Source organism: Streptomyces sp. NPDC029152, assembly GCF_055564355.1.
In genome coordinates this window covers 393413-448172 of the sequence record NZ_JBVHWR010000002.1, presented here as the reverse complement: position 1 = coordinate 448172, position 54760 = coordinate 393413, and the positions used below count along the sequence as shown (strand labels likewise).

The 54760-nt window shown below is 72.1% G+C and carries 57 protein-coding genes and 3 pseudogenes (1 of these 60 only partly in view); 28 read left to right on the top strand and 32 right to left on the bottom strand.

Annotated elements, in window-relative coordinates; all coding sequences use genetic code 11:
• Positions 1–339 carry the 3' portion of a M20/M25/M40 family metallo-hydrolase gene (locus ACZ4V6_RS05955; protein ID WP_467822855.1) on the top strand. 2868 nt of this gene lie to the left of the window's left edge, so 339 of the gene's 3207 nt are visible here — the last part of the coding sequence; the start codon falls outside the window, past its left edge; its stop codon occupies positions 337–339.
• A 227-nt stretch (positions 340–566) separates the two neighbouring features.
• On the opposite strand, the gene ACZ4V6_RS05950 is transcribed toward ACZ4V6_RS05955, so the two are convergent.
• From ACZ4V6_RS05950 to ACZ4V6_RS05940, 3 genes are all read right to left on the bottom strand, one after another.
• Positions 567–956 carry a VOC family protein gene (locus ACZ4V6_RS05950; protein WP_467822854.1) on the bottom strand — a complete coding sequence of 130 codons (390 nt, stop codon included), beginning with the start codon at positions 954–956 and terminating at the stop codon, positions 567–569.
• A 186-nt stretch (positions 957–1142) separates the two neighbouring features.
• Entirely contained in the window at positions 1143–2186 is a 1044-nt protein-coding gene (locus ACZ4V6_RS05945) for a bifunctional GNAT family N-acetyltransferase/NUDIX hydrolase (RefSeq protein WP_467822852.1), read from the bottom strand.
• Positions 2187–2834: 648 nt separating this feature from the next.
• Positions 2835–3719: a helix-turn-helix transcriptional regulator gene (locus ACZ4V6_RS05940; RefSeq protein ID WP_467822850.1), complete on the bottom strand. Its 885-nt coding sequence runs from the start codon at positions 3717–3719 to the stop codon at positions 2835–2837.
• 225 nt (positions 3720–3944) lie between these two features.
• Here ACZ4V6_RS05940 and ACZ4V6_RS05935 point away from each other — a divergent pair, with 225 nt between their 5' ends.
• The 3 genes from ACZ4V6_RS05935 to ACZ4V6_RS05925 all read left to right on the top strand — a co-directional run bounded on the left by ACZ4V6_RS05935 (position 3945) and on the right by ACZ4V6_RS05925 (position 5624).
• Positions 3945–4265 carry a carboxymuconolactone decarboxylase family protein gene (locus ACZ4V6_RS05935; RefSeq protein WP_467822849.1) on the top strand — a complete coding sequence of 107 codons (321 nt, stop codon included), beginning with the start codon at positions 3945–3947 and terminating at the stop codon, positions 4263–4265.
• Between the two features lie 70 nt (positions 4266–4335).
• On the top strand, positions 4336–4770 hold the full coding sequence (locus tag ACZ4V6_RS05930) for a cupin domain-containing protein (protein ID WP_467822847.1): 435 nt from the start codon (positions 4336–4338) through the stop codon (positions 4768–4770).
• Positions 4767–5624 (top strand): aldo/keto reductase, encoded by an 858-nt coding sequence (locus ACZ4V6_RS05925; protein ID WP_467822844.1) that lies wholly within the window; start codon positions 4767–4769, stop codon positions 5622–5624. The genes ACZ4V6_RS05930 and ACZ4V6_RS05925 overlap by 4 nt, the downstream gene beginning before the upstream one ends.
• A 171-nt stretch (positions 5625–5795) precedes the next feature.
• On the opposite strand, the gene ACZ4V6_RS05920 is transcribed toward ACZ4V6_RS05925, so the two are convergent.
• Positions 5796–6311: an MFS transporter gene (locus ACZ4V6_RS05920; RefSeq protein WP_467822842.1), complete on the bottom strand. Its 516-nt coding sequence runs from the start codon at positions 6309–6311 to the stop codon at positions 5796–5798.
• Positions 6312–7294: 983 nt separating this feature from the next.
• On the opposite strand from ACZ4V6_RS05920, the gene ACZ4V6_RS05915 reads away from it, so the two are divergent.
• Entirely contained in the window at positions 7295–7801 is a 507-nt protein-coding gene (locus ACZ4V6_RS05915; RefSeq protein ID WP_467822839.1) for a hypothetical protein, read from the top strand.
• Positions 7802–8177: 376 nt separating this feature from the next.
• On the opposite strand, the gene ACZ4V6_RS05910 is transcribed toward ACZ4V6_RS05915, so the two are convergent.
• Together ACZ4V6_RS05910 and ACZ4V6_RS05905 are read right to left on the bottom strand one after the other, a co-directional pair.
• On the bottom strand, positions 8178–8549 hold the full coding sequence (locus ACZ4V6_RS05910) for a hypothetical protein (protein WP_467822837.1): 372 nt from the start codon (positions 8547–8549) through the stop codon (positions 8178–8180).
• A 251-nt stretch (positions 8550–8800) separates the two neighbouring features.
• Complete coding sequence (locus ACZ4V6_RS05905) at positions 8801–9409, bottom strand: TetR/AcrR family transcriptional regulator (RefSeq protein ID WP_467822834.1); 609 nt, start codon at positions 9407–9409, stop codon at positions 8801–8803.
• A 144-nt stretch (positions 9410–9553) separates the two neighbouring features.
• On the opposite strand from ACZ4V6_RS05905, the gene ACZ4V6_RS05900 reads away from it, so the two are divergent.
• A complete protein-coding gene (locus ACZ4V6_RS05900) occupies positions 9554–10357 on the top strand; it encodes an alpha/beta fold hydrolase (RefSeq protein ID WP_467822831.1) in 804 nt (267 codons plus the stop codon).
• A gap of 265 nt (positions 10358–10622) precedes the next feature.
• Positions 10623–11426, top strand: a complete 804-nt coding sequence (locus tag ACZ4V6_RS05895; protein WP_467822829.1) for an SDR family NAD(P)-dependent oxidoreductase — start codon at positions 10623–10625, stop codon at positions 11424–11426.
• Between the two features lie 21 nt (positions 11427–11447).
• Here the strand turns inward: ACZ4V6_RS05895 and ACZ4V6_RS05890 are convergent, their stop codons facing one another.
• From ACZ4V6_RS05890 to ACZ4V6_RS05880, 3 genes are all read right to left on the bottom strand, one after another.
• Complete coding sequence (locus tag ACZ4V6_RS05890) at positions 11448–11735, bottom strand: transposase (RefSeq protein ID WP_467822826.1); 288 nt, start codon at positions 11733–11735, stop codon at positions 11448–11450.
• Positions 11732–11872 carry a helix-turn-helix domain-containing protein gene (locus tag ACZ4V6_RS05885; RefSeq protein ID WP_467822823.1) on the bottom strand — a complete coding sequence of 47 codons (141 nt, stop codon included), beginning with the start codon at positions 11870–11872 and terminating at the stop codon, positions 11732–11734. Before ACZ4V6_RS05885 ends, ACZ4V6_RS05890 begins: the two co-directional genes overlap by 4 nt.
• A gap of 131 nt (positions 11873–12003) precedes the next feature.
• The gene (locus ACZ4V6_RS05880; RefSeq protein ID WP_467822820.1) at positions 12004–12393 is read right to left on the bottom strand and encodes a hypothetical protein; all 390 of its coding nucleotides are present in this window, start codon (positions 12391–12393) and stop codon (positions 12004–12006) included.
• Between the two features lie 149 nt (positions 12394–12542).
• Here ACZ4V6_RS05880 and ACZ4V6_RS05875 point away from each other — a divergent pair, with 149 nt between their 5' ends.
• On the top strand, positions 12543–12923 hold the full coding sequence (locus tag ACZ4V6_RS05875) for a hypothetical protein (RefSeq protein ID WP_467822817.1): 381 nt from the start codon (positions 12543–12545) through the stop codon (positions 12921–12923).
• Between the two features lie 34 nt (positions 12924–12957).
• Here ACZ4V6_RS05875 and ACZ4V6_RS05870 read toward each other — a convergent pair whose 3' ends face one another.
• The 6 genes and pseudogenes from ACZ4V6_RS05870 to ACZ4V6_RS05845 form a co-directional block, all read right to left on the bottom strand.
• Positions 12958–13506, bottom strand: a complete 549-nt coding sequence (locus ACZ4V6_RS05870; protein WP_467822815.1) for an SDR family NAD(P)-dependent oxidoreductase — start codon at positions 13504–13506, stop codon at positions 12958–12960.
• 123 nt (positions 13507–13629) lie between these two features.
• A pseudogene (locus ACZ4V6_RS05865) lies at positions 13630–13845 on the bottom strand (DUF4235 domain-containing protein); the annotation flags it as partial.
• 60 nt (positions 13846–13905) lie between these two features.
• Positions 13906–14337 (bottom strand): DUF3618 domain-containing protein, encoded by a 432-nt coding sequence (locus ACZ4V6_RS05860; RefSeq protein WP_467822813.1) that lies wholly within the window; start codon positions 14335–14337, stop codon positions 13906–13908.
• Positions 14334–14771 carry a phage holin family protein gene (locus ACZ4V6_RS05855; RefSeq protein ID WP_467823148.1) on the bottom strand — a complete coding sequence of 146 codons (438 nt, stop codon included), beginning with the start codon at positions 14769–14771 and terminating at the stop codon, positions 14334–14336. Before ACZ4V6_RS05855 ends, ACZ4V6_RS05860 begins: the two co-directional genes overlap by 4 nt.
• A gap of 85 nt (positions 14772–14856) precedes the next feature.
• On the bottom strand, positions 14857–15411 hold the full coding sequence (locus ACZ4V6_RS05850; protein WP_467822810.1) for a phosphatase PAP2 family protein: 555 nt from the start codon (positions 15409–15411) through the stop codon (positions 14857–14859).
• 5 nt (positions 15412–15416) lie between these two features.
• The gene (locus ACZ4V6_RS05845; protein WP_467823145.1) at positions 15417–16472 is read right to left on the bottom strand and encodes a YihY/virulence factor BrkB family protein; all 1056 of its coding nucleotides are present in this window, start codon (positions 16470–16472) and stop codon (positions 15417–15419) included.
• Between the two features lie 560 nt (positions 16473–17032).
• Here ACZ4V6_RS05845 and ACZ4V6_RS05840 point away from each other — a divergent pair.
• Entirely contained in the window at positions 17033–17587 is a 555-nt protein-coding gene (locus tag ACZ4V6_RS05840) for a DUF308 domain-containing protein (RefSeq protein WP_467822809.1), read from the top strand.
• A gap of 520 nt (positions 17588–18107) precedes the next feature.
• Here ACZ4V6_RS05840 and ACZ4V6_RS05835 read toward each other — a convergent pair.
• Complete coding sequence (locus ACZ4V6_RS05835) at positions 18108–18563, bottom strand: nuclear transport factor 2 family protein (protein ID WP_467822807.1); 456 nt, start codon at positions 18561–18563, stop codon at positions 18108–18110.
• A gap of 260 nt (positions 18564–18823) precedes the next feature.
• A pseudogene (locus tag ACZ4V6_RS05830) lies at positions 18824–18958 on the bottom strand (IS630 family transposase); the annotation flags it as partial.
• 424 nt (positions 18959–19382) lie between these two features.
• Between ACZ4V6_RS05830 and ACZ4V6_RS05825 the strand changes: the two are divergent.
• From ACZ4V6_RS05825 to ACZ4V6_RS05815, 3 genes are all read left to right on the top strand, one after another.
• Positions 19383–20603 (top strand): MFS transporter, encoded by a 1221-nt coding sequence (locus ACZ4V6_RS05825; protein ID WP_467822806.1) that lies wholly within the window; start codon positions 19383–19385, stop codon positions 20601–20603.
• Positions 20604–21093: 490 nt separating this feature from the next.
• On the top strand, positions 21094–21543 hold the full coding sequence (locus ACZ4V6_RS05820) for a VOC family protein (protein WP_467822805.1): 450 nt from the start codon (positions 21094–21096) through the stop codon (positions 21541–21543).
• Between the two features lie 100 nt (positions 21544–21643).
• On the top strand, positions 21644–22882 hold the full coding sequence (locus ACZ4V6_RS05815; protein WP_467822803.1) for an ATP-grasp domain-containing protein: 1239 nt from the start codon (positions 21644–21646) through the stop codon (positions 22880–22882).
• Positions 22883–22907: 25 nt separating this feature from the next.
• Here the strand turns inward: ACZ4V6_RS05815 and ACZ4V6_RS05810 are convergent, their stop codons facing one another.
• The 9 genes from ACZ4V6_RS05810 to ACZ4V6_RS05770 all read right to left on the bottom strand — a co-directional run bounded on the left by ACZ4V6_RS05810 (position 22908) and on the right by ACZ4V6_RS05770 (position 33622).
• The gene (locus ACZ4V6_RS05810; RefSeq protein ID WP_467822802.1) at positions 22908–24179 is read right to left on the bottom strand and encodes an MFS transporter; all 1272 of its coding nucleotides are present in this window, start codon (positions 24177–24179) and stop codon (positions 22908–22910) included.
• 94 nt (positions 24180–24273) lie between these two features.
• Positions 24274–25527, bottom strand: a complete 1254-nt coding sequence (locus ACZ4V6_RS05805) for an ATP-grasp domain-containing protein (protein WP_467822801.1) — start codon at positions 25525–25527, stop codon at positions 24274–24276.
• Positions 25520–26782 (bottom strand): ATP-grasp domain-containing protein, encoded by a 1263-nt coding sequence (locus tag ACZ4V6_RS05800; protein ID WP_467822799.1) that lies wholly within the window; start codon positions 26780–26782, stop codon positions 25520–25522. The genes ACZ4V6_RS05805 and ACZ4V6_RS05800 overlap by 8 nt, the downstream gene beginning before the upstream one ends.
• On the bottom strand, positions 26779–28059 hold the full coding sequence (locus ACZ4V6_RS05795; RefSeq protein ID WP_467822797.1) for an aminotransferase family protein: 1281 nt from the start codon (positions 28057–28059) through the stop codon (positions 26779–26781). The genes ACZ4V6_RS05800 and ACZ4V6_RS05795 overlap by 4 nt, the downstream gene beginning before the upstream one ends.
• Positions 28053–29600: an amino acid adenylation domain-containing protein gene (locus ACZ4V6_RS05790; RefSeq protein WP_467822796.1), complete on the bottom strand. Its 1548-nt coding sequence runs from the start codon at positions 29598–29600 to the stop codon at positions 28053–28055. Before ACZ4V6_RS05790 ends, ACZ4V6_RS05795 begins: the two co-directional genes overlap by 7 nt.
• On the bottom strand, positions 29593–30774 hold the full coding sequence (locus ACZ4V6_RS05785; protein ID WP_467822795.1) for an acyl-CoA dehydrogenase family protein: 1182 nt from the start codon (positions 30772–30774) through the stop codon (positions 29593–29595). The genes ACZ4V6_RS05790 and ACZ4V6_RS05785 overlap by 8 nt, the downstream gene beginning before the upstream one ends.
• On the bottom strand, positions 30771–31037 hold the full coding sequence (locus tag ACZ4V6_RS05780; protein ID WP_467822794.1) for a phosphopantetheine-binding protein: 267 nt from the start codon (positions 31035–31037) through the stop codon (positions 30771–30773). Before ACZ4V6_RS05780 ends, ACZ4V6_RS05785 begins: the two co-directional genes overlap by 4 nt.
• 18 nt (positions 31038–31055) lie before the next feature.
• Positions 31056–32297, bottom strand: coding sequence for a pyridoxal phosphate-dependent aminotransferase (locus ACZ4V6_RS05775; protein WP_467823143.1), 1242 nt, complete (start codon positions 32295–32297; stop codon positions 31056–31058).
• Positions 32298–32305: 8 nt separating this feature from the next.
• Positions 32306–33622, bottom strand: coding sequence for a KamA family radical SAM protein (locus ACZ4V6_RS05770; protein WP_467822792.1), 1317 nt, complete (start codon positions 33620–33622; stop codon positions 32306–32308).
• A 337-nt stretch (positions 33623–33959) separates the two neighbouring features.
• Between ACZ4V6_RS05770 and ACZ4V6_RS05765 the strand changes: the two genes are divergently transcribed.
• Genes ACZ4V6_RS05765 through ACZ4V6_RS05715 form a run of 11 tightly spaced genes read left to right on the top strand, consistent with a single transcriptional unit; the run spans position 33960 to position 43437 of the window.
• Positions 33960–34679: a thioesterase domain-containing protein gene (locus ACZ4V6_RS05765; RefSeq protein WP_467822791.1), complete on the top strand. Its 720-nt coding sequence runs from the start codon at positions 33960–33962 to the stop codon at positions 34677–34679.
• Complete coding sequence (locus ACZ4V6_RS05760) at positions 34672–35922, top strand: glutamate-5-semialdehyde dehydrogenase (RefSeq protein WP_467822789.1); 1251 nt, start codon at positions 34672–34674, stop codon at positions 35920–35922. Before ACZ4V6_RS05765 ends, ACZ4V6_RS05760 begins: the two co-directional genes overlap by 8 nt.
• A gap of 34 nt (positions 35923–35956) precedes the next feature.
• A complete protein-coding gene (locus tag ACZ4V6_RS05755; RefSeq protein WP_467822788.1) occupies positions 35957–36238 on the top strand; it encodes an acyl carrier protein in 282 nt (93 codons plus the stop codon).
• Positions 36235–37560: a TrpB-like pyridoxal phosphate-dependent enzyme gene (locus tag ACZ4V6_RS05750; protein WP_467822787.1), complete on the top strand. Its 1326-nt coding sequence runs from the start codon at positions 36235–36237 to the stop codon at positions 37558–37560. Before ACZ4V6_RS05755 ends, ACZ4V6_RS05750 begins: the two co-directional genes overlap by 4 nt.
• Positions 37557–38408 carry a hypothetical protein gene (locus ACZ4V6_RS05745; protein ID WP_467822786.1) on the top strand — a complete coding sequence of 284 codons (852 nt, stop codon included), beginning with the start codon at positions 37557–37559 and terminating at the stop codon, positions 38406–38408. Before ACZ4V6_RS05750 ends, ACZ4V6_RS05745 begins: the two co-directional genes overlap by 4 nt.
• A 48-nt stretch (positions 38409–38456) precedes the next feature.
• Positions 38457–38717: an acyl carrier protein gene (locus ACZ4V6_RS05740; protein ID WP_467822784.1), complete on the top strand. Its 261-nt coding sequence runs from the start codon at positions 38457–38459 to the stop codon at positions 38715–38717.
• Positions 38714–39826: an acyl-CoA dehydrogenase family protein gene (locus ACZ4V6_RS05735; protein WP_467822783.1), complete on the top strand. Its 1113-nt coding sequence runs from the start codon at positions 38714–38716 to the stop codon at positions 39824–39826. The genes ACZ4V6_RS05740 and ACZ4V6_RS05735 overlap by 4 nt, the downstream gene beginning before the upstream one ends.
• On the top strand, positions 39823–40425 hold the full coding sequence (locus tag ACZ4V6_RS05730; RefSeq protein WP_467822782.1) for a 4'-phosphopantetheinyl transferase family protein: 603 nt from the start codon (positions 39823–39825) through the stop codon (positions 40423–40425). The genes ACZ4V6_RS05735 and ACZ4V6_RS05730 overlap by 4 nt, the downstream gene beginning before the upstream one ends.
• Complete coding sequence (locus tag ACZ4V6_RS05725; RefSeq protein ID WP_467822780.1) at positions 40422–41300, top strand: hypothetical protein; 879 nt, start codon at positions 40422–40424, stop codon at positions 41298–41300. The genes ACZ4V6_RS05730 and ACZ4V6_RS05725 overlap by 4 nt, the downstream gene beginning before the upstream one ends.
• The gene (locus ACZ4V6_RS05720) at positions 41287–41844 is read left to right on the top strand and encodes a flavin reductase family protein (RefSeq protein ID WP_467822778.1); all 558 of its coding nucleotides are present in this window, start codon (positions 41287–41289) and stop codon (positions 41842–41844) included. The genes ACZ4V6_RS05725 and ACZ4V6_RS05720 overlap by 14 nt, the downstream gene beginning before the upstream one ends.
• A gap of 12 nt (positions 41845–41856) precedes the next feature.
• Positions 41857–43437, top strand: a complete 1581-nt coding sequence (locus ACZ4V6_RS05715; RefSeq protein WP_467822777.1) for an AMP-binding protein — start codon at positions 41857–41859, stop codon at positions 43435–43437.
• Between the two features lie 46 nt (positions 43438–43483).
• Here the strand turns inward: ACZ4V6_RS05715 and ACZ4V6_RS05710 are convergent, their stop codons facing one another.
• Positions 43484–44362: a LysR family transcriptional regulator gene (locus ACZ4V6_RS05710; RefSeq protein ID WP_467822775.1), complete on the bottom strand. Its 879-nt coding sequence runs from the start codon at positions 44360–44362 to the stop codon at positions 43484–43486.
• A 1040-nt stretch (positions 44363–45402) separates the two neighbouring features.
• On the opposite strand from ACZ4V6_RS05710, the gene ACZ4V6_RS05705 reads away from it, so the two are divergent.
• Positions 45403–45948: an erythromycin esterase family protein gene (locus tag ACZ4V6_RS05705; RefSeq protein WP_467822773.1), complete on the top strand. Its 546-nt coding sequence runs from the start codon at positions 45403–45405 to the stop codon at positions 45946–45948.
• Here ACZ4V6_RS05705 and ACZ4V6_RS05700 read toward each other — a convergent pair.
• The 3 genes from ACZ4V6_RS05700 to ACZ4V6_RS05690 all read right to left on the bottom strand — a co-directional run bounded on the left by ACZ4V6_RS05700 (position 45885) and on the right by ACZ4V6_RS05690 (position 48486).
• A complete protein-coding gene (locus tag ACZ4V6_RS05700; protein ID WP_467822772.1) occupies positions 45885–46382 on the bottom strand; it encodes an LGFP repeat-containing protein in 498 nt (165 codons plus the stop codon). The two genes, ACZ4V6_RS05705 and ACZ4V6_RS05700, sit on opposite strands and share 64 nt — an antisense overlap.
• A 621-nt stretch (positions 46383–47003) precedes the next feature.
• Positions 47004–48050 carry an SPFH domain-containing protein gene (locus tag ACZ4V6_RS05695; protein ID WP_467822771.1) on the bottom strand — a complete coding sequence of 349 codons (1047 nt, stop codon included), beginning with the start codon at positions 48048–48050 and terminating at the stop codon, positions 47004–47006.
• 4 nt (positions 48051–48054) lie between these two features.
• Positions 48055–48486, bottom strand: a complete 432-nt coding sequence (locus tag ACZ4V6_RS05690; protein ID WP_467822770.1) for an NfeD family protein — start codon at positions 48484–48486, stop codon at positions 48055–48057.
• 168 nt (positions 48487–48654) lie between these two features.
• Between ACZ4V6_RS05690 and ACZ4V6_RS05685 the strand changes: the two are divergent.
• The 4 genes and pseudogenes from ACZ4V6_RS05685 to uppS all read left to right on the top strand — a co-directional run.
• Positions 48655–48961, top strand: a pseudogene (locus tag ACZ4V6_RS05685) (transposase); the annotation flags it as partial.
• Positions 48962–49689: 728 nt separating this feature from the next.
• Positions 49690–50298, top strand: a complete 609-nt coding sequence (locus ACZ4V6_RS05680) for an ATP-binding cassette domain-containing protein (RefSeq protein ID WP_467822769.1) — start codon at positions 49690–49692, stop codon at positions 50296–50298.
• The gene (locus ACZ4V6_RS05675) at positions 50295–51137 is read left to right on the top strand and encodes an ABC transporter permease (RefSeq protein ID WP_467822768.1); all 843 of its coding nucleotides are present in this window, start codon (positions 50295–50297) and stop codon (positions 51135–51137) included. The genes ACZ4V6_RS05680 and ACZ4V6_RS05675 overlap by 4 nt, the downstream gene beginning before the upstream one ends.
• Before the next feature lie 58 nt (positions 51138–51195).
• Positions 51196–53040 carry a polyprenyl diphosphate synthase gene (uppS, locus tag ACZ4V6_RS05670; protein WP_467822767.1) on the top strand — a complete coding sequence of 615 codons (1845 nt, stop codon included), beginning with the start codon at positions 51196–51198 and terminating at the stop codon, positions 53038–53040.
• A gap of 543 nt (positions 53041–53583) precedes the next feature.
• Here uppS and ACZ4V6_RS05665 read toward each other — a convergent pair.
• Together ACZ4V6_RS05665 and ACZ4V6_RS05660 are read right to left on the bottom strand one after the other, a co-directional pair.
• Positions 53584–53835 (bottom strand): hypothetical protein, encoded by a 252-nt coding sequence (locus ACZ4V6_RS05665; RefSeq protein ID WP_467822766.1) that lies wholly within the window; start codon positions 53833–53835, stop codon positions 53584–53586.
• A gap of 200 nt (positions 53836–54035) precedes the next feature.
• Positions 54036–54254, bottom strand: a complete 219-nt coding sequence (locus ACZ4V6_RS05660) for a DUF6417 family protein (RefSeq protein ID WP_467822764.1) — start codon at positions 54252–54254, stop codon at positions 54036–54038.
• Between the last annotated feature and the right edge of the window lie 506 nt (positions 54255–54760).

The window sequence follows — 54760 nt, the reverse complement described above, 5'->3', positions numbered from 1 at the left end:
TCCGCGTCGGGCGCGCCGGCCGGCGTGAGCGTGTCCTTCGCGCCGGCCTCGGTGACCTCGGGAGAGTCCTCGACGGCCACCGTCCAGGTCGCGTCCGGCACGGTCGCCGGTACGTACACCCTGACCATCACCGGTACGGGCTCGGTCACGCACACCACCACCTACACCCTCACCGTGCGCGACGACAGCGGTGGCGAGACCACCTGGCAGCTGGGCAGGACCTACGCGGCCGGTGACGTCGTGACCTACAACGGCGTCCGCTACCGGTGCCTCCAGGGCCACACCGCCTATCCGGGCTGGGAGCCGCCGAACGTCCCCGCCCTCTGGCAGACCGTCTGACCCGCCCGAACCGGGAGGCGGTGGGACGGGCGCCTCGTGCCCGCCCCACCGCCTCGCGCCGCGTCCCCGCATGCCCGGCGCACCGGCCACGGGACCGGGCCCGAGCCCTTTCGTCGCCGGCCCGCCGGGCATGCGGAGAACGGCCTCGCCCTCGAGCGCTCTCGACCGAGCAGGACGCCGGGAGGTGGCTGCCGCACGCTTGCCAGAACACCGGGGTCCGGGTGCGGTTACGAGGCCCAGCCGCCGTACGGCACGGTGATCAGTTCCATGGCGTGGCCCGCCGGATCCATGAAGTACACACCGCGACCACCGTCGTTGTGGTTGATCGCGCCGGGCTGCTTCCGGTGCGGGTCGGCGTAGTGCTCGATGCCGCGCCGGCCGATCTGTGCGTAGGCGGCGTCGAACTCCTCCTCGGAGACCAGGAAGGCGTAGTGCTGTGGGGTGATGCTGTCCGCGGGGACGGTGGCGAAGTCCAGTGTGACGCCGTTGCTCAGTTCGACCGCGATGAACGGTCCCCACTCACCGCTGATCTCGAGGCCCAGCAGGTTCGCGAAGAACTCCGCGGACTCCCGGTTGTCCCGGGCATGGACGATGGTGTGATTCAACTCGACAGACAAGGAATGCCTCCGAAGGCATCTCCCGGCACCTCCATGTCTCACCCGGCCGGTGACCGACACGCGATGCCACCGTGGATTCTAGCCCTGTCGTCCACGCGGCAGGAAAATTTCCTCGATGGCGTCCTGCGGCGCAGGCGGGGAGTCGCGCGGGGTGAAGCCCACGCGGTTCCTGCCGCCGGGCACCGCTCACGCGGTCTCCCAGTCCCAGGCGCCGAAGTACGCGGCCTCGCCGGTGCGACGGGCCTGTGCCACCGTACGCAGGAGCGCGAAGTCGCCGGGCGGCATCAGCTCCTCCCACTCGGCCAGGGACAGGACGCGGACCTCGTCGTGTTCCTGCGGGTCGAGGGTGATGTCCCGGATCTGCGCCGCGGTGAGGCAGCCGCCGTCGAAGACCAGTCCCATCGTGCTGTAGGGCCACTCGGCGCCGGGGAGCCCGTACACGGCGGCCAGGAGCCGGGGCGGCCCGGGCGGGGTGAGGCCGGTCTCCTCCCGGCACTCGCGCAGGGCCGTCTCCCAGGGCCGCTCACCTGCGTCCATCGTTCCGCCGACGAACTGCCAGGGGTGGGCGGGGGAATAGACGGAGCGCAACTGGAGCGGCCGGTCGTCCTCGTCGGTGAAGTAGAAGCAGGCGAAGCAGGTGGACTTCGGCACCGTCTCCGCGTACTGCTCGGGCGGCATCCAGGTGGTGCTGCCGCCCGCCGCGCTCGCCGCGGGGGGTCCTTCCAGGCGCGTCATCCGCATCAGGGCCGGACTGCCCGTGAAGCCCAGCTCGCGGTAGAGGGGGGCCGCCTCCACGCTGGTGTGCAGCTCGAACAGCGTGACGTCGTCCACGGCGGTCAAGTGGTCGAGCAGCGCGGAGACCACGGCCCGGGCGTAGCCGCGGCGACGGAAGCCGGGGTGCGTGGCGACCACCTGCACACGGGCGGCGAGGCCCCGCGGACAGGCCGGTGCCGGGAGGACGGGGTGGATCAGGCCGAGGGCGCAGGCCGCCATCGAGCCGTCCGGGGCGTCGATGACGAAGGCCCGGGCGTCGCCCGCCTCGGTCAGCCGCGGCGCCAGCTCTCGCGCGCACCGCCGGACCCACTCCTCGTCCAGGGGCCTGGACAGGACGTAGGCGGAGCGCATGCGGACGATGCCCTCGGCATCGGCGGACGTCGCCGCCCGGACCGGCGGCGGTCCGGCCGCATCCTGCGGTGCCGCGGTGACGGCGGGGGTGCTGTCGGTGCTCATGGCAGGACCTCCGGCCCCGCGCCGGCCTTGCGGCGCGGCACCGGAGAGACGTCCACCGGCTCGACGTGGCGCTCGGTGCCGCTCATGACTCGCCCTCGGAGCGCCGGATGAGCGGGGTCCTGCGCACGGCTTCGGGAGGAACCGTCACGGTCATGGGTCAACCGTAGGGGCGGCGGCGGGGGCGGACCGTGGAATTCGGCCCCCGTCATCCCGCGGGGTGACGCCGGTACGCGTGCCGCCGGCCTCCGTACCGATGCGGGGGCATCCCAAGGGGCCGCATCTGAGCAGGAGATGAGACCGGGACCCTGTTGCCACGGTGCTCCGATGCCGACGGTCAAGGAGTTCCAGGCGGCTTTCGACCGCGCGGATCCCGAGCGCGTCGCCCGCTTCGGCTGCGGGCACCGAGGTCGGGCACCTCGTTCCGTGGAGGCCGCGTGACTGCACCGGCGACGGCCGGTGGGAGGCGGCGGACGCTGAATCCGGCGGCCTTGAGGACATCGTCTCCGCCGTCCATGGCCGGTCCGGCCACTCGATACGACAAGACCGCCGCCATCCATCTGGCCGCCTCCACACCGCCGCCATCTTCATCTGGTCAATGAGATGACTCGAACGGAACGTCCTGGGCGAAACACGTTCGGCAAGGGCTGGTCAGGGGCGGGATGCCTCCTGGTGGGCTTCGTCCGAGCTGGTTGCGGCCCAAGAGGCGAGCAGGCGCAGCGCGTCGTGGTCGGGGGTGCCCGGTTCGGCGCTGTAGGCGGTCAGGGTGAGGCCGGGGTGGGCAGGCGGTTCCATGGCGTCGAAGTCGAGCCCGATCTCGCCGATGGCCGGGTGGCGGAATGCCTTGCGGCCGGTGCGGTGCAGGCGGACGTTGTGCTTGGCCCAGGCCGCACGGAACTCGTCGCTACGGGTGACGAGTTCGCCGATGAGGCCGGTGAGTTCGGTGTCGCCCGGGGCTCGGCCGGCTTCGGTGCGCAGCAGGGACACGGTGGTGTCGACCGAGACGTTCCAGTCGGGGAAGAAGCCGCGGCCGGTGGGGTCGAGGAACTGGAACCGGGCGATGTTGACCGGGCGGGCCGCGGCGGTGAACAGGGGTGCGTACAGGGCGCGACCGAGGTCGTTGACGGCGAGGATGTCGAGGCGGCCGTTGCGGATGAAGGCCGGTGAGCCGGTCATGGACTCCAAGACCCGCTTGAGGCTGGCGGGAACGGCGTCCTTGGCCCGGCGAGGGGTGCGGCGGGCCGGGCGCCGGCGCTGGGCGGCGGCCAGGTCGTGCAGGTGGGAGCGTTCGGCGTCATCGAGCTGGAGGGCGCGGCAGAGCGCGTCGAGGACTTCTTCGGAGGCGCCGGCGAGCTGACCGCGCTCCAGGCGGACGTAGTAGTCGATGCTGACACCGGCGAGCAGGGCGACTTCCTCGCGGCGCAGCCCGGGGACCCTGCGCTTGCCGTTCCCGAAGGCGGGCAGGCCGGCCTGCTCCGGGGTGATCTTGGCGCGGCGGGTGGCGAGGAACGCTCGGACCTCGCGGCTGGTGTCCATGTTGTCCAGGTTAGGAGGAGCGGGGCGCGACTGGGAGGTTCTGCCAGTACCTGGAACGGCAGAGCCTTCCGCACGCCCGTGAGCTGCGGTTTCCTCGATGTCGTCAGCAGATGCGGCCCCGGCCCGCACGTAGGGCACCCCCTTGCGGGATGTCCTCCGGCCTCGGGTGGCCGACAGCGGGCAATGCCGCACCCCCGTGTCCGCACCGTCACAAGGAGTCACATCATGGCAACGCAGTCCGCACCCCAGGAGCTGGCCGGCATCGCGCCGAAGCTGGTCGAGATCACCAACGACGTCCTGTTCCAGGACGTGTGGGAGCGCCCCGGGCTCTCCCCGCGGGACCGCAGCCTGGTCACGGTCAGTGTGCTGGCCGCCCTCCACCGCAGCGAGCAGCTGCCGTACCACCTGGGTGTGGCCCTGGACAACGGACTCACGGTCGAGGAGCTGTCCGAGGCGATCACGCACCTGGCGTTCTACGCCGGATGGCCCAACGCCATGACCGCGATCACCCTGCTGAAGGAGACCGCGGACGAGCGCTCCGCCTGATCCCCGGCGCGAGCCGCGAATCGGCCCCGCACGATCAGCAGGGCGTAGTGAACCAAGGAGGAGGAACAAGATGGCCGGCAACGGATTCGACCAGATCTTCCCGCTCGGCGAGAAGAACGACGCCTTCGCGCAGTACTTCACCGGCCAGAGCTACCTGGCTCCGCTCACCTCGGGCAGCGTTCCCGTCATGAACGTCTCCTTCGAGCCGAGCTGCCGCAACAACTGGCACATCCACCACGGCGCGAACGGCGGCGGCGACCAGATCCTGCTGTGCACGGCCGGCAGCGGCTGGTACCAGGCCGAGGGCGAGGACCCCATCAGCATGGAGCCGGGCACCGTGATCCGCGTCCCCGCAGGCACGAAGCACTGGCACGGCGCGAAGGCCGACGCGTGGTTCTCCCACCTCGCCTTCATCACCCCGGGCGAAGGGGTCAGCAACGAATGGCTCGAGCCCGTCACCGACGAGGTGTACGGCAAGCTGCCGAAGAACGGAGCGAACGCATGACCGTCCTGAAGGAGACCTACACGCTGTCGAACGGTGTCGAGATCCCCAAGCTGGGGCTCGGCACCTGGTTCATCGACGACGACAAGGCGGCCCACGCGGTCCGCGCGGCCGTACAGATCGGCTACCGGAACATCGACACCGCCCAGGCCTACGGCAACGAGCGCGGCGTCGGCGAGGGCGTGCGCACCTCCGGCGTGCCGCGCGAGGAGCTGTTCGTCTCCACCAAGCTCGCCGCGGAGATCAAGGACTACGACCAGGCGGTGGCCGCGGTCGACGGCTCTCTGGAGAAGCTGGGCCTGGACCACATCGACCTGATGCTGATCCACAGCCCGCAGCCGTGGAACGACTTCCGCGGCGGCGACTACGCCCAGGGCAACCGCGCCGCGTGGCGTGCCCTGGAGGAGGCCCACCGGGCCGGAAGGATCCGGTCGATCGGCGTCTCCAACTTCCAGCAGCACGACCTGGAGAACATCCTCCAGGACGCAACCGTCGTCCCGCACGTGAACCAGCTGCTCGTACACGCCGGGAACACCCCCGCCGAGCTGCTGGCCTACTGCGAGAGCCGGCAGATCCTCGTCGAGGCGTACTCACCGATCGCCCACGGCGCGATCCTGAAGAACGCCGAAGTCCGGGCCATGGCCGAGAAGTACGGCGTGTCCGTCCCCCAGCTCTGCATCCGCTACACCCTCCAGCTGGGCACGGTGTCGCTGCCCAAGACGGCAAACCCCGAGCACATGCGCTCCAACGCCCAGGTCGACTTCGAGATCTCGGACGCGGACGTGGACGCTCTGCGGGGCCTGCGCGATGTGGACTACGGCGACCACAGCGCCTTTCCGGTCTTCAGCGGCAAGTGACGCCAGAGGAGCGCCACCTCGCTCCGGCACGGTTCGGCCACGACGCACCGAGCCGGAGCGAGGTGCTGGTGTCGGTGGCGCCGAACCGGACGGTCAGCTGCTGCCAGGTTTTACCGGGGTGACGTCCCCGGGGAGGTGACCCCGGGACGCCACCCCTTCGTCATCGAACCCTCAGTTGCGGTGCATCGAGTGCAGGTCCACGGTGAGGAGCTGCAGGGCCGCCTCGTGAGGGGACTCCGGCTCCGCGTGGTAGATCTTCAGGATGTCGCCGTCCTGCAGATCGGCGGACTGGTACATCAACTCCAGTTCGCCGATGACCGGATGGCCGAACAGCTTCGTCCCCTCGATACAGCTCGCCGCCCTCTGCGAGGGCGGCCGGGATGACGGCGGCGGTGGACAGTCCCTGAAGCGCGCGGGCGATCGGCAGCGTCGCGGGGAACCAGCGAGTCCGCCCACGAGAGAGGAGACGGCCAGGACGACCATCCCGACGGTGAAGATGCGCCGCCGCACCACATAGTCACCCACCCTCCCGAAGACCAAGGTGCACCCGGCCGCGCACAGGGCGAACATCGTGCTGATCCACTGCAGGTTTCCGGTGGAGAACCCGAGGGCCCTACCGGCCTCGGGCAGCGCGACGTTCAGGACGGAGAAGTCGGCGGCCATCATGAACCGTGATGCCAGAAGCACCACCAAAGCAACGACCTGACACCCGGTCATCCGGGTCGGCGACGACTGCGCGACCGCAGCGGTCGTAGCGGTATTAGCGGTTGACATGTCCCCCAGCTTCCGGGGCCCGCCCTGGACCAGCCAGATCCCGCTCGACGGCACTCCCGCGGAGACCGTCACTGCCGGTGCCACCCTCACCGGGCCACGCGGCCGCCCCTGCGTCGCGTACTGCGCCCACCCTGTCTCCTACGGCCTGCATGACGGGCGGTCGCCCTCCTCCCAAGCTCCGGCCGGCGCCCTGCCGAGCTTCCGGCCGGCGCCCTGCCGAGCTTCCGGCCGGCACCCTGCCGAGCTCATCGGGGGGTCTCACCATGCGCGTTGCACAGCTTCGGTCAGGGGGGCGTCCGGAGCCGGCGGGAATACTCCGAGCCCCTTCTCGCGACTGTCGTGAGAGAGCCGAAACCGTCGGCCGGGCTTCAGTCGGCTGCCGCGCGCTTCTTCGGTAAGCGCATCACACACCGCGGTCGGGGCTCGATGACGGCCGTCTCGTCGAGGCCGTCTTGAACGACGCATCGAACAGCGAATGTTCGGACGGGGGCGCACAGGCACAGACGACTGCGGGCCTGCCAGTCGTTGCCGCGTTGATTCGTTCGCTCGCGTCTTTGCACCTTGCGCACGGCCCTTCGCGTGGTCCCCGTCCGGCTCGACGGCCACGGGTCACCACCGCGATCAATCGGTAGGTGCAGCGAGGACGCCACGACCAGGGGATTGAGACAGCCACATTCGCGCGCCATTCGCCAAATTTACGCCTATTGATGGCAATCTACTGGGTCGTGGAACGGCCGGCAGCAGATGACGGCGACAGCAGATCACGGAGGGCACTCACCATGGCGAAGCGAGGACGTACGTCCCGACGGCAACGCGCGGCGGGCGAGGCCGCCCGTCGGGCAGCAGCCTCTCGTCGCCTCTCCCAGGCTCCCCCGCGCCAGCGCGCGCAGGAGGGCTTGGCGACCGTTCTTCCCGCCCCGGCCCGGCAGGCCTGGCGCGAAGAGACCGACGCGGTCCAGGTGTCGGTGTGTGAAGCCGGATGCGAGGTCTGCGCCGAGGCCAGGGGCCGGTTCGAAACCCTTCGCGCCGAGTCGCTGGTGCAACGGCGCCGGTTCGACCAGCAGGCCCGGTACCCGTACGCCGCCGGCAAGCACACGCTTCACCGCACCGGCTGCCGCCGGGTTTCGGTGCGCGACGTGGAGAGCGGCAACAGCCCGTGGCTGCATGGCGCCCTGACCGAGTTCGCCCATACGGGCTCGACCAACTCGAGGTGGGCCACGCATATGCAGGTGATGGCTCCTCACGAAGTGGCGGCCTGGATCACCGAACGCATCGGTCCTCGCGGCGGCCTGCGCTACCGCCTGTGCCGTGTCTGCGCCCCTGAGCTGCCCGTGGCCTCCCCGGATGACGACCCCCGGCCCCTGCCCGCCCGGTCGCTCCCTGGAACTCCGGACCGATCCTGAGGAACGATCAACTCGGATCGGCGCTCGAGGTGCGGGAAAACCGCAGCGCGGCGGGGCTACACGCTGCAGCCGTGCCCGGGGTTCATAGCCACCACGCCACTGGCGTCGCCCGGCCGCGACGCTCCGGACGCTGACGGAGCAGCGTGAGACGACACCCAGCAGCGCCCGCCTGAGGCCAGAAGGGGTCTGCGTTCTCCGACAGGCGGAACGCCTCTGAGGCATCCACACGTTCTTGGTGCTACGGCGGATGGTGTGGCGACGCTCCCGCGTGGCGTTTCCGGGCTCCGGCGCCGGGACGTCCTCCCCGGCAGCGGAGCGGTCGGGCATGAGGTCGGCGACGGCTGCACGGATCGCACCGCGGCTGACGCCGTGGTGGTCACGGGTGAGGGCGGCGATCGAGCGGTTGCAGGTACGCGGTGCGGACGGCGACGCTCTCGTCGGCCGCCACGACGGGCCGGTGCCCGCCCTCACTGCCCTTGGCCTCGTCGGCGCGCAGTCCGTCGTAGGTCGGCTCGCGCCGGGGTCCGCCGGCGGAGGCCAGGGCCCGCCCCACGAATGTCACGGTGGAGAGCAGTTCGCCGGTGCGCGGGTGGCGGGCGGTGAGGTCCCTCGTGGAAGACGCGCCGCCGTGGGTGCCGGAGCGAGTCGCTCGCGATGGAGACGTCGAGGGCGTCGAGCGCGTGCCCGGCCCCGCGTACGAGGCGAACATCTCGGAGATGTGCGCGGTGTCGCCCGGCCGCGCGTACACGAGCGGTTCGCTGGACTTCGGGCGCCGGAGGAGGCGGAGACGGCTGGGGCCCTGCCGCCCTCCTCGAAGACGACCGGGTCCTCGATGCCGACCTCGCCCAGGACGAAGTGCTGTCGAGCGGTGGACCGCCGGTCGGTCGAGACCCGCTCGTGGACCAGGTTCGGGGCGGGAACCGTGCCACGGCACCCCTGCCTGCGGTCGGGTGTCGCACCTGGCAGATGCGCGTGGGCCGGCGAGGCCGGGGGCGGTGGTCAGCGATAGGCGGCGAGGAAGACGCGGGTGCCGGCGGCGGCGTAGCGGTCGAGGTCGGCCTCGGTGTGCTGGGCACTGCCGGTGAACATGGCCTTGTTCACCGGGATCCACAGCAGCAGGCCTGAGAAGTGGTTCGCGGCCAGGAGTGCGTCGTCGACGTGGAGGAGCCCTTGGTCGGCCAGGCGCTGGAAGGTCGCCGCCAGCGTGCTGAGCCCTCGCTGGAAGCCTCGCTCGTACCACTCGGTTCCCAGATCGGGGAAGACATCGGCGTTGGCGATGATCAGGCGCCGCAACTGGATCACCCGGGGGTCGGTGAGGGCGGTCAGGAACTGACGCGCGAGGCGGGTCAGGTTCTCTTCCAGGTTGGCGCCGTCGGTGGGGAGGTCGGCCAGCAGGTCGATCGTGGTGTCGAGCCGGTCGGTGGTGGCCAGGACGATGTCGGCGAAGAGCCTCTCCTTGTCGGAGAAGTGCTTGTAGACGGTCTGCTTGGACACCGCGGCCAGCTTCGCGATGTCGTCCATGCTCGTTCCCGCGTACCCCTTGTCCAGGAAAACGCTGGTCGCGGCCTTCAGGATCGCCTCGTGCTTGCGCGCTGAACGACTGTCCATCATCGGCTCCTTCTCCATGCCTCCGCCTCCTCATCACGAAGAGTACTGGACTGACCAGTACCCATCTGAGTACTGTACCGTCCAGTTCCGAAGAGCGCGGGGCTCCGGTTCCGCGCTCCCCGCAGACGGATGGAGTGGTTCCCCATGGACAAGGTGTTCTCTGCCGACGGCACGGCCATCGCCTACGAGCAGCAGGGCTCGGGCCCCGTGGTGGTGCTCGTCGGCGGCGCTTTCATGACGCGCGGCGATTCCGCCGCACTCGCCGGCCTGCTGGCCGAGCACTGCACCGTCATCACGTACGACCGCCGGGGCCGCGGCGACAGCGGGGACAGCCCGGAGTACGACGTACAGCGCGAGGTCGAGGACCTGGACGCCCTGATCGAGCGCGCGGGCGGCGAGGCGATGGTCTTCGGCATGTCCTCCGGTGCCGTACTGGCGCTGGAAGCCGTCGCCCGGGGCAGCGCCGTCTCCAGGCTGGCCATGTACGAGCCGCCCTTCGTCACCGACTCCAGCCGCCCGCCGCTGCCCGCCGACTACGTCGCCCACCTGACGGACCTCGTGAAGCAGGGGGCGTACGGCGACGCCGTGGCCTACTTCATGACCGCAGCCGTGGGCATGCCCGCCGAGGCCGTCGCCGGGATGCGCCAGGCCCCTTTCTGGGCGGGCATGGAAGCCACCGCCCGCACCCTGCCCTATGACGGCCAGGTCATGGGGGACACCATGTCCGGTCAGCCGTTGCCCACCGACCGCTGGCGGTCCGTGACCGTGCCCGTTCTCGTCGGCAGCGGGGACGCGGGCGCCCCGCACATGCTCACCGCCGCGCGGGAACTCGCCGCACTGGCCGACAACTTCACCCTGAACGTCTTCCCCGGCCAGGAGCACAACATCGCCCCCGAGCTCCTCTCCCCCGTCCTGACCGGCTTCTTCACCACCGGGGAACAGGCATGAACAGGGGCATCGCCGGTCCGGGCACGTCCCGGGACGGCTTCTCGCCTGGTCGACGGCCCCGCCGAGAACGAGCACCGGGAGACCTGAGCGGCTGAGCGGCAGTACCGCCTCGGGTCCTCGCCGTTCGTACGGCGTGGCCCGGCAGCCCGGGCGTGCGGATCAGACGCTGCTGTTCCCGGGTGGTCTCGTCCGTGCATGGGACTTTCGTCCGGGGTACCCGTTGTCGTTGCCGACCGCGACTGTCGGCGGGAAAGGCGGCACACCAGTGACCACACGACACGGCACGGCCCTGGTGACCGGGGCCTCCTCCGGCATCGGTGCGGCCTACGCCGGACGACTCGCCGCCCAAGGGTGGGACACCGTTCTCGTGGCCAGAAGGGCTCAGCGGCTCGACGACCTGGCGCGGCGCCTGCGTGAGGTGACCGGCACCGCGGTGGAGACTCTCGTCGCCGACCTGTCGGAGCCCGACGACCTGGCGCGGGTGGCACGGCGGGCGGCAGGTGACGACATCGGTTTCCTCGTCAACAACGCGGGGATCAACGGCTACGGGCCCTTCGCCGGACTCGAACCGGAGCTCATGACGAAGATCCTCGACATCAACGTCCTCGCCGTCACCGCACTTACGAGGGCCACGATCCCGGGCATGCTGGAACGAGGGCGCGGCACCCTGGTCAACGTGGCCTCCCAGCTGGCCTTCGCGGGCGCGCTGCCGCCGCATCCGCTGCCCGAACGCGCGGTGTACGGCGGCACCAAGGGTTACGTGGTCACCTTCACGCGCACGCTTGCCGCCGAGCTGGCCGGCAAGCCGCTGCGGATTCAGGTGCTGTGCCCCGGGCTGACCGCCACCGAGTTCCATCGGTCGCGTGGTCACGATCCCGTGCCGGGACGGGAGGAGTCCGTGCACGAGGACGGAGGCATGCCCGTCGATCAGGTCGTCGACTCGTCACTGGCCGCGTTGGATGCCGGCGAGGTGGTGTGTGTACCGGGGCTCGGGAACGCAGCTTTGATCGACGGTCTGGCAGAAGCCGAACTGGCCATCCGCAGGGCGGCGCGCCCGGGCGGACGCTGACCCGGGCACGCCGGCTGCCGTTCAGGGCGGTCTTCGAGAGGCTGTGAGCAGCGGTCGGAAGTGGTGCAAGGTGAAACTGCTTCCGCCGCCGTGCTTGTGATCGACATGGTGTTCGGGCCGGCAGATCAGCCGTGAGCGTTCGCCGTGCTCGCAGCGGGCCGGAGCGGCGACGGAGAAGCGGCGCTGGAAGCGTCCCCGGACCAGGATGGCGGGTATGCGTCCGCGCCGGGCCCAGGTCCGTGCGGTGGGCGGCGCCCTCGAGAAGCCGGCTTCGTCCTCGAAGCACAGCCAGGTGTCGCGTGCCGTCACGGACCTTCCGCCTGCGGCCAGGTCTCCTTCGCCCAGCCCGCCACGGCCTTCTCGTCACGCTCGATGGCTCGGCGGGCCGGGGCCCGGTGGCCGGAGCCGTGCCGGTGCGGCACCCGCGCGATCGCCGGCAGCGTCATGCTCCTGTGGAACCGGCGTCCGATCAGCGTCCTGGTCCGCGCCGGCGCCCACGTCTGGTCCGGCCGGCCGTGCGCGACCGGCTCCTTGGCGAACTCCTGCCCGGGGGTGCCTGCGGGGGGTGTGGGGGCGGTCAGGCGTCGGGGTCGACTTCGGGGTGCGTGAACCGCACGGGCTTGCCCAGCGACCGGGCGTAGGCGATTTCGGCTCGGGTGCTGTCTCCGATGTAGTCGCCGACCACGAGCACCTCGTCGGCGAGCCGGATCTTCGCCCGGTGCAGATCGTCGAGTCGAACCTTCAGCGCCTCGGCCTCGACGGGATCGGACCAGAATTCGTGCGGCGACTTCATGTCGCAACCCGGCTTGACGACAATCCTCCCGGCTTTGGTCTCCCGCAGATCGGCCTCGGTCATCTCGGTCATGAAACGGGTGGAGCCGCAGATCACGACGATACGCGGGAGGCTCAGCAGTTTCTTCGCGTCGGCGAGCTTCTCCTCGGGGGTGAGCGGTTGCGGGTATGACACTGGTTCCTCCAGGTGATGTCGTCCACGGGGTGGTGCTGGTCTCGGGCGTCCTGCGTGTGCTCGGTGCTCTGCTCGCTGTCGCGAGCGTACGGCGCAATCCTGAGACGGCCGGTCGCTGAGGCATGGCGGCCCCTGCCCGGCCGAGGCGAGTGGGCACACCGCGAGGACGGGAACTCCTCCATGCCTCGGCCGGGCCGTCGAAGGGGTCGTGGGTCGAGGCAGCGCTGCCCACCTTCCACCGCGTCGCCGGCGACGACCGGGTCGTCACCACCTCCCCCACCCTCGGCTGCGACGACGTCTCCGAGTTCGTCAACCGCTACGGCGGCCTGTACGTCATGCTCGGCGTCCAGGACGCCGAACTCGGCGCCGCGCACAACCCCGTCCCCGCCCCCGGCGGCCGCGGCCTGGTCCCCAACCACAGCCCCCGTTTCTACGCCGACGACCCCACCCTCGTCACCGGCGTCCGCCTCCACGCCCACGTCGCCCACGACCACCTCGCCGGAACCCTCCTCCCGGACCAGGACGGCTGACCGAAGCAGCAGACGACCGGCGCGAGGTGGTTCCTCAGGGCTTCTGCCGGGTGGGGCGGACCCGGATGCCGTCGAGGTGCACACGGATCGGCCGGCTCACCGCGAAGGCGATGACCGGAGCGACGTCCTCGGACATGAACAGCGGACCGCCCTGCTCGGCGGTCTCCTGGAAGCCTGAGCGCACGGAACCCGGCTCGATCAGCGTCACGCGGACGTCGTGCGCGCACACCTCCTGCCGCAGGGCCTCCGTCAGCGAAGGGACGGCGGCCTCCGTCGCGCCGTACACCGGGTCGGCGGCGGACACCTCACGGTCCGCGGTGGAGCCGATCACTACGATGTCCCGCGCCCGGCGCCCCCCGTCGCCCTCGGCCTGCCGGACGAACCCGGCCGCCGCGGGGCGCATCTGTCGCACGAGGGCGAGGAGGCCGGTCTCGACCAGCGCCTCCCACCGGGCGGCGTTCGAGCCGAGCAGGGTGCCGGGCAGGCCCCGCCCGGCGCAGGCCACGAAGACGCCCGCGGGGGCGGCCCACTTCCGCTCGGCGGCCGCGAAAAGCTCCTCGGCGTAGGCGGCGGAACCGGTCATGCCCCCGGAGTGCGGCAGCACGGTGCCCGGGGCGGCCGGAACAGGGCGACACCCGTGCCCGCGGTCACCGTTGACACGAGACGGTGTGCGGGCACGAGCAGCCTCTCTTCCCGGTCGGCCGGGTCAGGTGCCGGTCAGGCGGCGGGCGACGACGGTGCCACCTCGGTCGACGGCTGCCGTGGCACCCACGAAGATCGCGCCCTGCAGAACGGCAGCGGTCGCCGCCTCGCCCCACCCGCGCTCTTCGCCGGTGGCATCGGGCGCGTCCTCGTCGTGTCCGAGCACCTTCCACACCTGCGGGGACAGGCCACCCGCCAGAACGCCGCCGAGGGCTCCGAGTGCCGGGCCGACCTGCTCGTAGGCAGCCTTCGACGCCTTCGCCCTGCCCCCCTCCTGCGACTACTTCCTCCTCTTGCGGCGCAGCAGCAGGCAGGCGACGGTGAGAGCTGCTCCTGCGGCGATGAGGGGAGTGCGGTTGTTGCGTACCGGCTCGGGCGCCTGGTCGTACCACATCTGCTGGGCCTGCCCCGCCTTGGCCTTCGCCTGGTCTGCTGCCGCGGCGGCTTTGTCCTTGACCGGGTCGGGCAGCTTCTCCTCCACGAGGCGCGCGGCCTGGGCCGCCTTGGCCTTGGCCTGTCCCGACAGCTCTGCCGCCTTCGCGGACGCCTGTTCCTTGGCCTGGGTGGCCTTCTCCTGGGCGCGGGCCTTCACATCCGTCTTGTCGGCCAGGGCCTCGACCGTCTCCCCCAGTTCGTGGCGGGTCTGCTCGACCTGCTCGCGCAGTTCCTCAGGGCTCTGGGCGGTGGGCTCGTCGTGGGGCGGCTGGGTCATCGCTTGGCACTCTCCTTGATCTCGGCCACATCGGCCTTCACGCTGTCGATGGTCTGCTCAGGGGCCGGCGGCGCGGCCCGGGTGACTTCCTTCTTGCCCGTCAACGCCAGCACACCCGTGACCACGCCGAGCACCGCGGTCACGATCAGGGCCGCCGCCCACACCGGCAGCACCACCGCGAGGGCGCCGACCACCGCGACGATCAGCGTCTGCAGGGTGAAGAAGCCGGCCAGACCGGCCCCACCGAACAGGCCGCCGCCCTTGCCGTAGCGCTTGCCCTTCTCCTTCATCTCCGCCTGCGCCAGCCGCATCTCCGCCCGCACCAGCTCGGTCAGCTGCTGCGACGCACGTTGCACCAGCTCCCCCACCGGCTCGCCACCCGAAGAAGAACGCCCGGCGTGGCCGTCACGGTCGTGACGGCTCGTCTCGATCATCGTCGTCACCCTCCTGCCGTAGTGTCCGCTCGAGTCCCACCGGGACGCGGAGGAACACCTGCCGGACAGCACTGACACAACTCGTTCACAAGATCACCCTGTGCAGCAGGCGCGGCAGCCGGCAGACCGCCCACGCGCCGATGCCGCCGACGGCAGCTCCGACGGCGACGTCGCTGGGATAGTGCGCGCCCGAGTGCACCCGTTGCGCCGCCACCGCCACGGCCGGCAGCGCGCACACCGCGTCGGCCGCCGGCCACACCACCGCGACCGCTCCGGTGAACCCGGACGCGGCCGCGGTATGCCCGGACGGGAACGACGAGGAGTCGGGTCGGTCGTCGACGTCGTCGTGCGGAATCAACTCCTCGGGCGGGCGCCGACGCCCCCACAGCGGCTTGATCACCGCGTTGGACAGGACCTCGGAGACCGCCATCGCGGACAGTCCCGCCAACGCGGCCCGCTTGCCCCGCGTACCGTCCACCGCTGCCATGGCCGGCGCGGCACCCCACCACAGCTTGGTCCGCTCCGCCGCTTCCCCCACCACCGGCACGCACCTGCGCACCCACTCGGGCCGCCATGCGGCCACCCGCCGCAACGGGCCCTGCTCCACTCGGTACAGTTCCGCTTCCACGTCGACGGACATGGGCGTCACCGTTGTGCCTCGCGGCGATCCTGCTCGTCCCAGGCACGGGTGTCGCGCGGTGGTACGTAGGGCTCCTTCCGGGGGTCCATACCGCCGGCGATCGCACGCTGGCGGGCCATCTCCGCGTCGAACTCGAGGCCCAGCAGGATCGCGATGTTGCTGACCCACAGCCACACCAAGAAGACGATCACTCCGGCCAGCGTGCCGTAGGTCTTGTTGTAGGAGGAGAAGTTGGCCACGTAGAACGCGAACGCGGCCGACGCGAGCATCCAGATCCCCAGCGCGACCACGCTGCCCGGACTGACCCACCTGAAGCCACGGCCCTTCACGTTCGGGGCCGCCCAGAACAGGATCGCGAGCATGAGGACGACCAGGACCACCAGCACCGGCCACTTCGCGAACGACCACACCGTGAGCGCGGTGTCCCCGATGCCCAGGGCGGATCCCGCCTGCTGGGCGATGCCCCCGGTGAAGACCACGATCAGCGCGCTGACCACGGCCAGGACCAGCAGGACGATCGTCACCCCGACACGCACCGGAAGGATTTTCCATACCGGACGTCCCTCCGGCATGTCGTAGACGGCGTTGGCGGCGCGGATGAACGCCGCGACGTACCCGGAAGCCGACCACACCGCCAGCAGGAGACCGACCACGGCCATCAACGACCCGACCCCGCCACGGCCCTGCAACTGCGTCACCGCATCACTGATGATGTCCCGGGCCGAACCCGGCGCCAGCTTGCGCAGGTTCTCCAGGACCTGGTCGGTCGCCGACTTTCCCGCAAGGCCCAGGAGGGACACCAGGACGAGAAGCGCGGGGAAGAGCGACAGCACCCCGTAATAGGTCAGCGCCGCCGCCCTGTCGGTGAGTTCATCGTCCTGAAACTCCTTCACCGTTCCCTTGAGCACCGCCCACCACGACCGCTTCCCCAACTGCGTGGGCTCATCCGGCGCCCGCCGCTCCACCTCCGCGCCAGGGCCCACCCGCGGTTCCGACAGCGTCGTCCCACGACCTGCCGTCCCACGCGCCCTGCCCTGGTCCTCTCCTGATGTCTCTTCCATGGGACCCGGAGTAACCGCGCCCGATGTGAACATGCCCCGACCATGGAATCGGCTCCGAACGCCGTGCCGGCCTCGCCACGACGGAGAGGCTGATCCCGAGCAACGGACACGGCTGCGCAAACACGCGACGGTTCGCTGCTGGTTGTGGGAGTCCGGTGTCGTCCTGTCCTTCCGTAGGCGCATGGCGGTGGAGGAGGCAGAAGTTCCCCCGGCACTCCCCCACGGGACTCACGAGGCGGTCGCCCTCGCCAGGGCGTGCCTCCCGCCGGCCGGGAGCCGCCCTGGAGGAGGGCGCGCTCCGCTCGCCCCAGGGGGCGGTGGGGCGCCCCCTCGAACGGCCGAGGCGCACGTGCTTCTTCACTGTTCCGGCTCGCGCCGCCAACTGCTCGTCTCGGTCGGCCCCTCGGGTGCGGCCCGGGCTCCGTGGTCTCGCCGCCCGGGCCGAAGCCTTCGCGTCGCCCACTGGACGCTCTGCCGTAGTCGACCGCAGTCGGGGGGGATCGCCGCGGGTGAGCGGGGTACGCGGCGAAGGCCGGGAGGACTCAGAGGAGGTAGGACACGTGCGACAGCCGATTGCCTGGATGTTCGCGCTGCGGGGTGCGGCGGCCGTGGCGTTCGGATTCTTCGCCGTGGTCTGGCCCACCGTGACGGTGACGGCGCTCTCGCTGCTCTTCGGCGTCTATGCGTTGATCGACGGCACCGCTCGACTGGTCTGCGTTCTTCGCCCGCACAAGGGTCACGACGAGCCGCACGCGGCTCGGGCCGGTGGCGGCGTCGTCGGCGTGACGGCCGGCTTCCTCGCAGTGGCGTGGCTGGGCTTCACCGGCTGGACGCTGGTCGTTCTCATCGGTGTGTGGGCCATGGCGACCGGGGCTGCCGAGATCTGGACGGTCCTTCGTTCCCGCGGTGCGGCTCACGAGTGGGTGCCGCTGGTGACCGGTGCGGCCGCCATCGCCGCCGGGCTCCTGCTCTGGCTACGCCCTGATCATGGGGCGGCCGCCGTCGCCGACGTGGTCGGCGGTTACGCACTCGCCAGCGGAGGCCTGATGCTCACGGCGGCCTGGCGACAGCGGGACACCATGATCCCTTCCCCGGAGGCCGCACGTCGTATCTGAGGGCCCAGCGGGCCCGGGTGGAGGGGCGAGGCCCGGGACGGAACCTGGGCCGGGATCGTCATCCGCCCCAGGCCGATGCGGATGCGAAGGGCCTGATCACCTGGGACGTGAACGCAGCGAGGCGACTCTCCGCAGTGCGAGTCGGTCCTGGACGCGATCCGGGTGCCGCGGGCCGGTTCCGGCCGGACCCGTGGACGACCGGACCGTGTCCGGGCCACCAGGGCGTACGAATCCCGCCGCAACCGGCCCTACCTGCGGAGTCGCGGCAGCAAGGCGACCATTCCAGCCCGGGCGGACCGGGCCCGCAGCCGCCGGGGACTCGGCTCCCGAGGCGGCCGGCCACCGAAGCCCGACAAGACCGGCTACCACGGGTGCCACGCGGTCGAGTGCGGGATCAACCGCCTCGAGCGTCACCGGGCCGTGGCCACGAGACACGACGAGCTTGCCGTCCGTTACGGGGCAACAGTGTTGGCGGCAGTCCTCGACGAGCGACTGCGACCGGTGAGTTCTGCCGTCGGCATCAGTCTGCCGACTTCGGTTTCGGCACGGCGCAGGCGTCGGCGACAGCCCGCGTGTCCCAGTAGAACGGACGGACCTCGGTGATCCGTCCGTCCTTGACCGTGATCGCTTGCAGGACGGGGAAGCCGAGTTCACGGCCGGTCGCGCGAGCGCGAGCACGGACCTGGGTGAGCACGACCGCGGTCTCGCCGGTGGCCAGGAACTCCTGCTCCACCATCTCGAACGACTCCCGCACCTCTCCCGTCTTGAGGAAGAACTGCGTCATGCCGTTGTGTCCACGCCACGTGCCTCCGTAGGGCAGGGCATCTGCTTGACGCAGCTCGACATCCGGCGCGAAGAAGGGGGCGAGGAGGTCGAACGAAGCCTCGCCGGGGCCTCCCGCCGCCAGGTACTCCGCCTCGGCCGCGTACATGCCGGTGAGGACTGCTGCCGACTCCGTGGTGGATGACATCGTCATGCCGCCAGCATGAGGACCGCGGCAGAACCTTGCCGGCGGCGATCAGACATCGTCGTGCCGCACGGCCGGCACTTCCGCAACGCGCCCTCACGGGCTCGTGCACGGTAGGCGGTGAGGCGTCGAGGATCTCAGCGGGGCTTGGTGATCACACCTGCCGTGCCGGGAGCGGGTCCGCGGTCTGCTGCTGGGACAGCAGGTCAGTACGTCGTGAGTGACCCCGTGGCGGAGATGGACCGGCGTGGCAGGAACCGGGCGACGAACACCAGCGGCTTCCGCACGCCCTGGACGGTGCAGGTCAGGTGGAAGCGTAGGCCGATCACGGACTTGATCCGGCTCAGGGTCCAGCGCTGGTCCTCCCAGCCGTGCGTGGCCGTCCCCTCGGCCGGCTCCGCCTCCGGCCACGCGGGTCCGGTCATTTGCGGGTTGGCACCTGCTGGTACCCGCCCCACCCTGCCCGACCTCGGCTTACCCGGCGTAACGTTCAGCAAGTTGATCACGCTCTTACAGGTGATGCCGGTTGATCACCGGTGTGACGTCGCAGTCCCCACGCGCCCGTCGTGGGCTGCACGGCGTCGGGCGTCCGCCCCCTCCGCTCGCCGGGGAACGGGTCCGCCTGTGCGATCACGGTCCGGAAAGTGGCCTTCCCAGCTCTCGAGGAAGGGGTTTGCCGAGAAAGAACACTTCGTCATGGCTTGTGCCTCTTCCTGTACGGGTCGCACTGACCGCCGCAGCCATTCACAGAAAAAGCACGTCTCCTTGATACCTACGAAAGTCCGGTCCGCTCCGCCCCGGCATGCCCGCACCGTCACCCACGGCCGGGTGCGGGGTGTGTATCTGCCTCGCCTCGCGGACGCGGCCGCGGCCTCCATGGCCACCTACGGCATCCCTTTGCTGGTGCTGGGCACGACGAACTCCTCGTCGCTGACCGGGATCGCCTTCGTGCTGGCGTGGGCGCCCCGGCTGTGCACGTTCAGTCTGGCCGGAGCGGCCGTCGACCGTTTCGGGCCCGCACGGGTTTTTCGGCTGGCCGCCACGGCTCGAGCACTGGTCGCAGGGCTTGCGGCACCCGCCTTGGCCATGACCGACGACGAAACGGCCTCGAGCCTGGTGATGCTCCTGGCGGCGTGCGCGGGGTGCCTGACCCAGTTCAGCTACATCGCGGCCGAGAGCGTCGGCGCGGTCGCCAGCCGGGACGCCGACGGCGCGGCACACCGTGTCCAGTCGGTCCTGCTGGGCATCGACCAGACAGCCGCTCTGGTCGGTCCTGCGGCAGGCGGCCTCCTCCTGCAGTGGGGGGGCTCCAGCGGCATGCTCGCGGTGATCAGCGGTTTGTCGGTGCTCTCGGCCGCCATCGCCCCGCGCTCACGTCACGCGCCTTCGCCGGCGCCGGAGGCGACCGGACCCGTGGCGCGGGGGTGGCGGACCGGGTGGTCCACGCTGTGCGCGCTGCCGAGACTGGCGTGGCTGGTGGCGGGGCTGGCACTGTCCAACCTGGCCATCGGTCTTCTGGAAGCCGCAACCCCGGTGATCGTGGTGAAGCAACTCGGCCGGTCCAGCGCCTCGGTCGGGCTGGTGTGGTCCTGCGCGGCCGCCGCCTCGCTGCTGGCAGTCACCACCTGCCGCGTCACGATCGACCGGTGGGGGCTGACGAGGGTGGGCCGCTGTGCCGCTGTGGTGATGACCGTGTCGTGCTTCCTCGTCGCGCACGCCGCCTCCTACCCCACCTACCTGACCCTGGCCGCCGTCTTCATGGCCGGCGACAGCGTCCTGGCCGTCGTCCTGCGCACCCTGCGATCCCACCTCATCCCCGCCGAAGTGTTCGGCAGCACGCTGTCCGTGACCGTGCTGATCCTCCTGCTGCCCTACCCCCTCGCCGGCATCCTCATGGCACTCGTCGACCCGGCGGACATACACACGGTGATCACCGTCTGCGCCGTCCTGCAATGCCTCGGCCTCCTCTGCGCCTTCACCCGCAGCGCTCACCCCCGGCCCCGCCACGGCAAGCACCGCAGACGAGGCGACGCAAGCCCCTGCCGATGACGGGTGGACGGCCGCCCACCCGTCCCAGTGGTAGACCGCCCCGCACAGACGGGAGAAAGGTTCCCGCGCCGTCCGTCTGCGCAACACGGTCGGTACGAACGGTGAGACCGGTCGTGCCGTCCCCATCGGCGGGAGAGGATCTCGTCCAGGTCGCCGGCATCGGGGCCGATGTGCTCGTGGTCGCCCGTGGCCGGACGGCGTACCCAGGTCCGCCACGGCCACGCGGAGCCCTCCCCGGCGGCCGCGGGACCAGCCTCGCGCGCCGCCCCGTGAACGCGGGGGCGAGGTCAGCGGCCGGCCCCTGGACGAAGCCGGCCTGCGCCATCTCCTGGACGCTCCGCGCCCGCTGTCGGACGCGGAGCCGGGGAACCCGGCGCGGAACGGGAGGAGCGACCACGGTTTCCGCTCCGTGCCGAACCGGTGAGGGCGTCGGGCGCGCGTTCCCCCGAGTGGGCCGTTCGGACGGGGCCGGGCCGGGCACCTGGAGTCCATGACCACCGATGCAAGCCGCCTCCGGCTGGTGCAGACCGTGCTCGACAGCACCGACGCCCGCCGACTCGCCGAGTTCTACCGGTCCCTGCTGGGCCTCGACTACGCCGAGGGCGACGAGCCGCCCCCGGCCGGGCAGCCGGACGAGCGCGGTCGGGACTGGCTGGTGCTGCGCAGTCCCGACGGCGCACCGCAGCTCGCCTTCCAGCAGGTGGAGCACCTGCGCGAACCGGACTGGCCCGACGGCCCGGTGCCCCAGCAGATGCACCTCGACCTGAGCGTCGCCTCCTTGGAGGAGCTGCGCGACCAGCACGAGCGCGTGCTCGCCCTCGGCGGCAGCCTGCTCAGCAACCGGGACCGGCCGGACCCCGACGACGAGGAACGCTTCCGTGTCTACCGGGACCCCGAAGGACACCCGTTCTGCATCTTCGTCGCGGAGCGGGACGAGTAGCCCGCGGGCGCACCGCGGATGACGGCGGGGCCCTTTCCGGCGGAGGCCGGCAAGGGCCCCGTGGGGGACTCGTCCGTGGGCGCACGGGTATCCGGTGCCCATGACGATGGGACACCTGCTCGTGATCACGCCCGGCATCCGCGCGTACCGCGAGTACCTGCTGCAGTCGATCAGCCGCGACTTCCGCGTCCATCTGGTGCTGGCCCGGTCCCCCACGTGGGAACTGGCGTACACGGCCGGCCACACCGTGGTGACCGACCTGGCCGACGTCGACGGCCTCGTGCGGGTCGCCCGGGCGGTGGACGCCGAACGGGCGCTGGACGGCGTCATCTGCTGGGACGAGACCTGGATCGAGCAGACCGCGCAGGTGGCCGCCGCCCTCGGACTGCCGGGAGGGGACCGGCGGTGCGTCGAGCGCTGCCGGGACAAGTACCGCACCCGTGCGGCCCTCGCCGCCGGCCGGGTGCCCCAGCCGCGCTCGGTGCTCGTCTCCGGGCACGAGGAGGCCCTCGCGGTGGCCGGGGACATCGGCTACCCGGTCGTCGTCAAGCCGCGGGCCCTGGCCGGGAGCTTCGGTGTGGTGCGGGCCGACTCCCCCACCGGCCTGGTGGAGGCCCTCGAGTTCACGGACGCGAGCGGCGCGTGGGCGCCCGACCTTCCGACGCACGAGCGGAACATCCTGGTCGAGGAGTTCGCCCGGGGGCCGGAGATCAGCGTCGACAGCGTGGTCCACCGCGGCACGGTGACCCCGGTCTGCCTCGCCCGCAAGGAGGTCGGCTTCGAGCCCTACTTCGAGGAGACCGGGCACGTCGTCGACCCGGACGACCCGCTGTGGTCCGACGGGACACTGGCGGACGTGGTCGTGCGCACGCACGCCGCGCTGGATTTCACCGAAGGCGTGACCCACACGGAGATCAGGCTGACGCCGGCCGGGCCGAAGGTCATCGAGGTCAACGCCCGGATCGGGGGAGGCATGATCCCCCTGCTGAACCTGCTGGGCGGTGGCCCGGACCTCGCGCTCGCCGCCGCCGACGTCGCGTGCGGCAGACCGCCCAGGCTGCGGGCGGCCGCCGGACACCGCCGGGTCGCCGCCATCCGCTTCTACTACCCGCCGAAGGACGACTCCGTCATCGCGGACGTCCGCTTCGAGAAGTCGGGACTGCCGGAGCAGGTGGTGCGCTGCGGCCCGCTGGCGGCGGCCGGAGAGGTCAAGTCGCCCCCGCCCCGCGGGCTGATGGACGGCCGGGTCGCCTACGCGATCGCCCTGGCCGCCGACGCGGACACCTGCCGTGCGGCGCTGGACGAGGCGGGGCACGCCCTACGGGTGGACGTGGTCTGAGACGGCCGGCCCGGGGGCGGTCCGCTCAGGGCGTGCTCGCCGGTGCGGTGGCCCGGGCCTCCTCGGGAGGCTCGGGCCTGAGGCTGTCCAGGGTGCGGACCTTGCGCAGCGGGGACAGGATCAGGAAGAGACTGGTGCTCAGCAGCCCCACGGTCCCCACCACCAGCGCCCCGCGCAGCCCCAGGTGGGTGCCCAGCCAGCCTCCGAGCAGCGAGCCGACCGGTTTCATGCCCAGGGCGACGAAGAGGTAGGCGGCGTTGGTGCGGCCCAGGAGCCGCTCCGGGGTCACCGTCTGGCGGATCGTCATGGTGTGCACGTTGCAGGCGGTGATGCCGAAGCCCTGCACGAAGAAGGTGACGGCGAAGAGGGGAGCCGCCCAGGTGCCGCGGTGCGCGACCGGCAGCAGCAGCGGGGCCAGGTCGCCGATCACCGCGGCGATCACGAGGGTGCGGCCCAGGCCCACCCGGTGGGCGAGACGGTCGGTGAACGCCGCGCCGAGCAGTGCGCCCACGGCGCCGACGGACAGCATCAGACCGAGCGTCCCCGGGCTCATGTCCAGTTCCTTCACGGCGAACAGGGTGAGGATCGTCAGGACGATCTGCCAGCACAGGTTGTAGCTGGCGGCCTCGCCGAGGGTGGCCCGCAGGTAGGCGCTGGAGAAGGTGAAGCGGAAACCCTCGGACACCTGTGACCGTAACGGCGCGGGATCGATCCGGACGGGCTTCTCGCGCTTGCGTACCGCCGAGACGCCCAGCGCCGAGGCGAGGTAGGAGACCGCGTCGACGAGCAGGGCGAACGGCGCCCCCACGAGCTGCACCAGCGCCCCGCCCAGTCCGGGCCCGCCGATCTCCGCCACCGACTCGCTCGCCGTCAGACGGGAGTTGGCACCGGTCAGGTGTTCCCGCGGCACGATCGCCGGCAGGTACGAACGGTAGGCGATGGTGAAGAACACCCGCGCGGTCCCGGCCGCGCAGGCCAGCGCCAGCAGCCGGCCGAAGGTCAGCAGGTCCAGCGCCGCCAGCAGGGGGATGGCGCCGATGGACAGCGCCTGCCCCAGGCTGGAGAGGATCAGCACGCCACGCCGCTGCCACCGGTCGACCAGGACGCCGGCGGGCAGGCCGAGGACGACGTACGGGGCGAACGTCAGCGCGCCCAGCAGCCCCAGCTGTGCGGGGTTGGCGTCGAGGGTGAGAACCGCGGTCAGTGGCATGGCCAGCTGGTACACCTGGGTACCGACCAGCGAGGCGGTCTCGCCCGCCCAGACGAAATTGAAGTCCCTGCGCCAGCCTTCGGCCACGATGCTCCCTAGAGGTGTCGGCCCTGTCACCGGTGCCGGTCGGCACCGGCCGCCGTCCACGGGCACCCGGCCCGGGGACGGCGGTGGGACTGTCTCAGTGCCCCGGTTCCACGTCGTAAAAGCCGAAGCCGTCCAGATAGCAGACAGTGGCGAAATCCTGCAGGAGGACGGAGCGGTCCGGGTGGATCAGGCCCACCGTGACCGGTTCGCTCTCGTCGTCGATCGTGCGCACCAGTCGTTCGCCGGGCTTGAAGCGCTGGGTGACGCCCCGGCAGCTCTCCAGCTCCTCGATCAGGCCGATGTGCGGGTAACCGCGCAGGACTCCCTCGTACGGCGAGGCGAAGAAGGCCATGGCGCCGTGGTTCTCCACGGCGTACGGGGCGTCGGCCTCCTCGAGGAACCGGTCCGGGTCGGCGTAGGCCTGCACGGTCCGGTCGATCTGCGACTCGCCGGTCAGCAGGACGGCGTACCGGGCCACGTCCGCCCCGCACAGTCGTGCGCCGGCCTCGACCAGGCGCGGTCCCGCACCGGTGAGCATGACCTCCAGGTGCACCGGGCCCCAGAGGATGCCGAGGGCGTCGAGGACGCGGCGGGAGTACTCGACGACGGCGTGCCGGTCCGCGTCGTCGCCCGGGACCGAGGTCATGCCGTTGATCCGGTCGCGCATGCCGTTGACCGTGATCTTCTGGTAGCGCCAGACGTCCGTGACCCGGTGCCGGCCCCGGCAGCTGACGGTGTTCACCACGAACTCCGTGCCCCGCAGGTACTCCTGGGCGACCACGCCCTCGTTGGGGACGTCGAAGACGCTGTCCCGGGACATGATCCGGTGGTAGGCGGCGACCGCCTGCTCGGGGGTGTCGCAGAACGACACCCCGTCGTTGCGGGCGCTGCGCACCGGCTTCACGACGATCCGGCCGCCCATGGACCGGTGCCACGCCTCCAGCTCCTCGGGGGAGTCGACGCGCGCCTGCCGGGTGGTCGGCACTCCGGCCGTCCTGAGCGCCTCGATCTGGACGTACTTGTCGCGGCGGGCCTCGCTCAGCGCGGTTCCGTTGCCGGGCAGGCCCAGGGCCTCGTTGAGCCGGTCGGTGAACTCCACCCCCAGCTCGCTGCCCACCACGACGGCCTCCGGGCCGAACTTCGCCAGCCGCTCGACCATGTGCTCGAAGGTCCCGTCGTGGACGAGGTCGTCCCGGTAGCCGGTGAGGTCCGCCGGTCCGTAGGAGGGCGGGACCTGTGGCGTGGACTGGACGCGCACGCAGTCGATCCCGGCCTCGCGAAAGGCCCGCCCCACCTTGTTGACGGCGCCGTAGGGGTCGACGAGGGCGATGGTGCGTGGGTCACCCATGGTGTTCCCGCTCCACTTCGTAGAAGCCGTACCCGTCGAGGTAGCAGACGGTCTGGAAGTCCTTCTCGACCGTCGCGGCCTGGTCGTGCGCCAGGCCGATCGCCAGGGGTTCGGTGCCGTCGTCGACCGTGCGGCGCAGTCGCTGCCCGGGGGTGACCCGCAGCGCCATGCCCTGGTAGCTGTCGAGGCGTTCCACCTCGCCGAGCAGCGGGTACGACGTCAGGCGGCCCTCCAGCGGGGAGGCGAGGAACGCCATCGCGGCGTGCCCGTCCCTGCGGTAGGGGGTGTCGACGTCGGCGAGGAACGCCCCGGGGTCCGTGTACGCCTGCACCGTGCGGTCGATCTGGGACTCACCGGTGACGAGGACGGCGTACCGGGCCACGTCCGCGCCGCACAGGCGGGCGCCGAGCTCCACCAGGCGGGGGCCGCCGGAGGTCATGATGATCTCGAGGTGCGCGGGCCCGTGGGCGATGGCGAGGGCGTCGAGCACCGCGAGGGCGTAGTCCCGCAGCCGGCTCCAGCGCGGGTCCGACGGCGGCAGCGAGAGGATGCCGTTGATGCGGTCCCGGACACCGTTGACGTCGATCTTCTGGTAGCGCCAGGTGTCGGTGACGCGGTGGCGTCCGTTCCGGCTGACGGTGTTGACCACGAACTCCGTGCCGGTCAGGTACTCCTGGGCCACCACCCCCTCGTTGCGCAGGCCGAAGTCGTTGACGGCGCTGCGGATCCGCTCGTAGGCGGCGACGGACTCGGCCGGACCGTCGCAGACGCTCACCCCGTCGTTGCGGGCGCTGCGCACCGGTTTGACCACGACGCGCCCGCCCAGCCGCGCGTGCCACGCCTCCAGTTGCGCGGCGTTCTCGACCGTCAGCTGACGTGCCGTGGGCAGGCCCGCCGCCGCCACGGTCCGGATCTGCACGTCCTTGGTGCGCCGGGCGTGGCTGAGCGCGGTGCCGTTGCCCGGCAGGCCGGTGGTCTCGCACAGGGCGTCGGCGAGTTCGACGCCCTGCTCGGCTCCGGCGATCACCGCGACCGGCCGGTAGCCGGCCAGCAGCCCGGCCGTCGCCCCGACGTCGCCGGTGTGGACGAGGTTGTCGGCGTACAGGCCGAGGTCCAGTTCGCTGCGGTAGTGGGCGGGTATGTCCACGGTGCTCTGCACCCGCACGCAGTCGTGCCCGGCGGCGTCGAACGCCTTCGCCAGCCGGGCGGCCGACCCGAATCCGTCGACGACCGCGACGGTGGGACGGCGGGTCACGAGCCGTGCCCGACGACGGTGCGCAGGGCGGCCGTCAGCCGTTCCACCAGTTCGTCGGCCTCCTCCTCGCCCAGCACGAGCGGGGGCATCAGCACGAGGGTGTTGTTGGTGCTGGTCAGCAACAGGCCGGCGGCCTTGCAGGCGTCGCGTACCTCCGCCATCTCGCTCGCACCCGGACGGCCCGACTCCCGGCGCAGCTCGACGCCGATCATCAGGCCTTCGCCGCGCACGTCGTGGATGAGCGGTATCTCCTCGGCCGCCGCGCGCAGTCGCCGGCGGATCTCCGCCCCGGTGGTCCGCACCCGCTCCAGCAGCGTGCCGTCGGCCAGTTCCTCCAGGACGGCCAGTCCGGCGGCCATGGCGGCGGGGTGGCCGTCGGCGGTGCAGCCGTGCGGGAAGACATACTCCGGACGGGAGACGGCCTCGTCGAAGACGGCGTCCGAGCAGACCAGGGCGGCCAGCGGGAAGTAGCCGGAGGTGATGCCCTTGCCCAGCACCAGCATGTCGGGCAGGACGCCCTGCGAGACCGTCACCGACATCGCGCCCGTCCGGCCGAACCCCGTGGTGATCTCGTCGGCGATGAGGTGGATGCCGTGCCGGTCGCACAGTTCCCGGATCCGGGCGAGGGCCCCTTCCGGGGCGGGCAGGACGTCGGTGCCCATGACGGGCTCCACGATCACGGCGGTGATGTTCTCCGGCCCGCGCCGCTCCACGGCCCGTTCGAGGGCGTCCAGGTCCCAGGGGCGGACGTGGTGCACCTCCGGGGCGAGCGGAGCCTGCAGCGCGTGCATCTGCCGTTCTCCGGTGAGCGCGCCGGCCAGGCCCCCGGTGCCGTGGTAGCCGTTGGTGAAGGCGAGGACCTTGACGCGCTGCGTCTCGCCGCGGACCTTGCGCACGAAGCGCGACATGAGCACCGCGGCGCTGGTCATCTGGGAGCCGGTGCTGCCGAAGCGGACGTGGTTGAGGGGGTCGGGCAGTTCGGCGACCAGCCGGCGGGCATAGCGCAGGGAGATCTCGGCGGGTTCGTCGTAGCGGATGATCTGGGCCACCGGCAGCCGGCGGAGCTGCTCGGTGACGGCGTCCACGATCCGTTCGCAGCTGTAGCCGAGGGTGGTGTTCCACATCGCCGCCCGCGCGTCCAGGTACCAGGCGCCGGTGGCGTCCTGCAAGCGGCAGCCCTTGCCCTGCACGACGGCGGTGGCGTCGAAGCCGCCGTCCCGGACGGTGCGCGGCGTGAGGGAGTTGTGCCAGAGTGCGTCGTGGTCGTTCCTCAGCATGCCAGCGTCTCCAGCTTCTTGCGGTCGAGCTTGCCGTTGTCGTTGAGCGGGAATCGGTCCACCCGCTGGAACCGGCCGGGGACCATGTAGGCCGGCAGCCGGCCCGCCACCCAGCCGGCCAGTTCCGCCACCGGCACCGTGGCGCCCACGTACAGGGCCCTGAGGTCGGCGCCGTCGAAGAGGACGGCGGCGTCCTCGACGCCGGGGTGGCTGCCGAGGGCCGCCTCGACCTCGCCCAGTTCCACGCGGTAGCCGTGGACCTGGACCTGGGCGTCCAGACGGCCGAGGTGGGTCAGCACCCCGTCCTCCTCCACGACCCGGTCGCCGGTGCGGTACCACAGTCGCGGCGCCGGGGCGTCGTGCGTGTCGTGGACGCGGGCGCCGGCACCGGGCTCCCAGTCGAGGAAGCGGCCGGCGTTGTTCTCCGGGTCCAGGTAGCCCGCGAAGCGCTGCACGCCGCGCACGCACAGCTCGCCCTCGGCCGCGGGGCTGCCCGCCCCGTCCAGGACGACGTGTTCCAGGTGCGGCAGGCGGCGGCCGATCGGCACGGAGGCGTTGCGGGTCTTCGGCCAGTCGGCCGGGTCGGCCGGCAGCCGGTAGGCCGTGCAGGTGACGGTGAGTTCGGTGGGGCCGTACAGGTTCTCGATGACCGCCCGCGGCGCCGCCCGGTGCCAGGCGGCCGCCTGCTTGAGGGTCAGCTGTTCCCCCGCGAACAGACCCCACCGCAGGTCGGGGAGGCACCCGGGCGGCAGCCTGCGCATGCGCGCGGCCAGCGAGACCACCGACGGCACGGAGAACCAGTGCGTGAGCCGGTTCGCCCGGGCGAAGGCGGCCGGATCGGCGAGGTCCTCCCGCTGCGGCACGACCAGGGTGGCACCGCCGGCCCACGTGACGAACATGTCGAACACGGACGGGTCGAAGGTGAGGTCGAAGGTCTGGCTCAGCCGGTCGCCCGGAGCGACCTCGTAGCGTTCCACCTGGTGGGCGATGTAGGGGAGCACGTTGCCGTGCGCGATGGGCAGGCCCTTGGGGACGCCCGTCGAGCCGGACGTGAAGAGGATGTACGCGGGGGCCTCGCCGTCGGCCGGTGACGTGGCCGGGTCATCCGCCCCGGCCGTGGTCCCGTCCGCCGTCGCCGCCGGGGCACGGTGTCCCGACGGCGTGCCGTCCGCCGTCGCCAGGGCGAGCGGGACCGCGCTCTCCCGCATCAGGTCCTGCAGCGCGGTGTCGGTGAGCACGGTCCGCAGACCGGCCCGGGCGGCGATCGCGGCGTTGCGCTGCGCGGGGAAGACCGGGTTGAGCGGCACCACGGTCGCCCCGGCGCGCAGGACGGCCAGGTATCCGGCGTACGCCAGGGGTGAGCGGGAGGCCAGCAGTCCGATCCGCGCGCCCGGCGGGATGGGACCGAGATGGGCCGCGAGGCGTTCGGCGGTCCGGGCCAGCTCCCGGTAGGTGAGGGTCACGCCGGCCACGCACAGGGCGGGCCGGTCCGGGTGGCGCCGTGCGCTCCCGGAGAACAGGTCGGACAGTGAGTCAGACATGGCGGACCTCCCGGTCCATGAGGGTCAGCACGCCGTCCGCCGCGTGCAGGCGGTCGTTGCTGTAGTTCAGCGGGGCGGACCTCAGGTCGCGCAGCGTCCGCTCGAGGCCGGTCGGCGAGTCCCTCAGGTAGCCGTGGCGCATGCCCATCAGGTCCGTCAGCTCGTCGGCCGCCGCCGGGCACAGCTCGGACGCGGTCAGTTTCACCGCGTTGACGAGGAGCTGCACGGGCGCGCTCGTGGTGTCCTCGGCCGAGGCGAGCACCGACGCGGCGTGCGTGATCAGCGCGTGGACGGTGTCCAGGCGCTGGCGGACCCGTGAGAGGCGGGCGAGCAACAGGGGCGAGTCCAGGTCGTGGCGGGACCGCTCGGCCCGCAGCAGGGTCACGACGCGCTGGAGCGCGCCGTCGGCGGCGCCCTGCCAGCACGCCGCCCAGCCCAGGTGGGCCAGCGGCGCGAAGGTGCGTACCGCGATGTCCCGGAACGCCCCGTGCTCACCGATGACCTGGTCGCGGGGGATCTCGCCGGCCAGGTGCAGGGGCGCGCTGTGGGTCGCGCGCATGCCCATCGGGTTCCAGTCCCCCCGTGCCGTGACGGTGAGCTGGTCGCGTCCGGCGTAGACCAGCGACAGCTGGGACGGTGAGGTGGCGTCGGGGGCCAGGGCGGTGATGAGGAACCCGTCGGCGTGGCCGCCTCCGGTCACCACGGGGGCGAAACGGTCCACGCGGACGGTGGAGTCGTCGCCGGCCGTCAGCGAGGACCCGGAGGACAGCAGGTGTCCGCCGGTGGCGGCCTCGGTGGTCACCGAGGCCAGGTAGAGCTCGCCGCGGACGATGCGGGGCAGCAGCCGCTCCCGCAGGGGGCCGCCGTCCCGGACGACGGCGGCGACCTGCTGGCAGTGCATGGTGAAGATCATGCCGACCGACATGCAGGTGCGGGAGAGACGGCTGCTGACGGCCAGCAGTTCGTCCATGCCGCCGCCGGGGCCGCCGTCCTCGGCGGGCACCAGGAGCCCGAGGAGGCCGGTGCGGCGCATGGCCTGAAGCGCCTCGACGGGGAAGCGCGCCTCGCGGTCGCAGACCTCGGCGTGCCGGGCGGCCTCCGCCTCGACCTCGGACACGGCACGTTCGAGGTCGGCGGGCCGCCACGCCGTGCGGGGGAGGTCGGTGACGGTCATCCGGGCACCCCACTGGCGCGCAGGGTCCGCTCGAAGAGGGCGACGAGCCTGTCCAGGCGGCTGAGGTTGTCGGGGGTGAGTTCGCCCGCCTCGACCTCGGTGTCGAGTTCCTCCTCCACCCGCTCGACGATCTCCACGATGCGGAAGGAGCTGAACGTGGGCAGGTCGGTCAGTGCGGCGGTGCTGTGCAGGTCCGCCTGGTCGACGCCGAGGACCTCGGCGGTGATGCCGGTGACGACCGCGCGGACGTCGGGTGTCTCCATGATGTCTCCCGGGTGTGGTCAGGCGCCGAGTTTGGCGAAGCCTTCTGCGACGCGGACGAGGGCGTCGGCGACGTGCGGAAGGGCGAGTGGGTCGGGGGCCGCGAGGGCGGCCTCCTGCTCCTCGTCGGTGTCGCCGTAGAGCATGCTGGTGGCGGCCTTGAAGCGCAGTGCGCCGGGATCGTCGCCGAGGTGGTGCCCCGCCAGGACGGCCAGGCCGTGCTCGTCCAGCAGGTGGCGGGCGAGCGCCGCCGATCCGTCCACCCCCCGCTCCGCCAGCGCCTCGCGCCGCGGTTCGAAGTCGGGGTAGACGTAGAACGCCCCGGTGGGCGGCCGGCACGTGGCTCCGGCGGCGACCGCCGCGGCGTGCACGGCACGGGCCACGGCTCCGTGCAGCCGTGCGCTCGCCGCCAGCCGCTGCCGGATCTCGGGCGGGTCGCCGAAGGCGTACGCGGCGACCCGCTGCATCGGGCCCGACAGCGTGGACCACATGTCGCTGGCCACGGCCACCAGCCGGTCGCGCAGGTCGCGTCCCCGGACGCCGGGAGGCACCCGCAGGCCGCCGATGCGCCAGCCGCCGAGCGCCAGGGACTTGGACAGCCCCGTGGTCACCACGGTGCGGTCGGGGGTCACTTCCGCGGGGCTGAGGAAGGGGGCGCCGGGCCGGTGCATGACGTCGCGGTAGATCTCGTCCGAGACGACGACCAGGTCCTCCGCCTCGGCGATCCGGCACACCCGCTCGACCAGTCCGGCGGTGGCGAGCGTGCCGGTCGGGTTGTCGGGGAGCGTGAGCACGACGATGCGCGGATCGCCGCCCGCCCGGCGGGCGCGCTCGATGGTCTCCGGCAGGGCGTCCGGGTCGGGGATGCCGCCGCACTCGGCGGGGATCGGGACGCCGTACACCTTCTTGCCGGCCATGCGGGCCTGCGGCTCGTAGGAGTTCCAGCTGGGGCGCGGCAGGAGCACGTCCCCGGGCAGGACCAGGTTCAGCGCCATGAGCAGGGGCTTGCTGCCGGGGCCGAGGAGGACGTCCCGCGGGCCGGTGGGCAGGCCGCGGCGCTCGAAGTAGCCGGCGAGCGAGGCGAGGGCGTCGGGTGCCCCGGCCACGGGCCCGTAGGCGTTGCGGTGGGCGCCGGCGCGCAGTTGCTCCACCAGGGGGGCGAAGGCGGGCAGCCGGGACTCGCCGAAGCCGAGGTGGACGACGGAGCGGCCCTGGGCCCGCAGCCGCGCGACCTCTTCGTTGAGGGCGAGGTTGGGGGACATCGAGGTGTTCACGGCCGCAGCGCCTCCTGGATGTCCTGCGGCGCGTCGGCCGCGATCCTCAGGTCGCTGAGCCAGGTGGCGCTGGGATCGTAGTGCGCCCGGAACGGGCGGCCGACCAGGGCGGGGTTGCGGGCCTGGGCCAGCCGCAGCTGGAAGTACCGGTCCCCGCCGAGGGTCTCGACGCCGTCCACCACGACCTTGCCGGGCGTGGTGGACATCACCGGGCCGCGCACGGTGCGGGCGAGTCCCGGCAGGGTGCGGTAGGCGGTGTGGAAGATCTCCATCGCGCGGGCCAGCGGCACCTTGAAGTAGTCGTAGGGGCCGGTGTCGCGTTCGACGAACATGTAGTACGGGACTGCGCCGAGGGCCAGTTCGGACTTCCACATGGAGGCCCATGTCTCGGCGTCGTCGTTGATGTGCGCGACCATCGGGGCCTGGCAGTAGACCACGGCTCCCGTGGCCCGGATCCGCCGCACGGCCTCGGTCACCCGGGCGGTGCGCAGCTCGCGGGGGTGGGTGAAGTGGGCCATGACGGCGACCTGCTTGCCCGCGGCCGCGATCCGCTCGAAGAGCCGCAGCAGCGGGTCGGCGTCCGCGTCGCTCACGAAGCGCTGCGGCCAGTAGGCCAGGGACTTGGTGCCGATGCGGATGGTGTGGACACTCTCCACGCCGAGCAGCGGCTCCAGGTGCCCGGTGAGGCGGTCGGTGCTCATCACCATCGGGTCGCCCCCCGTCACCAGGACGTCGCTGACCTCGGGACGGTCGTGCAGGTACCGGACGAGCCGGTCCGGGCCGGGGGCGGCGAAGCGCAGGGACGGGTCGCCCACGAACTGCGCCCACCGGAAGCAGTAGGTGCAGAAGGAGTGGCAGGACTGTCCCTGCGTGGGGAAGTACAGCACCGTCTCGCGGTACTTGTGCTGCAGGCCGGCCAGCCGTTCGCCCTCGTGCACCGGCACGTTGTACTCGCGCTGCCCGGAGGGGTGGGGGTTGAGTCCGGCGCGGATCCGTGCGACCTCGGCGGCCATCTCGCGCTTGGCCGCCCCGGAGCGCACGAGCGTCTCCAGGGAGCGCTCGTCCTCCTCGGGGAGCATGCCGCGCTGGGGGAAGACCAGGCGGAAGAGCGGGTCCTGTGCCGGGTCCGTCCAGTCGATCAGCTCGTCGAGCACGTACTCGTTGACGCGGAACGGCAGGACGTGTGCCAGCAGGGCGATGCCGTCCCGGAGCTCCGGGGAGAGCCCGTAGCGCCGGACGATGTCGTCGATCTGCCGCGGACCGAAGGCACGGAAGCGGGTAGTGCCGACCGGTTGGTCGAGCATCAGTGTCATGCGGGGGTCCCTCTGAATTCGGCGGAATGGCTGGGCGACGGCAGGCCGGCCCTTGTCGGCGGTCGTGGCGTCGAGCGCCGATTACCCGTCTGGGATTCGTTGATTCGAGTTCTCTTCCGAAGCCATAAAAGGGTCGTATGGCGTCGATAAGAATGCCGAATTCCGGCCCCTGAACTGCTTTCATAATGCCCGCGGCCATGGACGATAAGGGTCCTCTATGGGGGCGAACGGAATTCGTTTGAAAGGTGGGTGGCGCGGAAGTCGCTTCTCGTCAATGCCGTTGAGTGCGGAAGGAAAGATCATCGATGATCGGTTGCCCGCGTCGCGGACGCACACCATGAGCCGCGCGGATGTCGCCCAGCCGGTGCTCATGCCGATGGGCCGGCCCCGGCCCGGGAGGTGCAGCGTCCTCGTCCACGCCGCCGGCGGTGGCGTCGGGGCCTACACGGGCGTCGGGTTCGCCCTGCGCCGGTCCGGCCCGGTCTTCGCCCTGCGCGGGTACGGGCTGGGGCCGGGGGAAGAGCCGGACCGCAGCGTCGCCGCCATGACGGACCGCTACCGGTCGCTGCTGGCGGAGCTCCCCGAGCCGCCGGATCTGTTGTTCGGCTGGTCGCTCGGCGGCGTCGTCGCCTGGGAGCTGGCCGCCCGGCTGGCCGAGGAGGGACGGCGGCCACGGGTCGTGATGGTCGACAGTCCGGCCGCCCGCATCGACCGGGACCCGGCGGCGGCACGGCGGTGGCGCGAGCGGGTCCGCGCCTCCCTCGCCTCCGACGACAGCGGCGTCCCCGCCGACCGGGTCGCCGCGACCGCCGACGCGCACCTGGACGCCGTCGTCTCCTACCGGGCCGAGGCGCGCCACGACTGTCCCACGCTGCTGATGCCGTGCGCGGACGAGGACAACGGCGAACACCTGGCGGTCTGGCGCGAGGTGGCCGCGAACCTGACCGTACGGCCGCTGCCCGGCGACCACTTCACCGCCTTCGACGGCGAGCGGCTGCCCCTTCTCCTGGACCACCTCGGTTCCTTCCTCGCGAGCACGGAGGAGCGGCATGCCTGACGGTCTCCTGAGCCGGGCCCGCGCGGCGTTCGACGCGGCCCCGCCCGTGGGCGACCCCGCCTACGACCGGTACTGCCGTCTCCTCGGCGAGGAACTCGTCTCCCACTGGCCGCAGATCGCCAGGGCCAACGCGGCGGACGTCGCCGCGGCCCAGCGGCTCGGCATGCCGCCCACGCTGGTGGAGCGGCTGCGTCTGACCGACGCCCACCGGGACCGGATGGTCGCCCTCACCGGGATGACCCGGGACGAACTGCGGCAGGTGCGCGAGACCGAGGTGCCCGTCTCCGGCGCCGCGCGGCACGTCCACCGCGTCCCGCGGCCCCTCGGCGTCGTCCTGATGGTCTACGAGGCCCGGCCCACCGTCACCGTGGACGGCGCGCTGCTCCCGGTCGCCGTCGGGAACGCCGTGCTGCTGCGCGGCGGCAAGGAGACGGCCGCCACCAACGCCGCCCTCGAACGGGCCGTGCACGCCGCGCTCACCCGGGCGGGACTGCCCACGGGCCTCGTCGCGGTGCTGGACGACCCGCAGCGCCGGCTGCTGCGGGCCCTGCTGAAGCGGCCCGACCAGGTGGACGTGCTCATCCCGCGCGGCAGTCCCGCGCTCGTGGAGTACTGCCGCACCAGTGCCATCCCGCTGATCGCCGGCGGCGGCGGCGTCAACCACCTCTACGTCCACCGCAGCGCCGACCTGGATCTCGCCGTGCGTGCCACGCTGGACAGCAAGCTGCCCGAGCCGGCCGGCTGCACCTCCGTGGAGACGCTGCTGCTCGACCGCGCCGTCGCCCGGGACTACCTCGAGGCCCTGGCGCGCGGGCTGGCGGGCCGTGAGACGGAGCTGACCCTGCACACGGCCCCCGAACTGAACGCCCTCGTCCCCGCCACGCTCAAGACCGAACCCCTCGCCGCCCACGACCTGGGCCGGGAGTTCCTCGACCCGGTCGTCGCCGTCGTGCCGGTCGACGACGAGAACGCGGCACTGGATCACATCCGCCGCCACGGCTCCGGGCACACCGAGGGCGTCGTCGCCCGGGACCGGCACGTCACCGACGCCTTCCGACGGCGTGCCGACGCCGCGATGGTCGTGGTCAACGGCTCGCTGCGATTGCACGACGGCCCGACCCTCGGTCTGGGCACCGAGATCGCCATCGCCACCGGCCGTCTGCACGTGCGCGGTCCCGTGACGCTCGGCGCACTGGTCACCCACAGCTACGTCACCGACGGCGCCGGCGCGCTGCGCGGCTGACTCCCGGCCCCACCCCATTCCCGAAAGGCGTGCCATGCCCCAGGAACTGTCCCTCGACCGGGACGCCGTCGCCACCGTCGTCAAGAAGGTGGTCGTCGCCGAGTCGCGGCTGTCCCTCCCGCCCGACCGCGTCGCCGACGACGAACCGCTCGTCGGCGACCTGCTGAACGTGAACTCGCTCGGTTTCGTCGGCATGCTCGTGCGGATCGAGGACGAGCTCGACGTCACCCTCCCCGACGACCTCTTCGTGGGTCGCAGTTTCCGCACCGTCCGGGACCTGATCGACGTCGTGACGGCCGCGGAGGTGCAGCGGTGACGCACGGGATCCCGACCCGCTGGCGCAGTGTCCTGCCCCACCTGTCCGAGCCCCTGCCGCCGGACCGCACCCCGGCCCGCTCCGACGGCGGGTCCGGCGAGATAAAGATCAACATCCCGACCGAGCTGATCCGGCACAGCGTCTCGGCCCGTGAGTACTGGGACATCCCCGCCCCGGTCGTCGACCGATACCGCCAGTACCGCCCGACCCCCCTGTGGCGGGCCCGCGGTTTCGAGGAGGCCGTCGGCGCCCGCGTCCCCGTCTACGTGAAGAACGAGGGCGTCAACATCTCGGGCAGCCACAAGCTCAACACGGCGCTCGCGCAGGCCTACTACTACCAGAAGGCCGGCGTGAAGGAGCTGGTCACGGGCACCGGCGCGGGCCAGTGGGGCACCGCCATGGCCGCGGCGTGCGCCCTGTTCGGACTGCGCTGCCGGGTGTTCATGGTCGAGTCCAGCCTTCGGCGCAAGCCCTACCGCGGGGTCCTGATGCGCATGCTGGGCGCCGAGGTGCACGCCAGTCCCAGCGGCATGACCAAGGTCTCCGCCAAGGAGGACCCGGCCGCCGGCAACAGCCTGTCGCTCGCCATCGGGGAGGCCGTCGAGTACGCCGCCGAGCACGACCAGGTGGCCTTCTGCATCGGCAGCGGAGAGACGTACAGCATCCTGCACCAGTCCGTGATCGGTCTGGAGGCGGAGGAGCAACTGGCGGAGCTGGGCGCCGAGATCGGCGCGGTCGTCGGCTGCGTGGGCGCCGGATCCAACTTCGGCGGCATCGCGCTGCCCTTCCACGCCACCGCCCGGACGGCCGGCGAGGAGGGGCCCCGCCTGGTGGCCGCCGAGTCCAGCAGCACACCGAAGCTCACGCGCGGCGTCTACGCCTACGACAAGACCGACGCCACCGGCAGCGGCCCGATGGAGGCCATGTACACCATCGGCAGCGATTACCGGATCCCGGACGCGCACACCGCGGGCCTGCGTTTCCACGGCGCGGCGAAGCTCATCTCCGCGATGCGCCACAGCGGGGACGTAGACGCCATGGCGGTCAGCCAGGCGGACGCCCTGGAGGCGGGCCGGCTGCTCGCCCGCCACGAGAGCGTCCTGCCGGCGCCCGAGTCCGGACACGCCCTGGCGGCCGCCGCCCGTATCGCCGCCTCGCCCGACGCCACCGGCGGGGTGCTGGTGTGCGTCAGCGGCCACGGCTACCTCGACCTCGGGGCCTACGAGCACTTCCTCGACGGCGGGGTCGAGGACCAGTCCCCGCCCGACGAGGCGCTCGCCCGTGCGGTGGCCGGGCTGACGCGGGTGGAGACGCGCCCGTGACGGCCACCGCGGCCCCGTCCGTGCGGACCGGGATCCTCGACTGCGTGCAGGTCAACCTGGCGGTCCTCGCGGACCGCCGGCACGGGCCCGGACGGCATCTCGCGCTGGGGGCGCGCCTGTGCTTCCGGCCGGGACCCGGACCCGACGGCCTGCCCACGGTGGACCCCTCACCGGAGGAGCACCTGCGCGACGGAGCCGCTCTCGTGGGCCTGCGGCCGGACGCCTTCGCCCACCGCGTCCCCGCGGACGGGCTGCGCGCCATGGCCGGAGGGGCGCCGGTGGTCTACGCCGTCGCCGACTCCTACGACATGCCGTGGCTGCCCTACGCGGGCCGGGCGCGCATGGAGCACAGCTTCCTGGTCGGGGCGCACCCGGACGGAGCCGAGGTCGAGGACGCGTACGACAACGAGACGGCGTGGGGTCCGGCCCGGCCGGGCCGGTGGACGTTCCCCTGGGAGCGCCTGCCCACCGCCTCCTTCGCGTGCACCCTGTCGCCCGCGCCCGGGTACCGCGCGCCCCGGCCGGAGCTGCGCCTGGACGATCCGGCGGCGTACGCCGAGGCCTACGCCGCCCATCCCGACCGGCTCGCCGCCCTGCGCCGGCTGACCGCGGAGACCTGGCTGCTGACGCGGGCCCGGCACCTGCACGCCGCCTACCGCGAACAGCTCGGCGAGCGGCTGGACGCGAAGGACCACCTGCGCCGCTGGGACCAGCTCACCGCGACCGCGTTCATCGCCCAGCGGCGCGCCGAACGGGGCAGGCCGGTGCCCGGGACCCTGCTGCCCGAACTGGCGTCCCTGCTCACCGCCGATCGCGAGGTGTTCGCCGTGCGGCCCCACCGGCCCTGATCCCGACCCTGCCCGACCCCCACCACCCACCCAAGCGACGGAGAAGCCGTGAACCAGCCCTTCATCGACCTGCTGACGCCCTTCCTCCCCAACCTCGGGGACCGTCCCCTCACCGAGGACAGCCGCCTGCACGACCTCGGGATGAACTCCATGAAGGCCATCGACCTGCTCTTCGCCATCGAGGACGGGCTCGGGGTCTCCCTTCCGGACGAGGACCTCAACGACACCACCTTCGCCACCGCCGGCAGTCTGTGGGCCGCGGTGCAGCGGGCGGGCGCCGCCGGGAAAGACCACAGGGCGGCGGCATGAGCGTCTCCGCAGTGCGGGAGCCCGCCACCGCGGCCGGCTCCCGGCTCGGCACCCTGCCCGCCGACACCGGCGGCGCCGACCTCTGGCGTGTCCTCGGCGCGGAGAACCGGCTGGCCGGGGTCTACCGCGGTGACGATCCGCGCCGCGGCGTCGACGCGGCCGCGCTGGGCGCGCTGCTGACGGAGGTCGACCGCCGTTTCGGCGTCGGTTCGACGCTGGCCGTGACCGTCCCGCTGGCCACCTGCCTGCCGCTGCTGGCCGGGGGGACCGGCCCGGCCGCCCGGACGCTCGCCGACAGCCTCGGCGGCCGTACCGTCGTGGCCCTCGCCGCCACCGACGAGGCCTCCGGCTGCGACCTGGCGGCGCTGGACACGCGCGTCTCCTTCGACGGGGACCACGTCCGGCTCGACGGCGCCAAGCGCTGGATCACCAACGCCACGACGTGCGGTGCCGCCCTCGTCCTCGCCCGCCACCGGCCGGGCCCCCACTTCACCAACTTCACCTGGGTGCTCGTACCGGCCGACGCGCCCGGCGTGCGCGCGGAACCGGCCGGGACGGAGCTGTTCGACGGCTCCGGGACCGGTCACCTCACCTTCGACGGCGTCCGGCTGACCCGCGACCACGTCGTGGGCGGTACCGGCCGGGGACTGAGCGCCTTCGCGGCCCACATCGCCACCGAGCGGCTGGCCGGCGCCCTGTGGGCGGTCGCGCTGTGCGAGCGGGTGCTGCGCGACACCGCCGGCCACCTGAGGCGGCGGCGCCACGGCGACGGGGTCCTGTGGGAGCGGGAGGGGATACGCCAGCGCTGGGCGGGCGCACTGCTGCGCGCCCGTCAGCACCGCGCCCTGACCGAGAGCCTCACCGAGGCGGTCGCCGCCCGCCGCGACACCTCGGCCGCCGCACTGCTCAAGGCCAGCGCCGCCGAGACCGTCGAGCACGTCCTCGACGTGTGCGCCCACCTCCAGGGCGCGCACGGCTTCCGTACCGGAGGCCCGCAGCACCTGCGGGCGCAGGGGGCCCTGTTCGGGATCGGCGGCGGCACGACCGAGGTCGTCCTGGACATCGTGGCCGAGACGGCCCCCGAGAGCGGTCCTGGGGAGCTGCCGTGAGAGTCCTCGAGATCAGCGCGGGAGTGTGGGTGGCCACCGGTGGGGCGTCCACCGGACGCCTCACCCCCGCCGACCTCGCCGCGGCACGCGGCCGGCCGGCCTGGCGCGCACGCGAGATCCTGGACGGGCGTGCGCTCCTGCGCGGGCTGCTCGCCGAGGTGGCACCCGACGACGCCGGCGAGCCGGTCGTGGCCGGCCACAACGGCAAACCGGCCCTGCCGGGCCGGTCCCGGCCCGGCATCAGCATCTCCCACGACGGGGAGCACACCGTCGTGGCCGTCGCGCCCGGCCGCCGCGTCGGGGTCGACGTGCAGGTGCCGCCGCGGCACGTCGGCCGCTCGATGGTCCGGCGGTGCGCCGCCCCGTACGCGAACCACCTGTACCGCATGCCGGCGCCCCTGCGGCACACCGTCTTCACGGAGATCTGGACGGTCCAGGAGGCCTGCGTGAAGACCGACGGCACCGGCATCGGGGGGCGCCCCTGGAGCATCGACGTGCCCCCGCATCTCGACCACGGCGACTGGCGCGGACTGCGCTGGCGCAAGGTACGAGACCTCATCGACGTACCCGTGGCCTGCGCCTGGGAGGCGACACCATGACACCTGCCCTGTCCTGCTACTCCACCACGCTCGTGGAGTACCTGGGAGGCGCGGCGGCCGGCCGTCTGGCGGCGGCGGTGCACCTGTGGGTGCGCACCGACGGACCGGACGGCGCGCTCGCCTTCTCCCACCACGACCGCATCGACGGCGGGACCCTGGTCCACGACCACCGTCCGGACTGGCCGTCGGCCCGTGCGGCGCTCGCCGGCCTGCTCGCCGAGGAGGGGCAGGTGATCGTGTCGGGCAACGCCTTCCACCTGCCCTGGTCGCCGCACCACGGGGTGCGGACCGTGCCCCACTGGTTCCTGCTGCGGGCCCACGACGGGGAGGGGTGGCGCGTGGCCGATCCGTTCCGCGCCCTGATGCCCGGCGGCGAACAACTGCCCTACGCCGGAGTGCTCGACGACGACTCGCTGCGCCGGGCGCTGACGCCGGTCGGACGGCTCGACCCGGCCGTCCGCAACCGGGACGCGCACGCCCTGGGGGAACCGGTGGACGCCGGACCGACGGACGCCTACCGCTGGCTGCGCCGGGCCGCCACTCCCCCGGCCGGCCTCCCGGCGCAGTGGCCGGGCGCCTGGCTGCGCGAGCCGCAGGAGGTGTTCGCGTACCTGCGGGACCGCCTCACCGGTGACGGGGACCTGCTGGAGCGGCACATCGACGACCTGTGGGCGGCGTCCCGGCACCAGCTCCACCGGCTGGGGCCTGACCCCGACCCGGACCTGGCCGACGCGTGGACGCAGTTGCCCAAGGCCCTGCGCTTCGCCGCCGACTCCGCACGCCGCGGACGCCCCCGCACCGGTGTGGTCGAGCGGGCGCTCGACACCCTCGCCGAGCTCACGACCGGCAGGGAGGTGAGCCGTGCTCGGGGTTGAGACGACGACCGCCCGGACGGTCCCGTCCGTCGACACGGCAGTGGACGAGGCGCTCTTCCGCGCGGCGATGACGTCTTTGGCGAAGTGCGTCGCGGTCACCACCGCCCTCGGACCGGACGGACCGGTGGGGTGCACCACCACCTCGCTCATGTCGCTGTCCGTGGCGCCGCCGAGCGTGCTGCTGGCCTTCGGCACGGGCGGACGCACCCTGGACGACCTGCTCGGTGCCGGCCGGTTCGCCGTCAACGTGCTGTCCCACACGCAGGGGCCGCTGGTCCGGCGCTTCGCCACCGGCACCCCCGCACAGCGCTTCCGGGACACACCGCACGCCGTGCTCCGGGGCGTCCCGGTCCTGCACGACGCCGCCGTCGTGCTGACCTGCGACGTCGCGGAGACCTTCACCGCCGTCGACCACGTCCTGATCGTCGGCACCGTGCGCCATCTGACCGCCACCCCCGGCTCCCCGCTGGTGCTCGTCACCGGGGAGCCGCACATCGCCACACCCCTACCGCCGGCTCCGGCCGCGCCCGACGACCTGCGTTGACCTGGAGAGACCATGCCAGTGACTCCCGCACCCGTGGTGCCCCACCGGCCCGACGAACGCTTCGACGAGTTCCTCCTGGCCGCCGCGGCCACGCACCCCGACCATCCCGCCGTGGTGGAGTACGCGGACGGCGCGGAACGGGTGACGACCTTCCGCGGCCTGCGTGAGGCCGCCGAGCGGTACGCCGCCGAACTCGACCGCTTCGGCCTGCAGATCGGCGACCGCGTCATGATCGTTTCCGATACGTCCGCCGAGGCCCTCGCCCTCGTGCTGGCGTGTTCGTCGCGCGGCCTGCCCTTCGTCCCGGTCAGCCCCGAGACGCCGGCCGAACGGCGGGAGACGATCGAGCGGCTGGCCGAGCCCGCGCTGTGCCTGGCCGCCGACGGGGAACCCGGGACGGCCGTCGGACACGGCCGGTTCGGCCGGGAGGGCATCGAGGTGCCGCGCCCGCCGGTGCGCCGTGAGCGGCTGCGGCGCGCCGTGACGCCGGGCGACACCGCCTACATCATCTTCACGTCGGGCACCACGGGCCGGCCCAAGGGCGTGGTGATGAGCCACCGGGCCGTCGTCGCCTTCTACCGGGGCATGATCGCCGAGGGGTTCGTGTCGGTGGGCGACCGGGTGGCGTCGACCTCCCCCCTCCAGTTCGACTTCTCGCTGCTGGACATCGGCATGGCGCTGGGCGGCGGAGCGGCGGTGGCCCCCGTCCCGCGGGCCCTGCTGCGCTGGCCGACGAGGTTCCTCAAGGTGCTGCGCGTCACCCGGGCCACCCACGTCAACGGTGTGCCGTCCATCTGGCGGCAGACGCTGCGCCACATCCCCGACCGGCTGGCCGACCTGCCCGATCTGCGCGGAGTGCTCTTCTGCGGGGAGGAGTTCCCGCTGGGCGAGCTGCGCCACCTGCAGCGCCTGCGGCCCGGCATCCGTCTGATCAACTGCTACGGGGCGACGGAATCCATGGCGGCCAGTTTCGCCGAGGTCCCCGACCCGCTGCCCGAGGACGTGACGCACCTGTCGATCGGCGACGGGCACCGGGGCACCGACATCCTCCTGCTGGACGCCGAGGGGACACCCGTGCGCGAGGAGGGCGTCGTCGGCGAGATGTACCTGCGCAGCCCGGCCCTGATGACCGGCTACTGGGGAGACGCCGAGGCCACGGACGCCGCCCTCGTCACCGACCCGCTGGAGCCCCGCTCCGGGCAGCGCCTGCTGCGGACCGGCGACCTCGCCTTCCGGGACGCCGACGGCGCGCTGCGCTTCTGCGGACGCCGGGACTCCCAGGTGCAGATCCGCGGCAACCGCGTGGAACCGGCCGAGGTGCAGCGACGGCTGCTGGCCCACCCCGAGGTCTGCGAGGCGGCCGTCGTGGTGTACGAGGGGCCCGACGGGAACGCCGAGTTGAGCGCGTTCGTCGTGCTGGCCGAGGGCGCGGACCGGACGGCCGAGAGCGATCTGCTCGCCTTCTGCCTGCGCTCGATGCCCGCGTACATGGCGCCCGGCGTCGTGCGCATCGTGGGAAGCCTCCCCGTCAACCAGCACGGGAAGACCGACCACCGGCAGCTGCTCGCCCGGCTCCTCACGGACGCCGCCTGACCGGCCCACGGGTTCCGTGGCTCCCGCAGCGGGGCCCGGAACCCGTTCAGTCCGCTCCGACCACGTCGGAGGCGGCCTTGAGCACGGCGTCGAGGACCGGGTGCCCGCCGTCGCCGCGCCGCCACAGGGCCTGCGTGTAGGTGGGGGTGGCGGGCCGCCAGTCGACGATCCTGCGGAGCCGGCCGTCGGCGATGTCCTCGGCCACGGTGACCTCGGGAAGCAGTCCCACGCCGATGCCGCTCTCGGCCATGCGCTTCACCGCGGTGATGGAATCGAGTTTCAGCGTCCGCCTCGCCCGCAGGGTCGACTCGACCTCGTTCAGGAGTCCGCCGCAGCGACGGACGTCGAGGTCGGCGGTGACCAGGATCGACGACACCGCCTCCTCGGGGCCCGGGCGGACGTGGGCCCGTCGCCCTCCGGCCACCAGGACGAACGGCTCGGGACACAGATCGCGGTGCTCCAGATCCTCCTGTAATGCTCCGCTCCCTATCATGAACACGCAGTCCATCTGTCCGTTGCGCAGCATGGAGAGTGCTTCTTGGGGGGTGGACAGCCGGAGCGACACATCCATTTCCGGGTATCGCAGGAGCAAGTATTCGATGAGCGGGAGCAGTCGGTGATTTATGAGGCTTTCCGACGCGCCGACGCAGATTTTCCCCTGCGGTGCGAGTGAGGCGTCCGCCATACGCCGGACGTGGCCGCTGAGCCGCACGATCTCGCGGGCCTGTTCGAGGATGGAACGACCCGCTCTCGTCGGTCGGACACCGCCCGGCAGGCGCTCCAGCAGGGTCAGGCCGAGCGTCCGCTCCAGTGCCTTGATGCGGTTGGTCACCGTGGGCTGGGTCACCTGGAGCACGTTGGCCGCCCGTGTCACGCTTCCCGCGTCCACGGCGCCCAGGAAAGCCTCGAGATGCCGTGTATCCAATTCTTCCCCCGTGTGAGTCGACCCGTCGAAATGCAAGCCGTCTTCTCTGCCGGCTTTCTTCTCACGCTGCGCCGTCCCGTCATTCTGGTCACGGACGGCGTACGAGCGGTCACGGTTTTCGGAAGCCTAGTCTCCCCCCTCCCCCTCATCAACACGTTTGGTATGTGCAGTTATGGGGAGGCGGCTTTCCTGGACAGGTGATTTCACGTCAGTTTCGTGAACGCCGTCGGCCGGCCCGGCACCGGGACGCGCGTGCCGGTGCGCGTTTCTCTTCGCTGCCGCTGCTCGGGAAGCCGGCACGGGGCCGGCGAGCACTCCGATCGTCCGGTCCGGCATTCGTGACGTGGTCCGGATCGAGCCATGTGATCGGAACGGCGGCTGCCGTTCCGGCTTCACCATCCACGCGCGGTGCCGCGGAGGCCGCGGCGACAGCCGGGCGGGCGGGTCCCTTCGGGCGGCGTCGCGGTGGCGGTGGCCGGCCATCGGGTCGAGCGCCCGAACGCGGAGATCGGTCGCGTCCGGTACGACTTCCCGGGCCGTGACGGCCGCTCCCACCGCTCCCCGGACAAGGAGCGGAGGGAAAGCACCAGCAACACCCGCCGTACGGTCGACCCGGGCGGCCGGCCCCTCGGGGCCGAGGGCGGCCGCCACCACGCCTTCCGCCGTCACCGCCAAAGGGCTGTCCCGTAACCGCCGCTCGCCGTGGCGCCGTTGCACGGAACGGGTGAATCCGCAGAAAACAGGTTCTGGTCTCGATCAGGCCAGCCTCCTGCCCCCTTTGCGGCTCACCAGTCGAGGACGCAGGCGGTGCGCGAGACAAAAGGTCACGTTCCGCCCAGGAGGCCCGCACGTCGGCCTGAAGACCCCTCGCCGGGCCGTTGCCCGTGCAGTGACAGGCACGGTTCAGGCAGCCGTTTCGGTTCACGCCCGGGACCAGGGTTCCAGTCCCCCGCCCATCGACGGGTGAGACTGCCCCCCGGGCCGTTCAGGGGGGCGCAGCGGATGGTCCGGGGCGTCCCGGCGCGGCGAGAGTCGGGCCCATGAACACGCACAAGGCCCTGCTCTCCGTCCTGCTCGGTACCACCCTGGCCGTCGCCCCGGCCGCCTTCGCCGCCACCCCGTCCGCCCCGCCCGCCGCATCGGCCTCCGCCGGCGCCGCCGCGCCCGTCGGCCCACAGGAGACCGCGGCCCCCGAGGCGGCCCTCGGCCGGGTGGCCCACCCGCTGCGCACCACCGGGCCCCGCGGCGGCCCGGCCGACCTCCGCCCGTTCGGCCGGATGGTCGGCGACGCCCGGGTGGTGGGCCTGGGCGAGGCCACCCACAGCTCGCACGAGTTCCTCACCCTCGAGCACCGGGTCTTCCGGTACCTGGTCGAGGAGAAGGGCTTCCGGGCCTTCGCCCTCGAAGCCCCGTGGAGCACCGGACTGCGGCTCGACGCCTGCCCCCTGCGCGGCGAGGGCGACCTGAAGCAGATCATGGACGAGGGGTTCCAGGGCACCTACCGGTGGTGGAACAACGAGGATCAGGCGCAGATGTTGCCTTCTGACCAGGTACGCGTCGCTCCACCGCCGAGGTCCTGGAAGTGAACCACCGTGCACTGGAAGTTCTGTCGGATCTCACCGCCGACCCTGTACTCGTAGGACGTGGGGTAGCCCGCGAAGCCCCTCTCGCAGTCATGCGCGCACCAGTAGTCGCCGATGTATCCCCAGACCGGCCACGCGCCACTGCGCGGAGACCAGTAGACCGTCCCGTGGTCGAACTGCTGACGGCGACCGAACCCGTCGGGGTTGACCAGTTCGCCCGTGACGGGGCAGCCGAGCGCTCCACCCGGGCCGCCCATGTCCACGTACCGCTGCTCGATGGCCCCTCCGGCCTCCGGCCTGTTGGAGCAGTACGGGGTGGCCGGCGCGGGCGGGGCGGCCGACACGACGAGCACGCTCGTCAGCAGGGCCAGCAGGCCCAGCACTGTGCCGACCCGACCTTGTACTCCTCGCCGGACAACCGCACCGAGATAGGTCATGCGTCCGCCTTCCTTCCCTGAAGGACTCGTAGGGGCACCGGACCGTGCCCTCTGCGGAGCACAACGCGTCCACCGTCGTCGAGGCAACTGTTCATCACAGGAGACGTGAACCGGCCAGGGTGACATCGACCGCCAACCGGTCGGCGCCACTCCCCCGGGATCCCGGGGGATGTCTCTGAGCACGCCGCTGGAGTGAACAGGTAATTCGCTCCGGGGCCAAGGGCTGTTCCGCAACTGCCGCTCGTCACCGGGGAGTGACGTGCAGCCCCCGGACGTGCCGGTTGAACTGTGTGCCGTCCTTGCTGTGCACCTGCCCGCCGGGGGTGGACCCTGCCCGCCGCGCGACCGGCTCGGGATCATCGGGGCGACGGGTTCGGCCGGCACCGGCGCGGACCAGGCGGCCTGCGAGAACTTCCACACGACGCGACGCCGCAACCCACAGGGCGCTGCCGTCGCTGTTCGCGGCCCGACGGATGCCTCACAAGAGTTCGTCCACGAAGACCTCCAGCGGACGGCCCGCCGACACCGCGACGACGTTCACGCGGCTGTGGCCAGGCGTCACGTCCTCGGCGCGTCGTCGACTGTGCCCGCTCTCCGCCGTCGGAACATCGGTGTCGGCCGTCAGCGCTGCGGCGCCTCAGACCGCCGGGGTCCTGTGCTGGTGACGCCGTCCGCCTCGGCCGCGTCGGCGAGGGCCTGGGCGGCTGCCTCGGCCGCCTGCGCGGTGTCGTTCGCGGCCTGGGCCGCCATGTCGTCGTCGGACGGCTTCTCGCGGGTGGCCGGTGACGGCGGCAGCACCTCGCTGAAGGCCCGGGACACCCCCTGGAGCGCCGAGGTGATCTCGCTGGGGATCACCCAGAAGTTGTTGCCCTGGCCCTGGGCGAGCTGAGGGAGCGCCTGGAGGTACTGGTAGGCGAGGAGCTTCGGGTCGGGGTCGTTGCGGTGGACGGCCTGGAAGACCTCGTCAACGGCCCGGGACTGCCCCTCGGCCTGAAGGATCGCGGCGGTGCGGTTGCCCTCCGCGCGCAGGACGGCGGCCTGCTTGTCGCCCTCGGCGGTGAGGATCTGCGACTGGCGCTGCCCCTCGGCGCCGAGGATCGCGGCCCGCTTGTCCCGCTCGGCCCGCATCTGCTTCTGCATCGCGTCCTTGATGGACTGCGGGGGGTCGATGGCCTTGATCTCCACCCGGTTGACGCGAAGCCCCCACTTGCCGGTCGCCTCGTCCAGCACACCCCGGAGCTGGCTGTTGATGGTGTCACGTGAGGTGAGGGTCTTCTCCAGGTCCATGGACCCCACGACGTTGCGCAAGGTGGTGACGGTGAGCTGCTCCACGGCCTGGAGGAAGTTCGCGATCTCGTAGAACGCCGCACGCGGGTCGGTGACCTGGAAGTACAGGACGGTGTCGATCTCCACGACGAGGTTGTCCTCGGTGATGACCGGCTGCGGTTTGAACGAGACGACCTGCTCGCGCAGGTCGATCAGCGGGTGCACACGGTCGATGTAGGGGATGACGAGGCTGAGGCCGGGGGTCAGGGTGCGGTGGTAACGGCCGAGTCGCTCGACGTTGCGCGCACGCGCCTGGGGGACGATGCGCACCGCCCGTATCAAAGTGAAGATCACCAACAGGGCGACGATCAGGCCGGCGATCAGCGAAGCTGAGATGTCCATCGTTTCAGTCCTGGGGGTAGACGAGCGCGGTGGCGCCTCTGATCTCCATGACGTCGACGGTCGATCCGACCGAGATCACCAGCGTTTCGTCGTAGGAGCGGGCTGACCACTCCTCGCCGTCGATACGGACCCTGCCGTCGGAATCCGACACCTCCGAGACGACGTAGGCGGGCTTGCCGATCAGCGCGTCCACGCCGAACCGTGCCCCTTGGGGCTGAAGCACGTGGCGCAACGCGATCGGCCGCACGAACAACACGGTGACCGTGGCGACGACGGCGTACACCAAGAACTGGAAAGGCACCGACAGCCCGATGGCGGCCCCTCCGGCCGTGACCAGCGCGGCCACGCTCAGCATGCCGAGCGCAGCAGTGAGCGTGAAGAGCTCCGTCACCGCCAGAACGGCTGCGACGATCAACCAGACAAGCCATGGATCCATGACGCACCTCTCCTCACCGCTCGGGTGTAGAGGGCGGATCGTGCCGTTCAGTCCTTCGACCGAGCGGGCACCTGGGGTGCCGCTGTTTTACCTACTTTACCGGCGTCCCTTCCTGATGGCCGACCCCTCGACGGGCGAGAGCGAACCGAAGGCGACCAGAGTAAGACGTCCCGCCGATCCGCTCACCGCGCGGGCCGCGCCCTCCCGGCCAAGCTGCACGCGGACAAGGGCTACGGCTGCCCCCACCTGCGACGATGGTTATGCACGCGCGGCATCGGCCCCGCATTGCCCGCCGCGGCATCGAGAACTCCACGCACCCGGGCCGACACCGCTGGGTCGTCGAACGCACCATCGCCTGGCTGTCCGGCCACCGCAGACTCAGCCCTGCTACGACCGCGGTCCCCGCAACCACCCGGCCCTCCTCGGACTCGCCGCCGCCCTGTGCTGCTGCAAACGACTCGTCCGCCCCACCACACAGGGCACGGTGACAGGCAGCACTGTGGCGCGCGCTGGGCCGGATGACGTCCAGCAGGCGTCGGGGGATGTCGTGAGCAGGAGCGGTGGCCCACCGTGCGACCACGATGAAGAGCAGCTGCTCGGGAATCCTGAACCACAACGGCGTGGCCGGGGCGCCGTTGAGCGGAATGTCCTCGAGGGCGGCGTAGGTGTCGGCCGGAAGCATCAGCGCAAGGAGTACGGCCAAGCAGATCCCGGCCGCCGGGCGTGTCCAGGAGCGCCGGGGACATGGACGTCCCGAGTTGGGGTCGGTGGGACGACAAGATGACCGTGGGCGTCACAGTAGGGCCGAGGCGGCGGGAGCGGGCGACGTCCGGGCCGCAGGGCTCGAAGGAGGCCGGGTCCGCCGTGCGGGCGATGCGTTCGGGGTGGACGGCGAAGTCGGCGAAGGTGCCGGTGCCCCTGGGCGGGGATGTGCCCGCCGTGGGCGAAGAACAGGGGCGGGGCGGCGTCCGGGATGAGGACGGGGCCGGTGCGGACCGGCGGGCGCTGGGTCCTGGGAGCGCCGTACCCGCGCGGCAGACTCCGCCGCGGGCCGACCACGTCGGCCGGCCGGTTCGAACCCCGGTCTCCGGGTCGTTGACGCCTTCCCGTGTCTCTCCGGCCCTCGGTGCTCGTGCCTTGGCGGTGGCGTGCTCGTTGAGCGTGTCGAGTCGGTTGTCGAAAGCGGATGTTGGGGGGGACGGCGTGGAAGTGGTGGACGTGCACCATGCGTACCGTCGACGGGCGGTGTTGCGCGGGGTGGACCTTCGGTTGCGTCCGGGTGTCATCGCCGGGGTCGTCGGGGAGAACGGGACGGGGAAGTCGACGCTGCTGAAGATCGTGGCCGGTGAGCTGCGGCCGAACCGCGGGACGGTGCGTCACAGCGGCCGTTTCGGCTACTGCCCGCAGCAGGTGGTGCTCAACGACGCGTTGACGGTCGCGCAACATCTGGAGTTCTTCCGAGCCGCGTTCCGGCTGGTCGATCTGAAGTACGCCGAGGAGCTCGTGGACGTCCTGGGTTTCGCGGACTGCGCCGACGAGCGCGCGGGCGTGCTCAGCGGCGGGACGCGGCAGAAGCTGAACCTGACGCTGGCGTTGATGCACGATCCGCAGGTGGTTCTGCTGGACGAGCCGTACCAGGGTTTCGACTGGGAGACGTACCTGCGCTTCTGGGACCTCGCTGCCCGGTTGCGGGCTGCGGGCCGGTCGGTGCTGGTGGTCTCGCATCTGGCGTGGGACACCGAGCGGCTGGACGAGCTGTGGCGGCTGGACGCCGGCCGGCTGCACCTCCGGGGGGAGGCGAGCGCTGCGTGAGGAGGCATGCGAGGCTGTTCGCCACCGCCACCCGCTTCGTGCTGGTCGAACACGGACGTAACCGGTTCGCCATGGTGCTGGTGGTGCTGTTCCTTCCCGTCTGGACGACACTGGCCTACCTGGCCATGCCGGACGACCGGGCCAGGATGCGACTGCAGGCCACCGGGCAGTGGCTCACCCCGCACGGCAATGAACTCACCGCGATCAGCGGTGCCTTGAACGCGGTCACGCTGATCACCGGATTCCTGATGTTCGCCGCCACCTTCCATTCCGGCGGCTTCGACAAGCGCCTGGCCCTGGCCGGCTTTCCCCGCCCGCACCTCGTCGCCGCGAAGATCGCCGGGCTCACCGTGGCCTCCGCGCTGGTCGCCGCCTACGCCACCGCCGTCACCTGGCTGACCTGGTCGCCGCGCCAGCCGGCCCTTCTCGCGGCAGCCCTGTTCTGCGCCGGCCTGACCTACGGCATCCTCGGCATCGGCTTCGGCTGCCTGCTGCGCCGCGAGGTGGAGGGCATGTTCGCCATCGTCATGACCAGCATCATCGACCTGGCCCTGCAGAACCCGGTGACGAGCTCCGGAGCCGACAGTCCCGGACTGCGCCTGCTGCCCTCCTACGGCGCGATGCAGGCCGCCACCGCCGCCGGGTTCTCCACCAGGGCCGTCCCCGGCTGCCTGGCCATCCAGCTGGCCTGGTTCGCCGCAGCCTCCGTGGTCGGTCTGCTCGCCTTCCGCCACCGCACCCGCACCGCGCTGCCCGCGCACGCCCGCGCCCTGCCCGCACCACGCCAGGACACCGACCGGGAGAAGCACCCTGCGCAGTCCCGCGACACCCCACGCTGAGCTGCACCGAAAGAGACCGGACACGCAACCTCGGCCCCGCCGCGTCGTTGACCCGGACGTGCCGGCACCGAACATCTCTTCCGATCACCGCCCGCTCTTCAGGCGCAGCACAACGGGCGACGACCCCGTCCTGCGAGCCGCGTACGAGGTCTGCCGTCGGCAGACCCGGCGCGACCCGGCCGAGTACGCGCTGATCCAGCTGGTGCCGGCCGTACTGCGCCCGGCCTGCTGGGCGCTGTGGGCGGCGGCGAACGCCGTCGACGACCTGGCCGACGCCCCTGACGCCACGGCCGCGGAGCGCGCCGCCCGGGTCGAGGCGTGGATCGCCGCTCTCGACCGGGACCTGGCCGCGGCGACGAGCACGGACCCGGTGCGTCATGCCCTGGTCGACACCGCGGTGCGCTGGCGCCTGGACCTGACCGGGCTGCGCGGTGCGCTGGAAGTGGTGCGTGACGATACGGCCGGGCGGCGCTTCACCGACTGGGCCGGCTGGCGGGCCTGGGGCCGCGGCAACCTGCTGCCGTGGTTCGAGCAGACGCGGGACCTTTTCGGCCGGGCCGGGGTCCCGGTGGCCCTGCGCCTGGACCACCAGGACGCTTACGAGCAGTTCCTCGACGGTGTCCGGCTCACCGACGTCCTCACCGACCTCGCCGCCGACCTCGCCCAGGGGGACCTCCTGCTGCCTCTCGAGGCGCTGGTGGGCCACCCCGGCGCCGAGCAGGACCTGCTGGAGCGCCGCTGGAGCGAGCAGGTCGCAGCGCTGGTCCCCCGCCTGACAGCGACAGCGCGCCGCTGGACGACCCAGCCCGAGCTGACGCGCGGCATGCACCCCGGGCCGGCCACCGTCGTCGACACCATGGCGGCCCTCCTGCACGCCCAGCTTGACGCCGTCGACCGGGCCGGCCCCGCGCTCCTGCGCGAAGCGCCGCGCCCCCGCCTCATCGCCGGCGCCCGCGTCCTCGCCCCCGCCCGGCTACGGGCCGCGCTGGCCTGGAAGCTCACTCCCCTGATCACTCCTGGGCCGCGCCGGGACGTCCTGCCCCACGCCCCCGCCACTCCCCTCCCCGTCCCGGCCGCCCGCACCGGCTACAGCAAGCCGCCGCCCCACCCCGAGGGCCTCACACCGCCCCGCGTTCCCGCCGACCGGATGCCCGGTCACGTCGCGGTCATCATGGACGGCAACGGACGCTGGGCCCAGGAGCGCGGACTGCCCCGCCGCGAAGGCCACTTCGCCGGAATCCGCGCCGTGCGCGACATCGTCCACGGCGCCCTGGAAATCGGACTGCCCCACCTGACCCTCTACGCGTTCTCCACCGAGAACTGGCGACGTGACGCCGACGAAGTCGGCCACCTCCTGTCAGCGATGCGCGACGAACTCCAGGCAGACCCCTACCGCGACCTGGATGTGCGCCTGCGCTGGTCCGGCCGACCCGAACGCCTGCCCAGCGACCTCGTCGAAGCGCTGCGCCGGCAGGAGCACACCACCCGCACCCGCAGCGCCCTGACCCTGACCTTCTGCATCGACTACGGAGGCCGCGACGAGATCACCCGCGCCGCCGCCTCCCTCATCCGCGCCGCCCGGGCAGGCCGCATCACCCCGGACCTGCTCAGCGAGCACGACGTCGCCGCACACCTGCCCCACCCCGACCTGCCCGACGTCGACCTGCTGTGGCGCACCGGAGGCGAACGACGCACCTCCAACTTCCTGCCCTGGCAAGCCACCTACGCCGAACTGCACTTCACCGACCTGCACTGGCCCGACGCCGACCGACGCCACCTCTGGCAGGCCATCACCGCCTACGGCAAGCGCCAACGCCGACACGGCGCCGCCCCACCCGCAGCACGGAGCGCCCCACCACCAGCTGACAGCACTCCCACAGGGACCGATCCGGCGGCCGGATAGACGGACGCCACGGACCGCTGCGTCGATGCCATCAGCCGCGGCTCCAGCAGGCCGAACGGTCACCGTGGCTTGCGCAGGCCGCGTCGAAGCAGAGCAGAGCGCTCCGAGGGGAACGGCACAGGAGGTGAACACCACCTCTTCACCGGTCGGGAAGATCCTCGCGCCCGGCGTCCAGGCGCTCACCGCGGTGTGGCCCTGGGTGCTTCCGGTCCGACCGCCCGCGCCGGACCGGAGGAGGCGTCGTGACGGACGGGCGGGTGGCTCCGTGTCCCACTGAGCGCGGCGGTCGTGTTCCTCCGACACGACGATCCCCCTCGCCCGAGCGGACCGACCGGGCGAGGCCGGTGGTCCTGCCACGACGCCCTCCAGGTCACCGTCATCTCCGCCCTGGACGTCGTCCACCTGGCGTTTGTACCCGCGACGAGCCGGGTCGGCGTTTCGCGGTCCAGTACGTCAGCGGTGTACCGCTGACGTACTGGACCGCACACCCGGTGACAGCAGACGCGATCAGGGAAGGCCTGGCGTTTTCAGGACGCAGGGCTTTCAGCGGGGGCCGCCGACGAGCAGTACTTCGCTGATGCCGCCCTCGCCCTGGCCTGCGATGCGGCCGTCACCGATCACGACGGGGACCCCTTGGAGCATCACGGCTCGTAGTGACCGCAGCGCCGCGAGGCCCACGCCGACGACCGGCGAGCCGAAGCCGGCCCTGCCGCGGTCGCCACCCGCTCCCACCGCGGCAGGGCCGACCAGGACCCCGGCCCCGCCCAGTGGCTGCCGCCCGCGGCCGATGGCCACTGTCGCTACGTCGCGGAACGGGTCGGCACCGAACTCCTCCGGGGCCTCACCACCGATCCCTCCGATCCCTCCGATCCCTCCGATCCCGCCGAACTCGTCGCCCTCCAGATCCTGGCCTCAGCCTGCCCCGGTCAGGGCGTCACCTGCGAGCCGGCCGCCTGACGACCGACCGGCACCGCGGCCGGGCGCCTCGGACCAGGTCAGTTCTCCGACGGGATACGCACCGCGATGGCCTTCGCCAGACGGACCGCCTCCTGCGACAGCGGCGCGCTCTCCTGCTGCACGCTCACCAGCAGGCCCAGTACGTCGTAGGCCTCGTCCAGCGTGAGCAGCGCCAGGCGTTCGGCCGTCCCCGTCGGTGCGGAGAGGATCTCCTCCAGGTCGCTGCCGTCGAGACTGATGCGCTCGTAGTCGTCCATGACCGGGCAACGTACCCAGACCCGCCACGGTCACACGGCACGCCGGGACATGCGTCAGCCCCGCCCGGGATCGTGCGCCGGGCGGGGCTGACGGTGGAGAGGTGTGGTCGTGGAGGGCGGTCGCCTACGCGGCGAGACGCTCTGCGGGGCTTCAGCCGAACGATCGTCCCCGCAGGCGAAAGGTGAGGCCCGGGGACACTGTCCCCTCCACGACCACGCTCCTCCCGACGCGCGCCTTCGCCTGTTCATTCCCGGCGCCGCAGACGATGGCGGGCCCCCGTCCCGGCTCGGGGGGGGATCCTGGACGGAGGCCCTACCTGAGTCTGACACCGAAACGGCCGGGCCGCTCGGCCCGCTCCCCGCATCGCGCTCGCCCCGCCCCGTCGCGCGGGCCGGGTCGGGCGCCTCGTCACCTCCGTCGTACGCTCGGCACTCGTGGCACGCGCCTTCGAAGGACTCGTGAAAGGTGCGGCGCGGCCGACGCCGCTCACGCCCGGGTCCAGCGG

What these genes read in the sequence shown, in the direction of transcription:
- ACZ4V6_RS05945 (WP_467822852.1), bottom strand. Translation starts at nt 2,186, where the DNA reads ATGAGCACCGACAGCACCCCCGCCGTCACCGCGGCACCGCAGGATGCG.
- ACZ4V6_RS05940 (WP_467822850.1), bottom strand. Translation starts at nt 3,719, where the DNA reads ATGGACACCAGCCGCGAGGTCCGAGCGTTCCTCGCCACCCGCCGCGCC.
- ACZ4V6_RS05935 (WP_467822849.1), top strand. Translation starts at nt 3,945, where the DNA reads ATGGCAACGCAGTCCGCACCCCAGGAGCTGGCCGGCATCGCGCCGAAG.
- ACZ4V6_RS05930 (WP_467822847.1), top strand. Translation starts at nt 4,336, where the DNA reads ATGGCCGGCAACGGATTCGACCAGATCTTCCCGCTCGGCGAGAAGAAC.
- ACZ4V6_RS05925 (WP_467822844.1), top strand. Translation starts at nt 4,767, where the DNA reads ATGACCGTCCTGAAGGAGACCTACACGCTGTCGAACGGTGTCGAGATC.
- ACZ4V6_RS05905 (WP_467822834.1), bottom strand. Translation starts at nt 9,409, where the DNA reads ATGGACAGTCGTTCAGCGCGCAAGCACGAGGCGATCCTGAAGGCCGCG.
- ACZ4V6_RS05900 (WP_467822831.1), top strand. Translation starts at nt 9,554, where the DNA reads ATGGACAAGGTGTTCTCTGCCGACGGCACGGCCATCGCCTACGAGCAG.
- ACZ4V6_RS05885 (WP_467822823.1), bottom strand. Translation starts at nt 11,872, where the DNA reads ATGACGCTGCCGGCGATCGCGCGGGTGCCGCACCGGCACGGCTCCGGC.
- ACZ4V6_RS05870 (WP_467822815.1), bottom strand. Translation starts at nt 13,506, where the DNA reads ATGACCGGTTCCGCCGCCTACGCCGAGGAGCTTTTCGCGGCCGCCGAG.
- ACZ4V6_RS05860 (WP_467822813.1), bottom strand. Translation starts at nt 14,337, where the DNA reads ATGACCCAGCCGCCCCACGACGAGCCCACCGCCCAGAGCCCTGAGGAA.
- ACZ4V6_RS05855 (WP_467823148.1), bottom strand. Translation starts at nt 14,771, where the DNA reads ATGATCGAGACGAGCCGTCACGACCGTGACGGCCACGCCGGGCGTTCT.
- ACZ4V6_RS05850 (WP_467822810.1), bottom strand. Translation starts at nt 15,411, where the DNA reads ATGTCCGTCGACGTGGAAGCGGAACTGTACCGAGTGGAGCAGGGCCCG.
- ACZ4V6_RS05845 (WP_467823145.1), bottom strand. Translation starts at nt 16,472, where the DNA reads ATGGAAGAGACATCAGGAGAGGACCAGGGCAGGGCGCGTGGGACGGCA.
- ACZ4V6_RS05835 (WP_467822807.1), bottom strand. Translation starts at nt 18,563, where the DNA reads ATGACGATGTCATCCACCACGGAGTCGGCAGCAGTCCTCACCGGCATG.
- ACZ4V6_RS05820 (WP_467822805.1), top strand. Translation starts at nt 21,094, where the DNA reads ATGACCACCGATGCAAGCCGCCTCCGGCTGGTGCAGACCGTGCTCGAC.
- ACZ4V6_RS05815 (WP_467822803.1), top strand. Translation starts at nt 21,644, where the DNA reads ATGACGATGGGACACCTGCTCGTGATCACGCCCGGCATCCGCGCGTAC.
- ACZ4V6_RS05805 (WP_467822801.1), bottom strand. Translation starts at nt 25,527, where the DNA reads ATGGGTGACCCACGCACCATCGCCCTCGTCGACCCCTACGGCGCCGTC.
- ACZ4V6_RS05795 (WP_467822797.1), bottom strand. Translation starts at nt 28,059, where the DNA reads ATGCTGAGGAACGACCACGACGCACTCTGGCACAACTCCCTCACGCCG.
- ACZ4V6_RS05790 (WP_467822796.1), bottom strand. Translation starts at nt 29,600, where the DNA reads ATGTCTGACTCACTGTCCGACCTGTTCTCCGGGAGCGCACGGCGCCAC.
- ACZ4V6_RS05785 (WP_467822795.1), bottom strand. Translation starts at nt 30,774, where the DNA reads ATGACCGTCACCGACCTCCCCCGCACGGCGTGGCGGCCCGCCGACCTC.
- ACZ4V6_RS05780 (WP_467822794.1), bottom strand. Translation starts at nt 31,037, where the DNA reads ATGGAGACACCCGACGTCCGCGCGGTCGTCACCGGCATCACCGCCGAG.
- ACZ4V6_RS05775 (WP_467823143.1), bottom strand. Translation starts at nt 32,297, where the DNA reads ATGTCCCCCAACCTCGCCCTCAACGAAGAGGTCGCGCGGCTGCGGGCC.
- ACZ4V6_RS05770 (WP_467822792.1), bottom strand. Translation starts at nt 33,622, where the DNA reads ATGACACTGATGCTCGACCAACCGGTCGGCACTACCCGCTTCCGTGCC.
- ACZ4V6_RS05765 (WP_467822791.1), top strand. Translation starts at nt 33,960, where the DNA reads ATGAGCCGCGCGGATGTCGCCCAGCCGGTGCTCATGCCGATGGGCCGG.
- ACZ4V6_RS05760 (WP_467822789.1), top strand. Translation starts at nt 34,672, where the DNA reads ATGCCTGACGGTCTCCTGAGCCGGGCCCGCGCGGCGTTCGACGCGGCC.
- ACZ4V6_RS05755 (WP_467822788.1), top strand. Translation starts at nt 35,957, where the DNA reads ATGCCCCAGGAACTGTCCCTCGACCGGGACGCCGTCGCCACCGTCGTC.
- ACZ4V6_RS05735 (WP_467822783.1), top strand. Translation starts at nt 38,714, where the DNA reads ATGAGCGTCTCCGCAGTGCGGGAGCCCGCCACCGCGGCCGGCTCCCGG.
- ACZ4V6_RS05725 (WP_467822780.1), top strand. Translation starts at nt 40,422, where the DNA reads ATGACACCTGCCCTGTCCTGCTACTCCACCACGCTCGTGGAGTACCTG.
- ACZ4V6_RS05715 (WP_467822777.1), top strand. Translation starts at nt 41,857, where the DNA reads ATGCCAGTGACTCCCGCACCCGTGGTGCCCCACCGGCCCGACGAACGC.
- ACZ4V6_RS05705 (WP_467822773.1), top strand. Translation starts at nt 45,403, where the DNA reads ATGAACACGCACAAGGCCCTGCTCTCCGTCCTGCTCGGTACCACCCTG.
- ACZ4V6_RS05700 (WP_467822772.1), bottom strand. Translation starts at nt 46,382, where the DNA reads ATGACCTATCTCGGTGCGGTTGTCCGGCGAGGAGTACAAGGTCGGGTC.
- ACZ4V6_RS05695 (WP_467822771.1), bottom strand. Translation starts at nt 48,050, where the DNA reads ATGGACATCTCAGCTTCGCTGATCGCCGGCCTGATCGTCGCCCTGTTG.
- ACZ4V6_RS05690 (WP_467822770.1), bottom strand. Translation starts at nt 48,486, where the DNA reads ATGGATCCATGGCTTGTCTGGTTGATCGTCGCAGCCGTTCTGGCGGTG.
- ACZ4V6_RS05660 (WP_467822764.1), bottom strand. Translation starts at nt 54,254, where the DNA reads ATGGACGACTACGAGCGCATCAGTCTCGACGGCAGCGACCTGGAGGAG.